Raw genomic sequence first — 46,957 nt, 5'->3', positions numbered from 1 at the left:
ATGGCAAGGCAGAGCGCTTCATTCAGACAGCCCTGCGAGAGTGGGCCTATGCACGGAGCTATGACTCGTCAGAGCAACGGGCAGAACACCTGCAACCGTGGCTGCATGAGTACAACTGGCATCGTCCCCATGCCAGTCTGGGCTACCAGCCCCCCATCAGTCGTCTTCAATCCGTGAACAACCTGGTGGGTTTACACACCTAGCCAACCATTGGCCGACTGAAACCAGACCGCGAGCGCCACAGGGCCGCGTTGGGTTTGCAGGACGCTGACGATCTCGTCCAGTTCTGGTGATGCCGGCAGGTTCAACTCGGCCAGACGCAGTACGTAGCCTCTGGCCAGCAGCTCCTCACGGGCTGCGACCCTAAAAACATGCTCGGCTATGACTGGTTCACGTTCGGCCAGAAATTCCGGATCAACGGGATCCGTTGAATCGCTAAAATCGTCCCAATTTCCCATAGTCTGCTCCGTTAGAGATGTTGAAGGTCAAAATGGAGATGTTGAAGGTCAATTTTCACCGACTCTTTTATGCCGATAACCCCATTTATCGGCATCACCCGATGGGTTTGCCGACTCTCCAACATCAGGGCATCGTCAATCGGCTGTGGCGTTGAGCCTGCATCGGCAATGGCAAACAATCCGTGCCACGTCTGATATTGCAGACCACCAGCCGCCATGTCAGCTATCTGTCTCACCTTCATCTGGCCATGTGAGCGTGGTGAGCACGACCCGGCAAGGCACTCAGGCCCCCTCGCCCACACCACGACCTCCGGGAGCCGATACTCCCCTCCTGCGGATCACCGTTGACCGAGAGGCCTGCCTGCGGGCTAAGGGGCCTTTCCCTGCTCCCGTTATCGCCCTTGGGCTTCTATCGCATCGACTAGCTTGCCCCCTCCTCCCTACCCGACGGCCCTGTCATCGGGCGTGATGACTACCCGTGATCATCCTCTGTGATCTGGGACCTGTCCCCTCTCCCACCTGCCATCCATGCATCCAGGCCAGTCATGGCGCCAGTCCATAACCATGGAGTGACAATGCGGCACAGGCTCATCGGTGAGCGCGACTCTTCCCTTTCCTCCACCTGACTGCGTTATCGCAATGTCTGTGTCATGGGGCGTCGTGCTCTGCCCTGGCGAGTTGGGCGGGTTTCCTCCCGCGTCCCGTGCTGCACAAGCCCCTCGGGCATGGGCCAGCTGAGAGACGAGCCAGGCCTGGGCCTCGTCGATGCACTTGAAGGTCTTGATGGTCTGGTATTTGAGCTGCGGCACGCGCTCGACGGCGATGGCGTGCAGCACCTGGGAGGTGATCAGATGCGCCTTGGCGACCAGCGGTTGGCTATTGAGCCAGCGGTTGAATTCATTCGCGAGTTGGAGTGCCTCATCGGTCCCGCCCTCGTAGTCGCGGGTATCGATGAGCAGGCAGAAAGGTCTGCCATCGAGTCCTTCGATGAGGGTCTTGAGCCGGGTCACCCAGGCCAGGCACCCTTCCCTGTTGAACGAGCCGCTGAGCGTGCTCGTGATCACCTGATCTGCAATCTGTGCGCTGTGCAGCCCATGACTCTCATAACGCGGCATATGAACCCCATGACAACCCGGCCGATTAAATGCGGCGGATCTTGCCCGTTGGGGGGAGCGGATACAAGAGGGCATGGCAACTCCCAGGGGCTGCCAGGCCCACTCGCGATTCCCCCCAGGTTCTGCCAGGAATACGGACCCATTAGCGAGCCGCCGCGATATGGCTTGCTTGTTATCTCTCACCTCTCTTGCAGCGGATCCAGCCGTTTGGCGGAGGCACTCTCATGACGCTCGCTGTTGGCGGTGTGCAGGTATTTCGAGGTGGTATCTATGCTGTCGTGGCCGGCATCGGCCTGGACATGGGACAAGGGGCGGCCATTGAGATTGATGTCGTGGGTGATGCCGGTATGGCGGATGGCGTGGGGGGTCAGGGTACGCATCTCGGCGCCATCCTGGACAAAACCGTCGGCCTCGGCCAGCGAGGCCCCCGCCTCTATCACCAGGGCGACCAGATCCCGTAGCTGGCGAATACCGAGGTTGGCATTGAGCTCCCCCTGCTCCCGACCATGGGCCGCCGCCTTGTGGCGCACGAACAGGGGGGTCTGCTCGTCCGGGGTCGGCAGCGGCGAGAGACCGAGGAAGCGCCGGTAGCGGGTCAATGCCTCCAGCAGATCCTGGGAGACGGCGACGGTGCGGCGCTTGCCCCCCTTGCTGCGGGGGATGAAATAGCCCCAGACCCCTGTCTTGCCATCGCGCCGAAACTGGCTCATGACGGGGGTGAAACCGGGCCGGGCCGCCACCTCGGAGATGCGCAGGTAACAGGCATACATGAGACAGACAAGGAAACGGGTGCGTTCATGCTGGCTCGGCTGTGCCTCGGCCAGCTGATCCGCCGCCTGCATCACATAGGACCACTGCAACTGGCTGAATGCCTTGCCCTGATCGTCCTGCTCCTGTGCCAGGGGGCGCTTGGCCCGTTGCAGCAACAGGGCCGGGTTCTTGTCCATGTACTCCTCCTGGATGAGGAACTGGAAGAAGGCCGAGAGAATGGCGAGCTTGGTCTTCATGGCCTGATCGCTCAGCCGATAAGGCAGCTCGCGCCCCAGCTCCCGCTTGCCCAGAAAAGGGCGCCACTGGGGATTGGGCAAGCGCTCTCCCCACTCCTTGTCGCTGATGAACTGGGCCACGTTGCGATAGGCGATCAGGGACGGGGGCGGTGCCTGGCAGTAATCGAGGTAGCGCATCATGATGCGGCGGCTCAGATCCTGCGGACTGATGGCCATCTCGGCAAAACACCAATGCAGGAAGGTGGTGAGTTCGCTGCGATAGGTCTTGTAGTTGTTCTCACTGTGACGCTGCTCCAGCAGCCAGTCGACCGCAAGTTCGTACACCAGGCCCGCATCCGGAACCCGGTTGAGGCTGAGCTGAGCCAGATAGTGATTGACCTGGGCATTGCCCGCCTCCAGGTGGGCGAGTCCATCGAACAGAGGCATGGCAGGGGGAAGCGGGATCTGGGAGTGCATGATGATTGCCTGAAATAGAGTGATTGCCAAGAATAGACAGAGGTCGCGGACGCATGCTCGCGGTCACCCGGTTGCGTCCCAGGCGCACCTTTCTTATGCGTTTTTATGATTAATCATTCGGTGTTGTTAAAAATTACTCGGGGAAATACTTTTAATTTCGACTGTTTATGCTTTTGATTGAATAAAGATCGGTTTTCTTCCGGCATTGCCTCTGGCCGCGGCGCCGCAGGCGCCAACCAGGTTGCTTGCCCTTGCCTGCCCTGCCCGCAGACAGGCTGCTGCCGTGTCTGCGTCATCGTCGTTGTCATCCCAATCAGCAGGCGTCGCGTCCCATCCCATGGTCCGGTTCGCCGTCGTGACGCCTGAGCACAGCCTGTTGCAACAAGACAGGACAAGGCTCAAGGGAGGAAAGGAAGCGGTGCAGCGCAGGGGGAGGCCGAGCCATGGCCCCAGCTGGCCTTTGTCCCTTCCCCTCGTTGCCTCAGGCCACGCTCTTGAGAGGTTTTTCCTTGGCACTTGGCTCCTTGCTCGCCTCCTTGCCTGTCTCAGTGGCAAGGGGCTGCGCCTTGCCGCCCCGCAGCACGGTCTGCAGCAGATCCCGTTGCTGTGCCAGGTAGAACGCCAGGCTCTCCTGCTGCTCGGGGGCGAGCTCGATCGGGGCCCCGGCCAGCAACTGCAGCAGCTCGTCGGCGGTGTCGAGCAGCTTGTCATAGGCGTCGGCCTCTTTCTTGCTGGTAAAGGTCATCTTCTCTACTCCCCCACGCATGACGACATACTTGATTTCAACGGCCATGATTGCCTCCTTGTTGATGATGGCAGAAGTATATGTATAAACGTACAGTATCGCAAATCCGGGCACTGACCTGAACATGGGGGGCGCGGCGCCCACAACAAAATGCCCGCCGGGTGGCGGGCATTGCATTGGTAGATGAGGCGTCAGATCACCAGCAAGTCCATGAACTGGTTGACCGGCATGGCGGCGAGCGCCTCCCTGTCCTGGCCGAGACGATAGAGTGCCTCGACCCGTTTGGCCGGGAAGCGGGTCGCCAGGTTGGCCCTGTACTTGGCCAGCAGCAGGGGAACTCCCTCCTCCCGTCGGCGGCGATGGCCCACCGGATAGGCGACCTCGACCCTGGCGGTGTGGCTGCCATCCTTGAAGAAGATCTGGATGGCGTTGGCGATGGATCGCTTGTCCGGTTCCAGGTAGTCGCGGCTGTAGCCCTTGTCCTCCTCCACCAGCATCTTGGCGCGCAGGGCGTCGATGCGGGGATCGGCCGCTACCTCATCCTCGTAGTCTTCGGCCACCAGCCGACCGAAGATGAGGGGCACCGCCACCATGTATTGCAGGCAGTGATCCCGGTCCGCCGGGTTGTTGAGAGGGCCCACCTTGCTGATGATGCGAATGGCCGACTCATGGGTGGTGAGCACTATCTTGTCGATCTCGTCGAGGCGTCCCTTCACCTCGACATGCAGCCTGAGGGCGCACTCCACCGCGGTCTGGGCATGGAATTCGGCCGGATAGCTTATCTTGAACAGCACATTTTCCATCACGTAACTGGCGAAAGGCTGGTTGACGGCGAAGCGGTTGCCCCCAAACAGCACGTCATAGAACCCCCAATTGGGAGCGCTGAGCACCCCGGGGTAGCCCATCTCGCCGCTCATGGTGATGAGGGCCAGGCGCACGGCGCGGGAGGTGGCATCGCCGGCGGCCCAGCTCTTGCGCGATCCGGCGTTGGGGGCATGGCGATAGGTGCGCAGGCTCTGGCCATCGACGAAGGCCTGGGAGAGAGCGTCGATCACCTGATCCCGGCTTCCCCCCAGCATCCGGGTCACCACGGCGGTGCTCGCCACCTTGACCAGCACCACATGGTCCAGTCCGACCCGGTTGAAGGCATTCTCCAGGGCCAGGACGCCCTGGATCTCGTGGGCCTTGACCATGGCGATGAGCACCTCGGCCATGGTGAGCGGCGCCTTGCCCTCGGCGACCCGGGTACGGGAGAGCCAGTCGGCGGTGGCCAGAATGGCGCCCAGGTTGTCGGAGGGGTGGCCCCACTCGGCGGCGAGCCAGGTGTCGTTGTAGTCGAGCCAGCGGATGAGGGTGCCGATATCGAACGCCCCCTTGACCGGATCCAGGCAGAGTTGGGTGCCGGGTACCCGGGCGCCGTGCGGTACCTGAGTGCCCGGTACTATGGGGCCCAGATGCTTGGTGCACTCGGGAAAGCGCAGGGCCAGCAGGCCGCAGCCCAGGGTGTCGAGCAGGCAGTAGCGGGCGGTATCGAGGGCCAGCTGATTGGTGATGGGCTGGTGACAGACGTAATCGGCAATCTCGACCAGGATGGGATCCGGTTCGGGTCTGTGGTTGAGGTCGACGTTGGCGGACATCATGATTTCCTTATCGTTGTGGTGAGTGGGGGGGCCTGGTTGGCCCCCCTCCCCTCAGCGTTGCTGCAGGGAGACAAAATGCCGGGGAGCCGGACCTATGTAGTCGGCGCTCGGGCGTATGATGCGGTTGTGTTCGCGCTGCTCCATGATGTGGGCGCACCAGCCGGTGACCCGGGAGCAGACGAAGATGGGGGTGAACAGCTTGGTCGGGATCCCCAGGTAGTGATAGGCGCTGGCATGGAAGAAGTCGGCATTGGGGAAGAGTGCCTTCTCGTCCCACATCACCCGCTCCGCCTCGCAAGAGACACGATAGAGCCTGTCATCTCCCGCCGCCTCCGCCAGCTTGGCGGCCCACTCCTTGATGATGGCGTTGCGGGGATCCGAGGTGCGATAGACGGCGTGGCCAAAGCCCATGATCTTCTCCTTGGCGGCCAGCTTGGCGAGCAGCTCGCGCCGCGCCTGGGCCTCGTCCTGCCAGGGGGCGATCATGGCCATGGCCGCCTCGTTGGCGCCCCCATGGAGCGGGCCGCGCAGGGTGCCGATGGCCGCGGTGACGCAGGAGAACATGTCCGACAGGGTCGAGGCGCAGACCCGGGCGGCGAAGGTGGAGGCGTTGAACTCGTGCTCGGCATAGAGGATGAGGGAGACGTTCATGACCCGGCGCGCCAGCTCGCTGGGGGGGGCCTGATGCAGCAGGGCCAGAAAGTGGCCGCCGATGCAGGTTTCCGAGGTATCCGTGTCGATGCGCACTCCCTCGTGGCTGAACTTGTACCAGTAGAGCAGGATCCCGGGAAAGGCCGCCAGCAGCCGATCGGCCACATGGTGTTCGTGCTCGAAACCATCTTCGGGCTCGAGATCCCCCAGCATGGAGCAGCCGGTGCGCAGCACGTCCATGGGGTGGGCATCGGCGGGAATGAGCTCGAGCACCTCGCGCAGGGCCGCAGGCAGGGTGCGCATGGCGCGCAGTTGGGCCTGATAGGCCGCGAGCTCGGCGGCGCTGGGCAGTGCGCCCTTGAGCAGCAGATGGGCCACCTCCTCAAACTCGGCCCCCCGGGCCAGCTCCTGAATGTCATAGCCCCGGTAGGTGAGGCCGGTGCCGCTCTTGCCGACGGTGCAGATGCTGGTCTCCCCCGCACTCTGCCCCCGCAATCCGGCGCCGCCAAGGGGCTTGGCCGCCCCTTGCTCTTTCGCTGCTTGTCCCATGACGAACCTCCTAATCCTTGGTGGTGAACAGACGATCCAGGGTCTGCTCGTAGTGGTGATAGCCGAGGAAGTCGTAGAGGGCCTCCCGGGTCTGCATGCTCTCCACGACGGCCCGCTGATGGCCCTCCTGGCGAATGTGCTGGTAGACATCGAGGGCGGCCTGGTTGGCCGCCCGGCTGGCGCTCAAGGGGTAGAGCACCATGTCCACCCCGTGCTCTGCGAGCACCGATTTGTCAAACAGCTCGGTCTTGCCAAATTCGGTCATGTTGGCGAGGATGGGCACCCCGGCGGCCTTGGCAAACAGATCGTATTGGCCAAGCTCGGTCACCGCCTCGGCGAAGATCATGTCGGCCCCGGCGGCCACATAGGCGGCGACCCGCTCCAGGGCGTCCCCAATGCCTTCCACCGCCAGGGCATCGGTGCGGGCCATGATGACGAAGTCTGCGTCCTGACGGGCATCGACCGCCGCCTTGATCCTGTCCACCATCTCCCCCTGGCTCACCACCGCCTTGTTGGGCCTGTGGCCGCAGCGTTTCTGCGCGACCTGATCCTCCATGTGGACGGCAGCCACCCCGGCCCGCTCGAACGCGCGAATGGTGCGCGCTATGTTGAAGGCGCCGCCCCAGCCGGTGTCTATGTCCACCAGCAGCGGCACCCGGGTGGCGGCCGTGATGCGCTCGGCGTCGATCAGCACGTCATTCATCGAGGTCATGCCGAGATCCGGCAGGCCGTAGGAGGCATTGGCCACCCCGGCGCCGGAGAGATAGAGGGCGCGAAAACCGCTGCGCTCTGCCATGAGTGCCATATAGGCATTGATGGTGCCCACGATTTGCAACGGGGCTTCCTGGGTGAGGGCATCGCGAAAACGGCGACCGGCCGAGGGGATTGGGCTGGACATCATGACTCCTTTCATTTGTCGGGTCTGATTATCTAATATTACCTTTACGTCAACATCAATTATACTTTCGTGGCACTGAGGGAGAGAGGCAAGACAGCCAGCCGGTTTTAAGGTAAATTTCACCAACTCCTTCAACAGGTTGAAACGTATGTCGGATCCCAATAACGTGATCGTCTGTCCGGCCTGCGACTTGCTGATCGCCCGCAAGTTATTGCCCCTGCGCCGTCATGCCCATTGTCCCCGCTGCCACCAGCACCTCTATGGCCGTTACGGGTTTCGCCCCTCCCAGTTGATGGCACTCTCCCTCACCGGTCTGCTGCTGCTGCCCTCGGCGTTTTTCGAGCCCCTGCTCTATCTGCGCCTGGCCGGCGAAAACTCGGACGCGACCCTGCTGCGCGGCATCCAGATGCTGTGGCAGGCCCATGAGTATTGGGTGTCGGCCCTGGTGTTCTGGTGCGCCGTGCTGGCGCCGACCGGGCTGCTGCTGGGCATCCTGTCCCTCGCCAGTGGTCTGGCGACCCGGCTTGGCATCATTCCCGTGACCCTCAAGGCGGTGGAGGTGTTTCGCCACTGGGCCATGCTGGAGGTCTATCTGGTCAGCCTGCTGGTCGCCCTGTTCAAGCTGATCGACATCGCCGACGTGCGCCTGGGGGGCGGCCTGCTCAGCCTCTCCATCCTGATGTTGCTCAACATGACCCTGCTGATCCTGTTCAATCCGGCCCCCTACTGGGAGCGGGTCGCGCTGGATCCGCCGGTTGCCGAGGGGGAGCCCGATGAGCGGATCTGAGAGAGAGCATGAGATGACGGGAGGGCAGACCCTGGTGAGCGCCCGTGAGCTCGGGCTATGCCGCTGTCATCACTGCGGCCTGCTGGTGCGCTTCGTCCCCCATCGCCTCTGTCCCCGCTGTCACGGCGCGCTTCACCTGCGTACCCCCCACTCCCTGCGCTGGTCATGGGGGCTGCTGGCCCTGGCCACCTTCATGCTGCTGCCGGCCAATCTCTTGCCCATCACCCATTTCTTCAACAAGGGCTTGCTGCAATCGGACACCATTTTCAGCGGCATCATGGCGCTGTATCGCAGCAAGATGTCCGGTATCGCCACCATAGTGCTCACCGCCAGCATAGTGGTGCCCGTGATGAAGATCCTGGGGCTGGGCTGGATCTGCTGGCAGCTGCAGCGGCGAAAGCCGGTGCGGCGGCGGCGTCAACTGGTGATGTATCGCATCATCGATTTCATCGGTCGCTGGTCCATGCTGGATCTCTTTGTCATCTCGCTTATGGTTGCCCTGGTCGATCGGGGGGTGCTGCTCAACGTGCAGGCCGGCCCAGGGGCCACGGCCTTCGCCGGGGTCGTCCTGCTCACCATGCTCTCGGCCCGCATGCTCGATACCCGGCTGCTGTGGGACAAGGCGGCCCGTTAATCTCTTCTTTATTTGTTGTCAGCGGGCCGTGCAAGCGCCCCATAAGGAGTCGGTATGGTCGGGGCTGAACCCGTCATCAAGAAACATCGCTGGTTGTCGCCGGTCTGGTTGCTGCCCCTCATCGCCCTCTTGCTGGCGGCGGGTTTTCTCTATCAGCAATACCAGAACAGCGGCGAGCAGATCCGCATCAACTTCGAGCAGGGGAACGGCATCTTGCCGGGCAAGACCCAGCTGCGTTATCAGGGGGTGGCCATCGGGGTGGTGCAGGATCTGGCGCTGGCTGAGGATGGCCGCAAGATAGCCGTGCTCGCCAAGGTGGACAGCCGGGCCCGGGCCCTGATGCGCAAGGGCACCGGCTTCTGGCTGGTGAGCCCGAAGGCGTCGCTGACCGAGATCTCCGGCCTCGATACCCTGGTCTCGGGCAACTACATCAATGTGCAGCCCGGGCGGGAGAGCAATCCCGCCGCCAGCGAGTTCGACGCCCTCGACGGCCCTCCCCCCGGCTATCTGGCCCAGGGGCGTACTCTGCATTTGAGCGCCGACTCCCTCGGCTCGGTGGGGATAGGGGCCAAGCTCTATTTTCGCGGCCTGGAGGTGGGCAGCGTCATCAATACCCGGCTCGGCGAGCAGGACAAGCAGGTGCTGCTGGATATCGTGATCGAGCCGCGTTTCGAACATCTGGTGAAGGCCGATACCCGCTTCTGGAACATCAGCGGCATCAAGGGCAACTTCAGCCTGGCCGGGGTCAGCGTGGAGGCGGGCAGCCTGGCCTCCATCCTGAGTGGCGGCATCGCCTTCGACTCCCCAGCCGGGTCGCCCACGGCCAGGCGCGGCGAGACCTTCGTGCTCTACAAGGGACTGGCCGAGGCCGCCCGGGGCGAGCGAGTGCGACTGCAGGTGGGCGATCTGCCGGTCAAGGAGGGGATGCCCATCCTGTACGAGGGCATAGAGATTGGGCGCATCGATCCCATTCGCCTGACCGACAAGGGACGGGAGGTGAGCGCCCTGATAAGTCCTGAGCAGGCGTTTCGCATCACCGGCAACAGCCGCCTGGTGTGGGAGAGCGTCAATCTCTCCCTGGCCGGGATAGAGCACGGCGATCGCCTGCTGGCCGGGCCCGCCATCCGCCTCGACTATGTGGCAGGCCCCAGGGCAGAGACCCTGATCCTGAGTGCCCAGGCAGCGGCCAAGGGCCGGGAGCTGACCCTGAGCACGGAAGATCTCGCCGGCCTGAGCGAGGGGGCACCGGTCTGGTACAAGGGGTTGCAGGTGGGCAGCATTCGCGCCCTCTCCCTGGATGCCGGCGGCAATGCCAGGGTCAAGGTGTTCATCGAGGAAACCCATGGCGCCCTGCTCGAGCGGGCCCGCTTCTATCGGGCCACGCCGCTGCAGATCCAGGCCGATCTCAGCGGCATCAAGGTGGCAACCAGTCCGGCCGCGAGCTGGCTGGCCGGTGGCATCAAGCTGGTGCAGGCCAGCCAGGGCGGGCGGATCGATAGACTCTACCCCGATGAGCAGCTGGCCCTGCTCGGGTCGGCCAAGGCCGTGGCCAAGACCTGGTGGCTCAGCGCGAGCCAGGCCGATGGCATCGCCATCGGCACCCCGGTGTTTTACCTGGGATTGCAGGCGGGCAAGGTGACCCAGCTGCAGGTGAAGGGGGGGGAGGTACGCATCGCCCTGGAGATAGATGCCGTCTATGCCCCCCTGGTGGGCAGCCAGACCCAGTTCTGGAAGAAGGCGGCCATCGACACCCATGTGGGGCTGGACGGGGTGCGCATCAAGGCGGGGAACCTGGCCACCCTGCTGCGGGGGGGGATAGAGTTTGACAACTCCCCCACCAGTCAGGGCAATGGCAAGCTGTTCGACGACAGGGAGCAGGCCCAGGCCATGGTGCGCCCCTTTACCCTGGTCGCTGCCCGCAATCCCGGTCTGGGTGAAGGCTCTGCCATCCGCTATCGCGGCGTCACCATAGGCAAGGTCAAGGAGGTGGCGCTGGATCCGGCCATGGGCCAGGTGATCTTCCTGGCCGAACTCGAGGCCAGGTACGCCGATCGCTTCCTGCAGTCCGGGGCCAGCTTCACCCTGGCCCAGGCCAAGCTCGGCTTTGCCGGCATCACGCACCTGGACACCCTGGTGAAGGGGGCCTTCATCGAGGCGAGCCCGGGCCAGGGGGCGGGCAAGACCCGCTTCCCCTTGCATGAATCGCCGCAGTCCGGCTTGATGCTCACCCTCAAGAGTCCGGCCCTCAATGGCCTGGCGGTCGGCAGCCCCTTGCTGTTTCGCAAGATGGTGGTGGGCAGCGTGAGCCAGGTGGCGCTCGCCCCCGATGGCAGCGAGGTGCACATCCAGGTGCAGGTGGAGCCTGACTATGGCTACCTGGTACGCGCCAACAGCCGCTTCTGGAATGTGTCCGGAGTCAAGGCCGACATAGGCCTGACCGGGGGCACCATACAGGTGGAGACCTTGCAGAGCCTGGTGGCGGGCGGGATCGCCTTCACCACCCCGGAGCAGAACACCGGGGCCAGGGTGCGCAGCGGCCAGAGCTTCCCCCTCCATGACAAGGCCGATGAGGAGTGGCTCGGCTGGAGTCCCCGCCTCACCCCTTGAGCCATCCTCATCCTCCGAGCAGCCCGGCCCAGTGCCGGGCTGCTTTTTGGCGCCCCTTTCCGGCTGGGCGGCGCCATGGCGCTCTGCCATGCCGGCAAGATGTGCTAACATGTCGCCCCTGTTTTTGGGCCAGCGAGATGCCAAGTGCACGACAATACCCTACTTCCCGATGCGTTTTTGAGCCACATCGCCGCCATCATGCCTGCGCATCTCTCCATGGCCGAGTTCGTGGCCAGCTGCCGCCGCCCCCTGCGCCGCAGCATCCGGGTCAACACCCTCAAGATCGCCGTCGCCGACTTCCAGGCCCGCATGGCCGAGAAGGGCTGGACCCTGGATCCCGTGCCCTGGTGCGAGACCGGTTTCTGGTTGACCCGGGCCGACGACACCGTGCCCCTTGGCAACACGGCGGAGCACCTGCTCGGCCTCTTCTATATCCAGGAGGCGAGTTCCATGTTGCCGGTGACGGCGCTGTTCGCCGCCGCCGGGGTGAGCGAGGCCGAGCTGTTGCTCGATGCCGCGGCGGCACCCGGCTCGAAGAGTACCCAGATCGCCGCCCTGATGGGGAACCGCGGCATGCTGGTCGCCAACGAGTTTTCCAGCAGCCGGGTCAAGGTGCTGGCGGCCAATGTCCAGCGCTGCGGGGTGAGCAACATAGGGCTCAGCCACTTCGATGCCAAGGTATTCGGCCAATGGCTGCCGGAAACCTTCGACGCCATCCTGCTCGACGCCCCCTGCTCGGGAGAAGGGACGGTACGCAAGGATGAGGATGCCTTTCGCAACTGGAGCCTGGCCAGCATAGGGGAAATTGCCCAGGTGCAACGCACCCTGCTGGAGAGCGCCTTTCATGCCTTGAAGCCCGGCGGCGTCATCGTCTACTCCACCTGCACCCTGAGCCATGAAGAGAACCAGGATATCTGCCGCTTCATGGTCGAGCGCTTCGGTGATGCCCTCTGCTTCGAATCCCTGGGGGATCTCTTCCCCGGTGCGGATCAGGCCTGCACCCAGGAGGGATACCTGCATGTTTGGCCCCAGATCTACGACAGTGAAGGATTTTTCGTCGCCAGATTGCGCAAGCGGCACTCGGTGGCCAACCCCATGTTCAAGCCGGGACGTCTGGGCAAGTTTCCCTTCACCCCCATGGCGGAGCGTGACGCGGCTTCCCTCAGGGACGCGCTGATCCGCGACTATGGCATAGTCCCAGATGGGGCGCTGTTCGTGCGCGATGACGAGATCTGGCTCTTCCCCCTCCCCTTCGCCCCCCGGCTGATGAACAAGATCCGGCTGGATCGTATCGGCCTCAAGCTGGCGCAGACCCACAAGAAAGGGTATCGCCTCACCCACGAGTGGGCGCTGGCCCAGGGCCATCTGGCCAGCAAGGGCTGGGTTGAACTCGATAGCGACCAGGCGCGGGAATTCATGATGGGCCGGGATCTGCATCCGGCGGGAGAGAGCGGTCAGGGCGAGGTGATCCTGCGTTATCAGGGTTATGCCCTGGGGCTCGGCAAGTGGGTCGGCAGCCGGATCAAGAATGCCCTGCCCCGGGATCTGGTCCGTGACACGAACTTGTTTGAGTCTTGAAAACCCACACACTGGTTGAAAATTTTTCCAGATCTTGCAAAGCCTTCCCCCTTGGCTAAGCTTTATTTTATCCGCAACCAGTTAGCGCACGGCTCTGCAAGGAGCCAATTCCCCTATGCCAGGTACATGGAATTCGTACCTGGCTTTTTTTATCCAGGCAATCTGTTATCTCTCACTCCGTGACGGTGTCGGCCAGGGCGAGCCGTGAGGGGCTTGACGCTGACTGACGCGGCTCTGGCGCCGGCACTTCCTCTTGCTGACACTCATGCTGATAGAGCAGATCGATCGCCTGCTCAATGAGGGAAGCCTGGCTATCTTCCAGCCTGCGACCCAGCTCCGCCAGCCGGTTCGCGTGGCGCAGGCTGATCCAGCACTGCAACCGGCTGTGGCTCTCCTGCTTGCGCTTCACATGCAGCCGTTGGCGCTGGGCATTGTCGAGGGACTTTGCAGGCTTCTCTTGTTGGCTCATAGGATGTTGATATCTCCAGAAATGGCATTCGTTATCTCTCACCCTCGACCCAGGGGAGAAGAGGGGTGACGGGCGGGTACCCGCATGGCCGCCAGCCGACGACCATGGTAAAGGCTAAGGGGATGGGAAGAAAGGGCCGCCTGTGCTGCTCCCCCAGCCCCGACGTGCGGCTGGCGAGACACTTGGTTATTTAACATAAAAAATGCCATGACGCAGTGATGATGTAAGGGTTAAGTAGTAATGTCATGTTTACGACAAATTGAAGTGTCACTCCGGGTTGCTAAGCTGGTTAGTTACCGACCATGCAATGGGCATCCCTGATGAGACGCAACGAGATCTGGTTTAGCATGAGAGAAATCGACCGGCTCAAGACTATCCAAGCAATCGTGGATGGCCACCTCACAGCAAGTATCGGGGCTCAGCGACTGGACCTATCCGTTCGCCAAATTTACCGATTAGTCGATCGGTATAAGTTATCTGGGCCACCGGGGTTGCGTTCACAGCATATTGGCAAGCCCAGTAATCATCAGCTACCCGTTGGGGTGAAGGAGCGTGCTGGACGGCTCATTTTACAGCATTACCCTGATTTCGGGCCAACATTAGCCGCAGAGAAGTTGGCTGAGCTACATGGCATCCACCTTGCCATCGGCACAGTTCGCCAGCTGATGATCGATCTGGGATTGTGGGTACCGCGTCGGCAGCGTCCCCCCAGGATCCAACAGCCTCGCTACCGGCGGGCCTGCTTTGGTGAGCTTATCCAAATTGATGGCTGTGATCATCGCTGGTTTGAAGATCGGGCGCCAGCCTGTACCGCCATCGTGTTTGTGGACGATGCGACCAGCCAGATCACCGCTCTGCGTTTTGTGCATTCCAAGTCTACCTTCGCCTACTTTGGCACACTGCGCGATCACCTGGTCGCTCACGGCAGACCGTTGGCATTTTAGCCAGCGTGTTCAGGGTCAACCACAAGTCAGCTCGCGGAGAGGGACAAACACAGTTTGCCCGTGCTCTGAATGAGCTCAACATCGACGGCTTCTGTGCACACAGCAGTGCGGCCAAAGGCCGTGTAGAGCGAGCACACTTGACCTTGCAAGACAGATTGGTGAAGGAGCTGAGATTGGCAGGGATCAGCTCGATTGTCGATGCCAATGCATGGCTACCGGGCTTCATTGTTGATTACAACCAGCGTTTCGGTAAGGCCCCTTTACATGAGCTGGATGTGCATCGGCCCTTGGGCCCACAAGACGATCTGGAGCACACGCTGATCTGGAAGGAACCGAGACAGGTATCCAAGCGACTTACGACCCAGTATGACAAGGTGCAATATCTGTTGTTCGATACCCCCGCCCAGCGCCGCCTGATCGGTCGAGAAATCACGGTGTACCACTATTGCGATGATCGGGTGGAGTTACGTGGGCCAGAGGGTGAGCTCTTGGAATACTGCATCAATGATCACCTCGCGCCCGTGAATCAGGGGGCTGTTGTCGATAACAAGCGGCTTGGCCATGTTTTGCAAATGGCGCAGGAAGTGCAAACCATGCGTGATGATGTGCGCTCACGCAGCCTGCCAGCTAGCCCGACCACGAACCGGCGCCGTGGGCCACACCCTGATAAGGTAAAACCCAATCGGCTAGGAGAAGAACAGTATTACAAGGCGCTGCTGGACGTTAGCGGCGAACGGATGGAGGCGCAATCAGATAGGCCAGAGCTGTTTGACATTGCGAAGGAAGCCATACAGACAGCGGTAAAACGTAAACGTGGGCGGCCACAGATCACCGGACCACAGGAGATTCCATCTTCCCCTGTTATCACTGCGGCAATCATTGAGTGGCAGCAACAGCAGGGAAAGTAAGTGATTAGTCAGATGTCCAAGTGCACAACTATACTTAGTTTTATTTATTAAGAATGTATGGAGGCATTATGGAATACGTTATCAGCATTGTATTATTTATCTTGGTGTTATTTATAATAAAAACACTTTCATTTAGAGCAAAATCAATCAATGCTGCAATTGAAGCATTGAAAAAGAGTATCTCAACATTACCGAACGATTCAACGCCATCACCTAACGTGATGAAGTCAAAGTTAGCTAATAAATACTATGACTTGAGCCACCGAGTACAAACCAATGACATTCGGGACTATGCGAGAAAAACCCTTTCGATTCAAAATCCTACCCCTAGTCATGTTGCAATGCTTTTGCTTAAAAGCTTGAGTTATGACTTTAAACAAGAGGGGGTGTCTATCAATCTAGCGGCCTTAGGGGATATATCATGCTGGTGTGATGCCGCCTACGAATATTTAGTAGAACAAGAGCGAAATTGATATATAAAAGTCTAGTTATCACCTAGACCGAGCCTGTAAATGATTCTGTGTAACTGCCCACTCCATTACACGTGACCGTTCAGGCGATCTCCGAACTCGATAATAAAGCGATTCAGGGCAAGCTTCCAATTCTGGATCGGCATGGTCCATTTCTTGGAGGCCTGCTGTATCGCGAGAAACGCCACTTTTAGCGCAGAGTCGTCGGTCGGGAAGAGCTTCCTTTGCTTGGTCGCTTTGCGCAGCACGCTGTTCAACGACTCAATGGCATTGGTGGTGTAAATCACCTTCCGGATGGCGGGGGGATAATCGAACAGCGTGATCAGATTATCCCAGTTACCCTGCCAGGAGCGCGCTATTTGCGGGTACTGGCTATCCCAGCGCTCGCCGAAGGCCGCCAGCGCCTGCTGAGCCTCACGTTCCGTCGCAGAGTGGTAGATCTGCTTCAGATCCGCCGTCACCGCCTTGTAGTCCTTCCAGGAGACATAGCGCAACGAGTTGCGCACCATGTGGACGATACACAGTTGAACCTTGGTCTGGGGATACTCCACTGCAATGGCATCAGGGAAGCCCTTGAGACCGTCCACACACGCAATCAGGATGTCTTCCAAGCCGCGATTCTTCAGCTCGGTCAGGACCGATAGCCAGAACTTTGCCCCTTCGGTCTCGGCCAGCCACAGGCCCAACAGCTCCTTGTGACCCTCCATATTGATGCCCAGTGCCAGATAGAGCGACTTGTTAATCACCCGCTGGTTCGCGCGGATCTTCAGCACAATGCAGTCCAGATAGACGATGGGATAGAGCGGATCCAGCGGCCGGTTTTGCCATTCGTGGACCTGCTCGATGACACGTTCGGTCACCTTCGATACCAGCCCCGCCGAGATGTCGGCGTCATACATCTCTTTGAACGCGTCCACGATATCGCGCGTGCTCAAGCCCTTGGCGTAGAGGGCGAGGATCTGGTCGTCCATCTGGGTCAGGCGGGACTGGCCCTTGCGGACAAACTGAGGCTCGAAGGAGCTGTTGCGGTCACGAGGCGCCTGGATGGTGACCTCTCCGTGCTGCCCTTTGAGGCGTTTGGTGGAATAGCCATTGCGATTATTGCCGGTGCCACGGCCTTGTGGGGCGTGTTTCTGGTAGCCCAGATGCTCGTCCATTTCGGCATTGAGCGCGGTCTCGACGGTGAGCTTGATCAGCTGTTGGGTGAGGGTGCCGAGATCTTTTTCAGACTTGATGTCTTTGGCCAGCTCAGCAGCCAGAGCTTTGAGTGTGTCTTGGTCCATTTGCTTACCCACGAAGGTATCCTTTTGAAAAAGTTACTTATTCGTGGGCGGTTACACAATTGGATTTACAGGCTCCCTAGACCAGATGTGAAGTGATAACTAGGCTTGATGACATTCCAATCGTCAGATTCAAACGAAGCCTAACACTGAATCCCTAGGCGAGCACATGTGAGCTCGAATGTATGCCCATCGCCATATGTGTGAAATTCATACTCTCTATTACCTAAGCAGGCCGCTTGCCCTTCTTCAATAAGTGGTTTCAATTCTTGCCACATCCAGCCTGCTGGTTCACTGAGCAACCGAATCGTCATTGCCATGTCTGCCATGATATAACTCCAAATTCAGCTTGTTGGTTTGGCTTCTAGCCTTAGCGATATCACCAAGGACTATAGCAAGCAGTTCAGGGTCTCCGATCTCTATTGCTTCATTGAGATAGGCTGTTATCTCTAGCTCGTTCGTCAGGTATTCGGAGGGCTCGTATCTACTGAATTCTTCTTTCATACCTTACTTTTCAAGTTCCAAATGAAGAACACTTTGAAAGGTTAACACAGTAAGTAGCGTTGATTTGAATTGTGAAATTTCAGCGCGAGCGATCAAAATGGTGAGACTCCTGTGGCCCTTCACTACACTTGTGTTGTCGTGACTCTTTACTCAGCACTTACTCTATTTTATGACATTTCTATTTGACGGAATTCACGACATTTCAACTAGTTTTTGACAGGGGGGATGTCAGCCCCGGATTGTACTGTTCGCGGCTCCCGGCTCAGAGCAGCCCCTGCAGGGCATGGTCATCGAACTTGTTGGCATCGTCGAAATACTCCTGCAAGGTGCGCATGTCCTTGTGGCGAGTGACCTCGATGATCTTGTTCATCGGCTTGCCGGCCGTCACCGCCGAGGTGATGAAGCCCCGCCTCAGGCTGTGGCCGCTGACATAGAGATCGTCGATGGCCATGCCGGTGCGCCGCTTGATCATCAGGTTGATGCCTTGCGGTCCGAGGGGGTCCTGGGTGAGTTGACCCCAGCGGGTCATGCGGCGAAACAGGGCACCTTGGCTGATGCCACTCATGGTCAGCCAGTGGCGCAGGGCCGCGATGGGGCAATGTTCCCGCCCCGGGATCAGGGCTATCTCGGTCTCATGGAGCTGATGCTTGCTCGGCTTGAGACGCAGCCTCACTCCCCGCCCGACGAAATCGAGATCCTCGACCTCGATACGGGCCGCTTCCGAGCGACGCAGGGCTCCGCTGAACATCAACAGCAGCAAGGTGTGGTCTCGCAGACCCGCCAGGGTATCTGTGTCGATCGCCTCGAGTACCTGGGCCAGGGGTTGCAGGGTCAGGGCCCCTGTCTTGCGCTTGCGGGTCTCACCGAGACGCACTATCCCCCGCATCATCTCCTTGATCTCGCTGTGCTCGGTGGGCATGGGCGCTATCCCCTTCTGGCGAAAGGCATAGCGGATCCCCGCCAGACGCCGCACCAGGGTGGCCGGTTTCCTCGGCTCCCCGTTGCGCAGCTCCCCCCTGCCCCGGCTCTTGTCGAGCCAGACCCAGTGGGCGAGTACCCCATCGGCCTGATCCGCCAGGAAGTTCATGATATCGAGGTGGTTGCAGGCCAGGGGATCCAGCCCCTGCAACTGGCACCAGTGGACGAAGATACGGGTATCCGCCTGATAGGCATTGAGGGTGGTGTCGGCCTTGGCACTGCGCAGGAAGCGGCGAGCTCGGCTGTTGAGCCTGGCATCGAAGACGCTCTGCAACCCTTGGTGAGCCGTCTGGGGCAAAAAAGCGGAAGTCACTGGTAACCCTATGATTTCATATGGAGTTCCGGGGATCTTACAGGATCTTTCATCCTCATCAAGTATCGATAATGAATATTATCGATACTTGATGGATCTGCCTTCAACCCAGGCAAGCCCCCGTTCAATCCTCACCTTGAGTGGCTTCATAACATTGCTTTTCATGGGTATTAGGTTGGATTGGCCGTCCGAGGTGTGAGAGATAACGCATCCTGTGATGGCGTGTTTGCGTGAGGGAAGATAGGCGCTTTAAATGAAACAGACCCCGTTGCACGGGGCCTGTTGGCTCACTGCTTGGCCAGTTTGAACAGCTCGAAAAAGTTGTGGCTGGTGGCTTGCGCCAGTTCGGCAAGGGGGATCTGACGCAGGTCGGCGATGAACTGGGCCACGTCAACCACGAAGGCGGGTTCGTTCTCCCTCCCCCGGTGTGGCACCGGCGCCAGATAGGGAGAGTCCGTCTCTATCAGCAACCGCGACAGCGGCAGTGCCCTGACCACCTCCTGCAAGGCGGCGGCACTCTTGAAGGTCACTATGCCGGAGATGGAGACATAAAAGCCCATGGCCATGGCGGCCTCGGCCATCTCCAGGGATTCGGTGAAGCAGTGCAGCACGCCACCCACCTGATCCGCTCCCTCTTCGGCCATGATCCGCAAGGTATCCTCCTGGGCATCCCGGGTATGGATGATCAGGGGCTTGTTCAGCGCCCGCGCTACCCGGATATGCTCTCGGAACGAGTGCTGCTGCACCTCTTTATTCTCAGGACTATAGAAATAATCGAGCCCGGTCTCACCGATGGCGACCACCCGAGGATCCTTTGCCTGCTCGAGCAGCAGGGGGGCGTCCACGCCGGGATCCTGATTGAGCGGGTGCACGCCGCAGGAGGCAAACACCTGGGGATAGGGCGCGATCGCCGCCAGCATCTCTGGAAACTGTTGCTGGGTCACGCTCACACACAGAAAGTAACCCACCTGGCGCGCCGCCGCCTTGGCCAGCACATCGGCCAGATCGGTCTGCTTGCTGCCATAGCTGAGCCGATCCAGATGGCAATGGGAATCTACGAATAACATGGGATCTTTTCCTCTGTTCACAGCCAATGGCTGAGCCAGTTCATCAGATGTATGGTCGGATTGGAGAGTTGCCCCGGTTGGCAGGCCTCTTTGAGGCTGACGAGACGTTGCTCGGCATCGAGCAGCCGCTCGCTGGAGTGGCCCTCGGCCAGAGCATGACTGAGCCCGGCCATATCCGGCATCGCCAACTGCTGATGACCGCAGCCGGCCTGGGTCTTGAGGGCATCGCACAGCAGCAGTTGCAACCAGTGCAAGCGGATCTGGGTCTCCTGTCCCAGCAGGGAGCAGAGCGCGGTGATCCGGGTCGGCTCCTGGCTCAGCTGCACGAAGCCCCCCAAGAGATCCTGGCGTGCCTTGTCCTGTTGCTGCGCCAGATAGTCGAGCACCCGCAGCGGCGCCCCCTGGCAGATCCGCACCTGGGCCTGGGTCGCCGGATGGCCCTGTTCAGCCAGCCAGTTCAGGGTGACCGGCTCGGGGGGAATGTGGCAGACATGCTTATGGCAGCGGCTGCGGATGGTGGGCAGGAGACGGGAGATCTGCGAGGCGATCAGCAGCAGCAGGCTGTCGCCGGCCGGCTCTTCCAGGGTCTTGAGCAGGGCGTTGGCCGCCGCTTCCGTCATGCGTTCGGCATCGGGCATGATCACCACCTTGCCGCGACCGAGCTGGGCGGAACGCTGCAGACGCGAGCCGAGCTCGCGCACCGCATCCACCCCTATGGTCTTGCTGTCGCCTGCGATGATGCTGAGATCAGGATGGTTGCCCTTGTCTGCCAGCTGGCAGGCATGGCAGTGGCCACAAGGTTCCCCCTGCCGGGGTTGGTGGCACAGATGGAGCCGTGCCAGCCGCTCCGCCAGCTGCTCCTTGCCAAGGCCGGCTTCCCCCAGCAGCAACCAGGCATGGCCGAGTCGCCCGGCGACCGCGCTCTGGCTCAGGGCCTGCCAGTCCGGGATCAGCCAGGGATACATGCGCGGCTGTCCAGTGCGAGTTCGATGGCGGCCTTGACCCGCTCCGGTGTCTGGCTGGCATCGATCACCAGGATGCTGTCATCCTGGGCGGCCAGCTCGAGATAACGGGCCCGGGTCCGCTCGAAGAAGCTCAGCTGCTCCAGCTCGATCCGGTCGAGTTCCCCACGATGGCGAGCCCGCTGCAATCCCAGGGCGGGATCGATGTCGAGATAGAGGGTGAGATCGGGTTTGAAGTCGCCGAGCACCGCTTGCTTGATGGCGTGAATGAGCCCGCTGTCTATGCCGCGCCCGCCCCCTTGATAGGCCTGGGAGGAGAGATCATGCCTGTCCCCCACCACCCAGATTCCCTCACGCAGGGCCGGTTTGATCCGCGTCTCCACCAGTTGCACCCGGGAGGCATACATCAGCAGCAGCTCGGCCTGGATGGTGAGTGGTTCCTCGTGCACCTCCTTGACGATGGCCCGCATCCGCTCGGCCAATGGGGTGCCACCCGGTTCCCGGGTACACTCGATGCGCGAGACGCCATGGGCCTTGAGGTAGTCGGTGACATACTGGACGGCGGAGCTCTTGCCCGCCCCTTCCAGTCCTTCGATCACGATAAATTTGGACATCAGGATTTCTTCAAAATGTATTGGCGAACCGCCCGGTTATGCTCTTCGAGGGTTCGGGAGAAGTGATGGGCACCGCCCCCCTTGGCGACGAAGTAGAGAAAATCGCTCGCCTTGGGGTTGAGGGCCGCCTCGATGGATGCCTTGCCCGGCATGGCGATGGGGGTTGGTGGCAGGCCGTCGATCACATAGGTGTTGTAGGGATTCACGTCGGTGAGATCGCTGCGGCGAATATTGCCATCGTAGCGATCCTTGACCCCATAGATGACGGTCGGATCCGTCTGCAACTTCATGCCAAGGCGCAGCCGGTTGACGAAGACACCGGCAATCTCGGCACGCTCCTCGGGCACCCCTGTCTCCTTCTCTATGATGGAGGCCATGATCAAGGCTTCATAGGGCGTCTTGTAGGGCAGGTTCTCCTGGCGATTCTCCCAGGCGGTTTGCAGGACGCTCTCCATCTCCTGATGGGCGCGGCGCAGCACGGAGAGATCGCTGGCATGAACCGTATAGGCGTAAGTCTCCGGCAGGAACCAGCCTTCCAGCTTGCCATTGTCGATGCCGAGCTCATGGGCCAGCTCGGTCTCGTCTTGCTCCAGGGTGACCCGCTCCAGATAGGGGGCGCTGGCGAGCTGCTTCTGCCAATCCTCGAAGCGGGATCCCTCGACGAAGGTCAGGCTTAAATGAAACTCTTTGCCCGAGGCAAACAGGGAGAGAGTCTCCTTCAAGGGGGTCCCTTCCTTGATCTCGTAGGTGCCTGACTTGATGGCCGCCAATTCAGGATGGCTGCGAAGCCAGAGCCGAAGCGCCCAGGGGGTCACCTCGCCATCGGCCAGTTCGGTGATGAGGCCGGCGGCATGGGAGCCCTTTGTGACTGTGTAGAGGCGGGTCGGCCCCTTGTTGGTCAGGGTCTCCACCTGATACCACTTGTAATAGACGTACCCGCCGGCCAGGGCGGCGCTCAGGGCCGCTCCCGCGAGCAGGGTGTAAAGCCGATTAAACTTCAATTAGCAATCGCTCCTGTAGACGACGCACCACCTGCTGTGAGTCGTACTCTTTATGCTCGATACGGGTGACGGGCACCAGGCCCATCAGGGTATTGGTCAGCCAGACCTCCTCGGCCTGCCAGAGTGACTCCAGGGGGGCTTCGACGATACGCAGCTCGATCCCCATCTGACGCAGGAGCGACATCACCTGTCGGCGCATGATGCCATCCACGCCACCGTGGCCAAGATCCGGGGTAAAGACGGTGCTCCCCCGGCGCCAGAACAGGTTGGCACTCACCCCTTCCACCAGAAACCCTCGGCAATTCAATACTATTCCTTCGACTGCGCCTTGCTTGGCAAGTTCGCCTTTAAGCAAAACTTGTTCCAGTCGATTGAGGGTCTTGAGTCCGGCCAGCATGGGGCTGTCACCAATGCGCTGCTGGCAGACGCCAATGCTGATGCCGGTCCGCTGCCAATCCAGATAGTGCATGGGATAGGGCGCCAGAGAGAGGATCCGGCTGGTCTGCAGGCAGCCAGTGCCATCATAGCCACGGCCCCCCTCCCCTCGGGTCAGCACTATCTTGGCGACGGCCAGCGCCTGATCGGCGATCAGGGTGTCGAGCTCGGCCGCCAGACTGGTCCAGCACGGCGGCGAGATGGCGAGTCGCGCGCAGCCCTGTTGCAAGCGCGCCAGATGCTCGGGCCAGTAGCGGGCCCGCCCCTCCTGGATCAGCAGGGTGGTGAAATGGCCATCGCCATAGGCCAACCCTCGATCCCGGGCCGATATCGACTCTGCGGATACACCATTGATGAGCAAGCGGGATCCCTCCGATAAAAAAGGCCCGATACGAGCTCGTATCGGGCCTATTGAACATTGCCCTGGCGAGAATTATACGCGTTTGAAGATCAGGGAGCCATTGGTGCCGCCAAATCCGAAGGAATTGGAGAGGGCGTACTCGAACTGGCCTGGTTTGGCCACATGGGGCACCAGATCCAGATCGCACTCCTCATCCGGATTGTCCAGGTTGATGGTGGGCGGAGCCACCTGATCCCGAAGGGCCAGCACGGTAATGATCGCCTCGATGGCGCCGGCGGCACCCAGCAGATGACCGGTCATCGACTTGGTGGAGCTGATCATCAGGGCGTTGGCATGGTCGCCAAACACCTCTTTCATGCCACGCAGCTCGGCCACGTCACCCAGGGGGGTGGAGGTGCCATGGGCATTGATGTAACCGATCTGCTCGGGGGCGATGCCGGCATCCTTGATGGCGTTCTTCATGGCGCGAGCGCCACCGTTGCCATCAGAAGGCGGGGCCGTCATGTGATAGGCGTCGCCACTCATGCCAAAGCCAACCAGTTCGGCGTAGATCTTGGCGCCACGGGCCTTGGCATGCTCGTACTCTTCCAGCACCAGCACCCCGGCGCCGTCACCCAGCACGAAACCGTCGCGATCCTTGTCCCAGGGGCGACTCGCCTTGGTGGGTTCGTCGTTGCGGGTAGAGAGCGCCTTGGCCGCCGCGAAGCCGCCCATCCCCATGGGGGTGGACGCTTTCTCGGTGCCACCGGCGACCATCACGTCCGCATCACCGTAGGCAATCATGCGACCGGCCATGCCGATGGCATGGGTGCCAGTGGTACAGGCGGTGGTCACGGCAATGTTCGGCCCCTGCAGTCCCTTCATGATGGAGAGATGACCGGACACCATATTGATGATGGTGGATGGCACGAAGAAGGGGCTCAGCTTGCGCGGGCCGCCATTGACGAGGCTGGTATGGTTCTGTTCAATCAGACCCAGGCCGCCGATGCCGGAACCGATGGCCACACCCACCCGCTCTGCGTTGTCTTCGTTGACAACCAGACCCGAATCATCCAACGCCTGTATGCCCGCCGCCACGCCGTACTGGATGAAGAGATCCATCTTGCGGGCTTCTTTGCGGTTGATGCCGTACTGTTCGGGATCGAACGCCTTGACCTGGCCTGCGAAACGGGTCGCAAACTCGCTGGCATCAAAGTGTTCGATGGGAGAGATGCCGCTCTGCCCGTTGAGCAGGGCTTGCCAGCTGGATTCGGCTGTGTTGCCCACCGGGGAAAGCATTCCCAGGCCGGTCACCACGACTCTGCGTTTTGACACTGAGCTAGTCTCCGAGAGGTATTTTGAAAGGGGTAAACATAAAAGAAGCGGCCCTTGGGCCGCTTCTTTCAGAACAGGAACTTATTCCTGATTAGCGGTGATGTAGTCGATAGCCGCTTGAACAGTGGTGATCTTCTCGGCTTCTTCATCCGGGATCTCGGTATCGAATTCTTCTTCCAGCGCCATTACCAGTTCAACGGTATCCAAAGAGTCAGCGCCCAGGTCGTCGACGAAGGAGGCAGCGTTTTTAACGTCTTCCTCTTTAACACCCAGTTGTTCGATGATGATTTTCTTTACGCGTTCTTCGATGTTGCTCATGACCTGAATTTTCCTTTAAAAATACGCTATTGCGTCTGGTTGGGGTAGTTTATTCAATTGACGTTGGTTTGCAAGTAGCTTGCTGCTGGTCAAACCACGAAATGTGCCAAACTTCGGCGTAATATCGCAAATTTGAGCAGAACTGACGACAAATTGATTACACCATGTACATCCCGCCGTTAACATGCAGGGTTTCGCCGGTGATGTAGGCGGCGTCATCAGATGCCAAGAATACCACAGCGGCGGCAATTTCTTTCGGATCGCCCAAACGGGCTGCGGGCACCTGGCTCATGATACCTGACCGCTGCTCTTCATTGAGCGCCTTGGTCATGTCGGTCTCGATGAAACCTGGGGCCACCGCATTGACCGTGATACCACGGGATGCCACTTCACGGGCCAGCGACTTGGTAAAGCCCACCAGACCGGCCTTGGCGGCGGCATAGTTGACCTGACCTGCGTTGCCCATGGTGCCCACCACGGAACCTATGCTGATGATGCGGCCATGGCGCTTCTTCATCATGGCGCGCAGCACCGGCTTGCTCAGACGATAGAGGGAAGTGAGGTTGGTGTCGATGATTTCGCTCCACTCATCATCCTTCATGCGCATCAACAGGTTGTCGCGGGTGATACCGGCGTTGTTGATCAGGATGTCGATGTCGCCAAAACGCGCCTTGATGGCGGCGAAGACGGCTTCGATGGATTCGGGGCTGGTCACATCCAGGGCCAGGCCGCAGCCATGCTCGCCCAGATAGGCGCTGATGGCCTCGGCGCCACGCTCGCTGGTCGCGGTACCCACGACTTTCGCGCCACGGGCCACGAACGTCTCGGCAATGGCACGACCGATGCCACGACTGGCGCCGGTCACCAACACAACCTTATCGGTAAAACTCATGCTCTACTCCTGTTTACTGAATCTGGGCCAGCGCCTGTTCGAATGAAGCGGCATCGTTGGCATGAATGCCTTCCACCCGCTTGTCGATACGCTTGGCGAGACCGGTCAGTACCTTGCCCGGTCCCATCTCGATCTCGAGGGTGATGCCCTCATTGGCCATCCGCTCGACCGTCTCGGTCCAACGTACCGGGCTGAACAGCTGACGCACCAGCGCCTGCTTGATGGCGGCCGGATCCTGTTCACAGCTGACATCGACATTATTGATGACAGCGATGGATGGAACCTTGATCTCGATCCCATCCAGGGCCGCGGCCAGCTTCTCGGCGGCCGGTTTCATCAGGGCGCAGTGAGACGGCACCGAGACCGGCAGCGGCAGCGCCCGCTTGGCACCGGACGCCTTCATCAGCACATTGGCACGCTCGACGGCTTCCTTGTGCCCGGCGATCACCACCTGGCCCGGGGAGTTGAAGTTGACCGGGGAGACCACCTGCTCCTCTGCGGCCTGCTCGCAGTTGGCGGCGATGGTGTCGTTGTCCAGGCCGATGATAGCGGCCATGGCGCCGGTGCCTTCCGGCACGGCTTCCTGCATGGCCAGGCCGCGCAGTTCGACCAGCTTGACGGCATCAGTGAAGGCCAGGGCGCCGCTACAGACCAGGGCGGAATACTCGCCGAGGCTGTGACCGGCCATGACGGCCGGGGTCGCCCCACCCTGCTGCTGCCACAGACGCCACAGGGCAACGGAGGCGGTCAGCAGGGCCGGTTGGGTCTTCCAGGTCTTGCCCAGCTCTTCTGCCGGCCCCTGCAGGGTCAGCGCCAGCAGATCATAACCGAGCACCTGGCTCGCCTCGGCGAAGGTCTCTTTGATAATCGCATGCTGTTCGGCCAGTTCGGCCAGCATGCCGACAGCCTGGGAGCCTTGTCCCGGAAAAGCGATGGCAAATTGGGTCATCATGATGTCCTTTAAAGCGAAAACGACATGAGGAGCGTGGCCGGCACAGGGCTGGCCACGCTCCTTCGTGGTGAAAGCTTAGAAGCGAACCAGGGCTGAGCCCCAGGCAAATCCGCCACCAAACGCCTCGAGCAGCACCAGCTGACCGCGCTGGATACGACCGTCACGGACCCCTTCATCGAAGGCGATGGGGACGGAGGCGGCCGAGGTATTGCCGTGTTTGTCGAGGGTCAGCACCACACGGTCAAGGCTCATGCCGAGTTTCTTGGCGGTGGCGTTGATGATGCGGTAGTTGGCCTGGTGCGGCACCAGCCAGTCGAGCTCGCTCGGATCTATGTTGGCGGCGGCCAGGGTCTCGGTCACTATCTCGCTCAGGCGGGTCACCGCGACCTTGAACACATCGTTGCCCTTCATATACATGTAGGCTTCGAGCTCGCTGCCGCTCAGGCCGCGACGGGGTTGGGGCAGCTTGAGCAGATCGCCATAGCGACCATCGGCATGCAGGTGGGTGGAGAGGATGCCAGGGGTCTCGCTGGCACCAATGACCACGGCCCCTGCCCCATCACCAAACAGTATGATGGTGCCGCGATCTTGCGGATCGCACATGCGTGACAGCACATCGGCGCCGACGACCAGCACATGGCGGGCCGCCCCCGATTTGACGAACTGATCGGCGATGGAGAGGGCATAGGTGAAACCGGCGCAGGCGGCGGCGATGTCGAACGCCGGGATCCCCGGCACGTCCAACAGGTTTTGCAGCTCGCAGGCGGCAGCCGGGAAGGCATTTTCGGCACTGGTGGTGGCCAGCACTATCATGTCCAGATCGCTTGCCTGGAGGCCGGCGGCATCCAGTGCACGCAGGGCGGCCTGATGAGAAAGGGTGGCGACGGTTTCGCCATCCCCCGCGATACGGCGCTCATGGATCCCGGTGCGCTCCACGATCCAGTCGTGACTGGTCTCGACCATCTGTTCGAGATCGGCGTTGGTGCGCACTGAACTTGGCAGGTAGCTGCCAGTACCCAGAATTTTGCTATGCATAGAGTTCTTATAGATCCCTGTCGGAAAAGACAGATTCAAGGCGATCTGCTATTTGCAATGGAAGTTGATGCTTGGCCTCTTGCGCGGCCAGCAGGATCGCAGTAGAGAGGGCGCGACGTTCGGCCCGCCCATGACTTTTTACCACAATGCCGCGCAATCCTAACAGACTTGCACCGTTATACTGGTCGGGGTTCAGGTAAGAAAAACGCCGTTTGAGCATAAATCCTGCGATCAGCCCAAGAAAACTGCGCTTTTTTCGCGGATAACCGGCCAGTTGTCCCATCATGCGCACCACCCCTTCCGCCGTCTTCAGGGCCACATTGCCCACGAAGCCATCGCAGACGATGACATCCGCCTGGCCGGTGAACAAGCAGTCTCCCTCGATGAAGCCGGTGAAGTTGATGGCAGGGCACTGGCGCAACAGCTCGGCGCTGTGGCGCACCAGATCGTTGCCCTTGATCTCCTCCTCCCCCACGTTGAGCAGCGCGACACGAGGTGACGCTATGCCCTCCACCAGTTCGGCGACGACCGAGCCCATGACCGCAAATTGCAGCAAGGTGTCGGCATCGCAACTGACGTTGGCCCCCAGATCCAGCATGACGGTGCGCTTGCCCGCCACCGTCGGCAGCGCCTTGATAAGGGCGGGTCTGTCGACCCCGGGCAGGGACTTGAGCACGCACTTGGCCATGGCCATCAGGGCCCCGGTGTTGCCCGCACTGACGCAGGCATCGGCGGCGCCGCTCTTGACCAGATCCAGCACGACCCGCATGGAGGAGTCTTTGAGGGTTCTCAGCGCGACGATCGGCTTATCGCCCATCCCGACGACCTGGGAGGCATGTACGAAGCGAACGCGGGGATGATTGAGCAAGCCATGCTGGCGCAGAAGCGGTGTGACGCTGGTTTCGTTGCCGACCAGGATCAGATTGAGCCGGGGCAAAAGAGACAGTGCCTGCACGGCGGCAGGCACTGTTTCAGAGGGACCGAAATCGCCCCCCATTATGTCTAGCGCGACGTTGAGCGTAGACAAAGGCAATCCTTAAGCGATTACCTTTTTACCGCGGTAGAAACCATCGGCAGTCACGTGGTGACGACGATGAATTTCGCCACTGGTCTGATCAACAGTCAGGGCAGCGCTGGTCAGTGCATCGTGGGAACGACGCATGCCACGCTTGGCACGGGTTTTACGGTTCTGTTGTACGGCCATGGTAGGCTAACTCCTAGATTCACTTACGTTTAAGCTCTTCAAGAACTGCAAAGGGGTTTGGCCGCTCATCAGCAGGTTCGATATCACCCCAGGTCATCTCCATGTTTCCTCTCGGACAGGCATCCATGGGATGCATTGCGACTTGAGGCAACGAGAGGATGAGTTCATCCTCCAGGATTTGATGAAGATCTATCTCGCCGTTTTCGTCCAACTCAATGGGCTCATAAGCTTCCGGCAGTTCTTCCTCGTTTGTTCTTTCGAACAGCGGAGTGTAGATAAATTCAGCTTCACAAAGGTGTTGAAACGTCTCTCCACAACGCTGGCAAACCAGGTCAACCTCGGCATGGGCAGTGCCTTTCATAACGGTCAACTTCTGGACATCTTTGCCAAAGTGCAGTGACACATCCACATCACTTCGCAAGCCTGCGGTTGATGCCTCCAGCCTGGGCATCTGCGACTTTTCAACTATCCCGACATAATCGAGTAGCTTCAAGGCACTACGGACTGGATCAACCTTAACGGGCAACTTCACCTTTTGCATAGGGCGCGAATATTATAGGTCCAACAGGGGATAGTCAAAGGAAAAAGTCCTTACCGCCGATGATTTTAACAACACATGCCCCCAAGATGCCGGGGCTTGCGCTCATCGGTGACCGATTATGCCACAAAGCGGCGGATCCGACACAGGATCCTGTCCGCCACTTGGGCCCTCGGGTGATCGTCAAGTGTCATTCATGTCGCCTAGCGTCCTTTATCCGGCAGGCAAGATGAGTGCTCGCCATTCGTCCATCGCCCGTGACCCTCACCCTGATGTGCCCGGGCATCATCATGGTCAAATGACATCAGGACACCAGACAGGACGCCCGGGCGGGCGTTGCCATCCCATTCGGCAATTGCCCTGTCGATGGCGCGGCGATACCATCGGCCGCTGATCGCAACGAACCTGGATATCATGATGTCAACACCGCTGATCCTCGCCTCCACCTCCCCCTATCGCAAAGCACTGCTGGAAAAGCTCGGCCTCCCCTTCGAGTGTGCAGCCCCCCGGGTGGATGAATCTCCTCTGCCCGGCGAATCGGCCGAGGCGCTGGTGACGCGGCTCGCCCATGCCAAGGCGGCAGCCATTGCCGACGAGGTTGAGCGGGGATTGATCATTGGATCAGACCAAGTGTGTGTCTGCAACGGCAGGATCCTCGGCAAGCCGGGGTCGGTGGACAATGCGGTGGCGCAGCTCATGGCCGCACAAGGGCGCAGCGTCACCTTCTATACCGGCCTCACCGTGCTGGATGCCGCCACGGGCCAATGCCATGATCTGGTCGAACCTTTCACGGTCCACTTTCGCCCCCTGGATGAGGCGGCCATTCGCCGCTATGTCGAGGCCGAACGGCCGCTCGATTGCGCCGGCAGCTTCAAGTGTGAAGGGATGGGAATCGTGTTGTTCGAGGCGCTGGAGGGGCGCGATCCCAATGCCCTGATAGGCCTGCCCCTGATCGGCCTCATCGAGCTGCTGGGGCGTCACGGTCTCGCCCTGCCCTGACGCCCATGACACGCCAGCCATGAAAAACGGGAGCCCAGGCTCCCGTTTTGTCATTGTTGTCAGCGACTCGCTAATCCAGAATGCGCCTCAGCTGGGCCATGGTGTCGACGATGGCGACCGGATCATGGGCCTGCAGCCGTTCTCTGCCGTGCACGCCCCAGGTCACCCCGATGCGGGCCATTCCCAGCGCCTCGGCCATGGCAAGATCATGGACCGAGTCCCCTATCATCACCGCCTCGCCAACCGGCAGCGCCAGCTCGTCCAGCAGTTGACTCAGCATCAGAGGGTCGGGTTTGGAACGGGCCTCGTCGGCGCCGCGACTGGCGGCAAACAGCGGCCCCAGCCCCGTCTCCTCGAGTACCCGATCCAGACCACGGCGAGACTTGCCGGTGGCCACCGCCAGCAAGATGCCGCGCCCATGCCAGTCATGGAGCAAGTCGGCGGCACCGGCAAACAGCGGGCTCGGCGTATCGTCATGAAGATAATGATGACGATAGGCGGCGACCAGACGGGCACAGGACGCACTCCCCACCGTCAATCCGAACAGGCTCGCCAGCCCCACCTCCAGGCTCAGGCCGATGATCTGCCGGGTCTGCTCCCGGGCAGGGAGTGACAGACCGCACTCCCCGGCGGCCAGTTCGACACAGTTGACGATGCGCCCGATGGAGTCCATCAGCGTGCCGTCCCAGTCGAAGATGGCGAGCCGGGTACCCTGCATCAGCGCGCCAGCTTGTTCAGGAAGGTATCGAGCTCGGGGGCCAGCGGCGCCTCGATCAACACCTCCCGGCCATCCACCGGATGGGTAAAGGTGAGCTTCCAGGCATGCAGGAACAGCCGTTTCAGCCCCTGGCTGCGCATTTTTTCATCAAAGGCCGCTTCACCATACTTATCATCGCAGGCGATGGGGTGGCCGGCGTGTTGGGTGTGGACCCGGATCTGGTGGGTGCGGCCGGTGATGGGGCTGCATTCCACCAGGGTTGCCTCGGCAAATTGGCGGGCAATCCGAAAGCGGGTTTCGGACGGCTTGCCGTCACTGCTGACCCGCACCACCCGCTCGCCCGATTGCAGATCGTTCTTGCGCAGGGGCGCATTGACCACCTTGACGTGGGACTGCCACTGACCGCGCACCAGCGCCAGGTACTGCTTGCGCATGGTCTTGACTCGCAACTGCTCGTGCAGGCTGCGCAGGGCGCTGCGCTTCTTGGCGACCAGCAAGACGCCGGAGGTGTCACGGTCGAGCCGGTGAACCAGCTCGAGGAAGCGGGCTTCCGGGCGCAGGGCACGCAGCCCTTCAATCACGCCAAAGCTCAGGCCGCTGCCGCCGTGCACCGCCATGCCGGACGGTTTGTTGAGCACTATCATGGCGTCATCTTCAAACAGGATCTGGCTCTCCAGACGCTGGATGCTGCCGAGGTTGGCGGAGGGGAGTTCGTTCTTTTCGGCGACGCGCACGGGGGGCACCCGCACCTCGTCACCCGGGCAGAGCTTGTATTCCGGTTTGATGCGCTTCTTGTTGACGCGCACCTCCCCTTTGCGAAGGATGCGATAGATCAGGCTCTTGGGGACGCCCTTTAACTGAGTCTTGAGAAAATTGTCGATGCGCTGCCCTTCATGCTCAGCTTCGATGGTGAGCAGCTGCACTTGTTGATGTATCTGTGTCATGGCGCGGATTTTAACACCCCACGGGCCCCTTGGCTCCATGCTTTGTTGAAAAATGGCACCTTGCTATAAAAGTGGTTTAAATGGGATAATAAACAAGGTTTTGTCATTGTGTTCAAGCCTTGTACTAAGTGGCCAAAAAGTATGCCACCCAATCCCGAAACACCGTGTATACAAGAACATGACGGTTCCCGGGTGCGAGGTACAGCGCATGGAGAACGCAAACAGAACCGGCTATTTGTCTCCACACCGGCATCCTTTATTCATCCCTTCTCGAGAAGGCTGAACCAGAGCGCCCTTAGTTTGCGCCTCATGCGTACCCCAACCGGGAGGTTGCCCCAGTATGCTGAAGACCCGAGGCCGGCGCCGGCAGGATCCTGTGGAGGAAATCAAAATGACAAAATAATGAGAACTCAATGAAAAGAATGCTAATCAACGCGACTCAGGAAGAGGAGTTGCGCGTAGCGCTGGTTGACGGACAACAGCTCTACGATTTGGATATTGAAAGTCCGGGACACGAGCAGAAGAAAGCGAACATTTACAAGGGCAAAATCACCCGCGTAGAACCCAGTCTCGAAGCTGCTTTTGTCGACTACGGCGCCGAGCGCCACGGTTTCCTGCCGTTAAAGGAGATCGCCCGCAATTATTTCCCCTCCGGTTACTCCTATCAGGGTCGTCCCAACATCAAAGAAGTGGTCCGCGAGGGCCAGGAAGTGATCGTCCAGATCGATAAGGAAGAGCGTGGCACCAAGGGTGCGGCCCTCACCACCTTCATCAGTCTGGCCGGCAGCTACCTGGTGCTGATGCCCAACAACCCCCGTGCCGGCGGCATCTCCCGCCGCATCGAGGGTGACGAGCGCACCGAACTGAAAGAGGCCCTGTCGGGTCTTACCGTGCCGGAAGGCATGGGGCTCATCGTGCGTACCGCCGGTGTCGGCAAGTCCCCCGAGGAGCTCTCCTGGGATCTGAACGTCCTGCTCAATCACTGGGATTCCATCCACAAGGCCTCCCAGCAGCGTGCCGCCCCGGTGCTCATCCATCAGGAGAGCAACGTGATCGTGCGCGCCATTCGTGACTATCTGCGTCGCGATGTGGGCGAGATCCTGATCGACAACCCCGTCATCTTCGAGCGCGCCAAGGCGCATATCGAGCTGGTTCGCCCCGATTTCCTCAATCGGGTCAAGCTGTACCAGGGTGACGTGGCTCTGTTCAATCACTTCCAGATCGAGAGCCAGATTGAGTCTGCGTTCCAGCGTGAAGTGCGCCTGCCCTCCGGCGGCAGCATCGTCATCGATCCGACCGAGGCCCTGACCTCCATCGACATCAACTCCTCCCGCGCCACCAAGGGCGGCGACATCGAGGAGACGGCGCTGCAGACCAACCTGGAAGCGGCCGATGAGATTGCCCGTCAGTTGCGCCTGCGCGATCTGGGTGGCCTGATCGTCATCGACTTCATCGACATGACCCCGGTTCGCCATCAGCGTGAAGTGGAAAACCGTCTGCGTGAAGCCGTCCATCAGGACAGGGCCCGCATCCAGTTGGGCCGGATCTCCCGTTTCGGCCTGCTGGAGATGTCCCGCCAGCGCCTGCGCCCCTCCCTCAACGAGTCCAGCAGCCACATCTGCCCCCGTTGCCAGGGTCAAGGGGTCATCCGTGACAACGAGTCACTGGCCCTCTCCATCCTGCGCCTCATCGAAGAAGAGGCCCTGAAGGACAACACCGAACAGGTCCATGCCCAGGTGCCGGTGGATGTCGCCGCCTACCTGCTCAACGAGAAGCGCAGCTCCATCGCCAGCCTCGAGCAGCGCAACGATGTGCGCCTCTACATCATCCCGAACCAGCATCTGGAGACGCCCCACTACGAGGTGACCCGCATTCGCAAGAATGAGATCCCCGAAGCGGTGAGCTACGAGCTGAAGACGGAGATAGCCAAGCCCATCTACCAGCCCAAGCAGGCCCAGGCCATCGAGCGGGAACAGCCGCTGCTGCAAGGCTTCATCCAGCCGGCCCAGCCCGCGCCGGCTGCCGCCGCGGCGCCTCAGCCTGCCGCACCGGTCGCCCCTGCCCCCGTGGCAGAGGCTGGCCTGGTCGGCAAGTTCTTCAAGGCCATCGCCGGCATCTTCGCCCCTGGCCCTGCCGCCCCCGAGGCCAAACCGGCAGCACCGGTCCAGGCCGAGGCCCGCAAGGAAGAGAGTCACCGCCATCAGCGTGACGAGCGTCGTGGCCCGCGTCAGGGCAACCGCAACCGCAACGAAGGGGGTGAACAGCGCCGTGACGCCAAGAGTGGCGAGCAGGGTGACAATCGTGCCCGTCGTCCGCGCAAGGAGCGTGAGCCCCGTACCGAGCGCGAGCCGCGTCAGGCCAACGAGGCGCGCACCGAACGGGAACCCCGTCAGCCCCGCGAGCCTCGCGCCGAGCGGGAACCTCGCCAGGCCAACGAAGCCCGCGCCGAGCGTGAGCCCCGTCAGCCCCGCGAACCGCGTCAGCCCCGGGAACCCCGTGGTGAGCGTGAACCGCGCCAACCCCGCGAGCCCCGTGCCGAGCGTGACACCCAGGTGCAGGCCGTGGTCGCCGCCGAAGCGCTGCCGACCCAGGTAGAGACTCAAGTCGAGGCTCACCAGGAGAAGGAGCTGATCGTCGCCGAGCGCCGCGAACGTCGTCAACTGCGCAAGCAGATCCGCATCGATGCGCCCCAGGCCGAACAGCCGCTAGCCGCCGTGGTGGCCACCGAAGACGCCGATGCCCCGCAGGGTGACGATCAGGACGGCCAGCGCCGCTCCCGTCGCAACCCCCGTGGCCAGCGTGGCGAAGGTCAGCGCCGCAAGCGCATCAACGAAGAGAGCCGCGGTCAGCGCGAAGAGGAGCAGCCCCAGGCCGAGAGCAATGAGCCGGTGACCCCGCTGGTTGCCCCTCTGAGCCCGCAAGCCATCGCCGCCGCAACCCAGGCCTCCGCCGCCCTGGTCGAGCACGCCGTCGTGGATACCGATCACCACCTGCCGGAAGTGCCCTTCGTCGACACCAGCAAGGTCGTCAGCGAACCGGTCGCCCCGGTTGCCGAACCCGCGCTCGCGCCGCAAGCCGAGCAGCAGGTCGAGCAAGCGGTCGTGGTAGCGGACGTGCAGGCAGAGGTCGCCGTTGTGGCCGCAGCCGAACCCGCTCAGGTTGCCCCCGCTCCGGTCGAGCCCAAGGTGGAGGCACCCGCCCAGACCGACGCCCCCGTCCAGGTGGTGGAAGCGGCCCAGGCCCCTGTGCAGGCTGACGCCGCGCCAGTTGAGCTGGTTCAGGTTGACGCTGTTGAGCCGGCTCAGGTCGACGCAGTCCAGCCGCCGGCCGCAACCGAGGTTGAGGTCACCCCAGTGGCCGACGTCGCTCCCCTGGTCGCCGAGGCAGAGGTCATTGCCCCCGCCGCCGAGGCCCCGGTGGCAGCCGCAGCCAGCGCCCCGGCTGCCCTCGCCAAGGTAGAGGCCGCCAAGTCTGCGCCGCGCGCTACCGGTGGCTTGCTGGCCCAGGCCCGCAAAGCCTCCGCCCCCATGGCGACCCCGGCCGAGGCCCCTGCCCTGCCGGCCGCCGAGCCTGTCGACTACCCGCCCCTGGTGCGCGGTGACGTTGCCAGCTCGGGTCGTCACGCGGGCAGCACTGCGGCCGTCAACAAGGCCCACAGCCCGGCCGTCCGTCCCTAAGGGAATGCCCGTCATCAAAAAGAGCCGCAGATGCGGCTCTTTTTTTATCTCTGCTGTCCCGTCCTGAATATGGTTTACACCTTTCCCCCGAATAGATGGAGATCCCGATTGGTTTCTCGGATGGTTTCTCGCGGTTTCTCGGACACCCATCCACCTTGGTCGGCGGTTTCTGGCGCGGCGGTTTCTGGGACACCCATCTCTTTTCACCACCGCTGGTTTCTCGGACACCAGGCGGTTTCTGGGACACCCGACGGTTTCAGGGAGGGTGGTTTCGAGGTTTCTGGGCCACCCATCTCTTTTCTCGCCCATCTCTTTTCGCCACAAATGGCTCCCGCCCCATGCCTTGCACCGTCAGCTTTGCTGGCAAGCCTCCCGTCAGAAACGAAAAGAGCCACGCAAGGTGGCCCTAATTAGGGACGAGCAAGCGAACAGATCAGCTCGCCCAGGTAATGATGTGATCCTCCCACTCCCCCGCCTCGCGCTCGTGTATCACCTTGCCGCGTACCGACTGCCCCGCCTGGTGCATGGCGGAGCGGCTGCCGGTGATGAGCGGGTGCCACACCGGCAGGCTCTGCCCCTCGGCCAGCAGGCGGTAGGCGCAGCTGGAGGGCAACCACTGGTACTCCTCTATCTTCTCCACCGTGATCTGCAGGCAGTCCGGCTCCTTCTTGAAGCGATTGTGGTAGTCGGAGCACTGACAGCTCCTGGTGTTGAGCAGGTTGCAGGCCACATTGGTGAACACCAGCTCATCGGTATCGGCGTCGATCAGCTTGTTGAGGCAGCACTTGCCGCAGCCATCGCACAGGGACTCCCACTCGGCAGTGGTCATCTGTTGCAGGGTCTTGGCCTGCCAAAAAGGAGTTTGCATAAGGGGCTCGCTAAATACACCAGGAAAGCGCGTGGTTATACCCCTTATACCCCGATTTTTCAAGGTAAAGGGGACCATCTCATCACAGTAAAAAACCGGACAAGCCCGGGCTCAGAGGCGCGCAATACCCGCGGGAAGTACCCGGCACGAAGCACATGAACGAGTGAGGATACGTTTTCTATCATGGACACCCATCCTTTTAAGCAGAACATCACCAAGCCGCCGGTCGATGCCACTGTGGCTGTTGTTGGATTATGTGTCTTGCTCAGAGGTGAAGCAGACGTGTTTAATGCAAGGCCGCATTTTTCAGGCAGCGTTATGCTGGCATCTGCTGATATACCGGGTATTTTGGGTGAGGTGTGTGCTAATGGTTCATGACAGTGGCTGATAGCACCGTCGCTGGCCGCAATGGTAGGCAAATAGCTGGCAGTGCTCCCTGTCCCCCACCACTCTGATGCCTTGCCGGCGAAACAGTGCCACCCGCTTCAACCAACCAGCACCATCCAGGTTCAGCCGTTGCAGTATGGGGGCGAGACTGGCTGGAATATGACCCTGCTTGTCTGCCCGAATGGCGCGTCCGGTCCAATCAACCAGCATCAGGTAGTCAGCTAAGGCATAGGGCAAACCATCCGGATAAGGTGTGCTTTGACCCGCAAATGGCAGCAATAGCGGAGGCAAGGCGTCGCTTGCTGGTGTTTCATCCAGACGCTGCTTGATGCTGGTGTAATCGCTCTGCTCGGGCCTGTCTGCCAGTGCCGCTCGTATCGGGTTGAGATCAACATAAGTCATGCAGGCCAGCAGGGCTGACTCGGTGAGCAGGGCCTGGCTCTTGAAGCGCCCTTCCCAGAAATGCCCCTTGCAGCCATCTTCCCGATTGGCCTGCCGCGCCAGGGTTTCATTGAGCAGCCGCACAAACCAGCTGATGGAGTGCAGCCGTTCACGCCATTGCCCTATCAACTGCTGCACGACCAACAACTCGGACTCAATCAGAGATTCCCCCTGATGCCAGCGCCGCACCAGCAGCGGCCATTGGAACAACGCCGCCCAACGTTCGGCCACCTCCCGCTCCAGCTGGCGGCTGTGTCTGGCTCCACTTTGAGCACCAGATGATAGTGGTTGCTCATCACGGCATAAGCGCAAACACCGATGGCAAACAGCCGGGACAGCTGGCCCAGCTTGTCGACCACCCATTGGCGCCGATGTTCGTAACTCTGGCCGGAATAGACATCCTCCCCGCACAGAAAAGCCCGCCGCACGCAGCGGCTGACCACGTGGTAGTAAGGCGTATCCTGCAAACTGATTTGACGTGAACGGGCAATGGTCATGGCTCACCCCCTGGGCAGTGGCACCTCAAGCCAAGTACAGGGCTACGCCGCAGTCAAAAAGGTGGGTGTCCTAGAAAAAGGCAGTTGGTGGACAAGATGCTGGATGAGGCTCTGGCAAGATTACAGCCAGGAGATGCGCCGGTGCTGCACTCGGATCAAGGCTGGCAATATCAGATGGCCAGCTATCAGACGCAGTTATCGTCAAGGGAGGTGAAGCAAAACATGTCACGCAAAGGGAACTGCCTGGACAATGCGGTGGTAGAGAACTTCTTTGGGCTGCTGAAGAGCGAATGCTGGTTCAACGAAGAGTACGAAGATACAGAGCAGTTGAAACGTGCGGTGGATGAATACATCCACTACTACAACCACGAGCGGATCAAAGCAAAACTAAACGGCCTGAGCTCGGTACAGTACCGAACTCAGGCCATGTCATCCGCCAACTAATGTGTCCAATAAATGGGGTTCACTTCAATCGGACGGCATTTTTATCAGAGATAACAGGCTGAATAACTTACCAGCCGGTCACTTCCCGCAGGGCCTTGCCGATATCGGCCAGGGAGCGCACGGTTTTCACGCCGGCATCTTCCAGGGCGGCAAATTTCTCTGCTGCCGTGCCTTTACCACCGGCGATGATGGCGCCAGCATGGCCCATGCGCTTGCCCGGAGGCGCGGTGACGCCCGCGATGTAGGAGACCACCGGCTTGGTGACGTTGGCCTTGATGTAGGCCGCCGCTTCTTCCTCGGCGTTGCCGCCGATCTCGCCGATCATCACGATGGCTTCGGTCTGCGGGTCGTTCTGGAACATCTCCAGGATGTCGATGAAGTTGGAACCCGGGATGGGGTCACCACCGATACCGACGCAGGTGGACTGGCCGAAGCCCTCGTCCGTGGTCTGCTTGACCGCTTCGTAGGTCAGGGTGCCGGAGCGCGACACGATGCCCACCTTGCCGGGCTGGTGGATGTGGCCGGGCATGATGCCGATCTTGCACTCACCCGGGGTAATGACGCCCGGGCAGTTGGGGCCAATCATGCGCACGCCGGTTTCCTGCAGCTTCACCTTGACGTCCAGCATGTCCAGGGTCGGGATGCCTTCGGTGATGGTGACGATGAGCTGGATGCCGGCATCGATCGCCTCCAGGATGGCGTCCTTGCAGAAGGGTGCCGGGACATAGATGACGGAGGCGGTGGCGCCGGTGGCTTCCACGGCGTCACGCACCGTGTTGAACACCGGCAGGCCCAGGTGGGTGGTGCCACCCTTGCCAGGCGACACGCCGCCGACCATCTGGGTACCGTAAGCAATGGCCTGTTCGGAGTGGAAGGTACCCTGACCGCCGGTGAAGCCCTGGCAGATCACCTTGGTATCTTTGTTGATCAGAACGCTCATTATTTGGCCTCCGCTGCTTTAACCACTTGCTGAGCTGCGTCAGTCAGACTCTTGGCGGCGATGATGTTGAGGCCGCTCTCGGCCAGTTTCTGGGCACCCAGGTCGGCATTGTTGCCTTCCAGACGCACCACCACGGGCACCTTGACCCCCACTTCCTTCACGGCACCTATGATGCCTTCCGCGATCATGTCGCAGCGCACTATGCCGCCGAAGATGTTGACCAGCACGGCCTGCACCTTGGTGTCGGAGAGGATGATCTTGAACGCCTCGGTCACTCGCTCCTTGGTGGCGCCGCCGCCGACGTCCAGGAAGTTGGCAGGCGAGCCGCCGTGCAGGTTGACGATGTCCATGGTACCCATGGCCAGACCCGCGCCGTTGACCATGCATCCGATGTTGCCATCCAGCGCCACATAGTTCAGCTCCCACTGGGCGGCATGCGCCTCGCGGGGGTCATCCTGGGAGGGATCGTGCATCTCGCGCAGCTTGGGCTGGCGGTACATGGCGTTGGCATCGATGTTGATCTTTCCATCCAGGCAATGCAGGTTGCCCTTGTCGGTGATGACCAGGGGGTTGATCTCCAGCAGGGCGAAGTCGCAATCCTGGAACATCTTGCCCAGACCCATGAAGATCTTGGTGAACTGCTTGATCTGATCGCCGACCAGACCCAGCTTGAAGGCCAGCTCGCGGGCCTGATAGGCCTGGGGGCCCACCAGGGGATCGATGGCGGCCTTGTGGATCAGGTGCGGCGTCTCTTCGGCGACTTTCTCGATCTCGACACCACCTTCGGTGGAGGCCATGAAGACCACGCGGCGGCTGCTGCGATCGACCACGGCGCCGAGATACAGCTCCTTGGCGATGTCGGTGCAGGATTCCACCAGGATCTTGGTGACCGGCTGGCCGTTGGCGTCGGTCTGGTAGGTGACCAGGTTCTTGCCAAGCCAGTTCTGGGCGAAGGCACGGATCTCGTCCTTGCTCTTGGCCAGCTTGACGCCGCCCGCCTTGCCGCGGCCGCCGGCGTGCACCTGGCACTTGACGACCCACATGTTGCCGCCAATCTTGTCTGCCGCTTCGGCAGCTTCTTGCGGGGTTGCGCAGGCATAACCTTCGGAGACCGGCAGGCCATACTGGGCAAACAGCTGTTTTGCCTGATATTCATGCAAATTCATGATGTTCTATCCGTGTTGTCGTTATATCCGTTGGGGTGTTTCTCAATGCCCCTGCGATAGGGGCCCGGACAGGCCCCTATATTCTTGGTGATCAGACGTCCAGCAGCAGACGGGTCGGATCTTCCAGCAGCTCCTTGATGGAGACTAGGAAGCCGACCGACTCGCGACCGTCGATGATGCGGTGATCGTAGGAGAGCGCCAGGTACATCATCGGCAGGATTTCCACCTTGCCGTCCACCGCCATGGGTCTGTCCTGGATCTTGTGCATCCCCAGGATGGCGCTTTGCGGCGGGTTGATGATGGGAGTGGACATCAGGGAGCCGAACACGCCACCGTTGGTGATGGTGAAGTTGCCGCCGGTCAGTTCGTCCACGGTCAGCTTGCCGTCACGGCCCTTGCCCGCCAGCTCCTTGATGGCCTTCTCGATGTCCGCCAGGCTCATGCTGTCACAGTCGCGCAGTACCGGGGTCACCAGGCCGCGGGGAGTGGAGACGGCGATGCTGACGTCGAAGTAGTTGTGGTAGACGATGTCATCACCGTCGAGCGCCGCGTTCACTTCCGGGTAGCGCTTCAAGGATTCGACCACGGCCTTGACGTAGAAGGACATGAAGCCGAGCTTGATGCCGTGCTTCTTCTCGAAGATCTCGCCGTACTGCTTGCGCAGCTTCATGATGGGCGCCATGTTGATCTCGTTGAAAGTGGTCAGCATGGCGGTGGTGTTCTTGGCCTCCAGCAGACGTTCGGCGATGCGCTTGCGCAGACGAGTCATGGGCACACGCTTCTCGGTGCGACCTGCCAGGGGAGCGATCGGCGCAGCCGGGGCTGCCGCAACCGGGGCGGCGGCTGGCTTGTTGCCACCCTTGAGGAAGGCTTCCACGTCTTCCTTGGTGACGCGACCGCCCTTGCCGGTGCCGGTCAGTTTGGCCACGTCGATGGCATGCTCGGCCACCAGGCGGCGCACCGAGGGGCTCAGATCATCGGCCGCGCCACTCTCGGCGGCGGCGTCAACCGGCTTCTCCTTGGTCTCTTCGCCCGCGACCGGAGCGGCCTTGAGCATGGCGATCAGCTGGCGGGAGAGCACGGTGGCGCCTTCGGCCTGCAGAATGTCACCCAGGATGCCCGCTTCCGGCGCCGGCACTTCCAGTACGACCTTGTCGGTCTCGATGTCGACCAGCACTTCGTCACGGGCAACCAGATCCCCCGGCTGCTTGTGCCAGGTCGCGATGGTGGCGTCGGCCACTGATTCCGGCAGGTCCGGTACCTTGATCTCGATAGTCATGTAATCAGTTCCTTGTTACTTCTTGTTCAGGGCTTAGGCCAGAGTAAGGGCGTCTTCCACCAGGGCTTTCTGCTGCTTGGCGTGGACGGACATGTAACCGACCGCGGGTGAGGCGGAGGCCGAACGACCGGCATAACGCAGGGTGGCACCGGCAGGCAGGACCCCATCATAGTGATGGCGGGTGCAATACCAGGCCCCCTGGTTCTGCGGCTCTTCCTGACACCAGACGAAATCGGTGACATGGGCATAATCGGCCAGAATGGCGCGCACTTCCGCCTCGGGGAAGGGGTAGAGCTGCTCAATGCGCACCAGGGCCACGTCTTGCTGCTCGGCCTTGCGACGGGCATCGAGCAGGTCGTAGTAGACCTTGCCGGAGCAGAACACCACCCGCTTGACCCCTTTGGGATCCAGGGCGTCGATCTCGCCGATGGCATTCTGGAAGGTGCCTTGTGCCAGCTCGTCGAGCTTGCTCACCGCCAGCGGGTGGCGCAGCAGGGATTTCGGCGACATCACGATGAGCGGACGACGCATGGGGCGCACCACCTGGCGACGCAGCATGTGATAGACCTGGGCCGGGGTGGAGGGCACGCACACCTGCATGTTGTGTTCGGCGCACATCTGCAGATAGCGCTCCAGACGGGCGGAGGAGTGCTCCGGACCCTGTCCCTCGTAGCCGTGGGGCAGCAGCATGGTCAGGCCGCACATCCGGCCCCACTTCTGCTCGCCGGAGGAGAGGAACTGGTCGATCACCACCTGGGCACCGTTGGCGAAGTCACCGAACTGGGCTTCCCAGATGGTGAGGCCGGCGGGCTCGGCGCTGGCGTAACCATATTCGAACGCCAGTACCGCCTCTTCGGAGAGCACGGAGTCATAGACTTCGAACGGCCCCTGGTTCTCGTGAATGTTGCACAGCGGGGTGTAGGTGCTGGCATCGTTCTGGTTGTGCAGCACGGCGTGGCGGTGGAAGAAGGTGCCGCGACCGGAATCCTGCCCCGTGATACGGATGCGGGCGCCCTTGTCCACCAGGGTGGCGTAGGCCAGGGTCTCGGCGAAGCCCCAGTCCAGCAGCTTGTCGCCGGCGGCCATCAGGCGACGGTCTTCGTAGATCTTCTGCACCTGACGCTGCAGCACATGGGAGGCCGGGTACTGGCTGACACGCTCGCCCAGGGCCTTGAGCTGCTCCATGGGCAGGCTGGCGTCATAGTGCATGGCCCAGTCGTGACCGAGATAAGGGGTCCAGTCCACGGAGTGCAGCTCCATGGGGCGCCACTCCTTGACCACCCGCTCCCCCTTGTCCAGGGCGTCGCGGTATTCGTTGACCTGGGCGGTGGCCAGCTCCTGGCTGATGCTGCCTTCGGCGACCAGCTGATCGGCGTAGATCTTGCGCGGCGTCGGATGCTGCTTGATTTTCTGGTACATCAAGGGCTGGGTAGCGCTCGGCTCGTCGGCCTCGTTGTGGCCATGACGACGGTAGCAGACCAGCTCGATCACCACGTCGCGCTTGAAGGTGTTGCGGTAATCCAGGGCGATCTGGGTGACCAGCACCACGGCTTCCGGGTCGTCGCCGTTGACGTGCAGCACGGGGGCCTGCACCGCCTTGGCGATGTCGGTGCAATATTCGGTGGAGCGCACGTCACGCATGTTGGAGGTGGTGAAGCCCACCTGGTTGTTGATGACGATGCGCACCGTCCCGCCCACGCCATAGGCACGGGTCTGGGACATGTTGAAGGTCTCCGCCACCACACCCTGACCGGCGATGGCCGAATCACCGTGGATGGTGATGGGCAGGACGCTGGAGCCATCCTTGTCGCCGCGTCGATCCATACGGGCACGCACGGAGCCGATGACCACCGGGTTGACGATTTCGAGGTGAGAGGGGTTGAAGGCGAGCGCCAGGTGGACGTTGCCGCCCGGGGTGGCGAAGTCGGAGGAGAAGCCCATGTGGTACTTCACGTCCCCTGTGCCCCAGGATTCGCCATGCTTGCCGGCGAACTCGTCGAACAGATCCTGGGCGCGCTTGCCGAGCACGTTGATCAGCACGTTGAGGCGACCGCGGTGGGCCATGCCGATGACGGCCTCCTTGCAGCCCTGCTCACCGGCGCGGCGGATAAGCTCCTTGAGCATGGGCACCATGGCATCGCCCCCTTCCAGGGAGAAGCGCTTGGCGCCGGGGAACTTGGCCCCCAGGTATTTTTCCAGCCCTTCGGCGGCGGTCAGGTTCTCGAGGAAGCGGGTCTTCTCTTCCAGGGTATAGGTCCCCTTCCCTTCGATGGACTCGAGTCTGTCTTGCAGCCAGCGCTTCTCCTCGGTGGAGGTGAGGTGCATGTAGTCGGCGCCTATGCTGCCGCAATAGGTCTTCTTCAGCGAGGTAACGATATCGGAGAGCACCATGGTCTCGCGACCGATGGCGTAGGAGCCCACATTGAAGGTGGCCTCCATGTCTGCGCCCTGCAGGTTGTGGAAGGCCGGGTCGAGCTCGGCAACGGTTTCACGGGCCCAGAGACCGAGGGGATCCAGCTTGGCATTCTGGTGACCGCGGAAACGGAAGGCGTTGATCAGTTGCAACACGCGCACCTGCTTCGCATCCACCTGGGGATCGGAGACGGGGGCACTGAATCGGGAGGGGTCCTTGGCCAGACGACGGAAATAATCGCGGACCTGGGAGTGGGGTTGTTCTACCGCGTGACCATTGACCTGGGGCAGTTCAGCAAAGATGCTGCGCCACTCCTCGGCAACGGAATCGGGATCGTCCAGAAAGGATTCGTACAAATCCTCTATATAGCTTGCATTCGCACCAGCCAGGTGAGATGACTCCAACCAGGCCTTCATCACGCCGTTATGCATGTCTATCCCTTGTACTTCTTGTCACTGCCACGAAGCAGCTTTGTCGGGGTTAAACGGCCACCCTTCCAGGGGTCGAGTGGCCATCCAGAGGTCGGGCCCCTGCCCTTGCGGCGAGGCCCTGGGTATTACACAGCCCGGTTGAGCAGCATCGACTTGATATGGCCGATGGCCTTGGTCGGGTTGAGGCCCTTCGGACAGACGCTCACACAGTTCATGATGCCGTGGCAACGGAAGACGCTGAAGGCGTCGTCCAGGTTGCCCAGACGCTCAGTGGTGGCGCTGTCGCGGCTGTCAGCCAGCCAGCGATAGGCGGCGAGCAGACCGGCGGGGCCGATGAACTTGTCCGGGTTCCACCAGAAGGAGGGGCAAGAGGTCGAGCAGCAGGCACAGAGGATACATTCGTACAGGCCGTCGAGCTTGGCACGCTCTTCAGGGGATTGCAGGTGCTCACGCACGGGCGGCAATTTTTCGTCGTTGATGAGGAAGGGCTTGACCTTCTCCCACTGGGTGTAGAACTGGGTCATGTCGATCACCAGGTCCCGGATCACCGGCAGGCCGGGCAAGGGGCGGATGACCACCTTGTTGCCCTTCTTCAGCAGGTCGGAGAGCGGGGTGATGCAGGCAAGACCGTTCTTGCCATTCATGTTGATCCCGTCCGAGCCACAGACCCCTTCACGGCAGGAGCGACGGAAGGCGAGCGTGGGATCCAGCTCTTTGAGCTGGATCAGCGCATCGAGCACCATCATGTCGGAACCTTCAGGAATATCAAGACGATAATCCTTCATATGTGGGGCGTTATCAACGTCCGGGTTATAGCGATATACCGAGAATGTGACGTTCATTGTGCTTTGCTCCGCAATCAGTAAGTCCGGACCTTGGGCGGGAATGCCTCACGGGTCTTGGGTGACATGTTGACCGCGCGACGGGTCATGGACTCGGTGTCCGGGTGATAGAGGCTGTGGCACAACCAGCTATCGTCGTCACGCTCCGGGAAGTCGAAGCGGCTGTGGGCGCCCCGGCTCTCGGTACGGAAGTTGGCCGCCACCGCGGTGGCAAACGCCGTCTCCATCAGGTTGTCCAGCTCCAGGCACTCGATGCGCTGGGTGTTGAACTCCTTGGAGGTGTCGTCCAGACGGGCGTTTTTCAGGCGCTCGCGGATGAGTTTCAGCTCGGCCAGCCCTTCGGCCATGGCGTCACCTTCACGGAACACGGAGAAGTTGTTCTGCATGCAGCGTTGCAGGTCGCGGCGGATCTGGGCCGGGTCTTCACCGTCACGGGTGTTTTCCCAGCGATTGAAACGGGCCAGGGCGGCATCGATGTCCCCTTCGGAGGCGGCGCGGCCATGCTCCATCTCCCCCAGGGTGTTGACCAGGTGCATGCCGGCGGCACGACCGAACACCACCAGATCCAGCAGGGAGTTGCCGCCGAGGCGGTTGGCGCCGTGCACGGAGACGCAGGCGATTTCCCCCACCGCGAACAGGCCGACCACGGGGACGTCGTTGCCGTCTTTATCCTGGGTCAGGCACTGGCCATTCACGTTGGTCGGCACGCCGCCCATCATGTAGTGGCAGGTCGGGATGATGGGGATGGGCTCCTTGACCGGATCCACGTGGGCGAAGGTGCGAGAGAGCTCGCAGATGCCCGGCAGACGGGATTCCAGCACCTCCTTGCCCAGGTGATCCAGCTTGAGCTTGATGTGCGGGCCCCAGGGACCGTCGCAGCCACGGCCTTCGCGGATCTCGATCATGATGGAGCGCGCCACCACGTCGCGACCGGCCAGATCCTTGGCGTTGGGAGCATAACGCTCCATGAAGCGCTCGCCGTCCTTGTTGAGCAGATAACCGCCCTCACCACGACAGCCTTCGGTCACCAGCACCCCTGCCCCGGCGATGCCGGTGGGGTGGAACTGCCAGAATTCCATGTCCTGCACGCCCACACCGGCGCGCAGCGCCATGCCGACACCGTCACCGGTGTTGATGTGGGCGTTGGTGGTGGACTGGTAGATGCGACCGGCGCCGCCGGTGGCGAGCACCGTGGCCTTGGCCTTGAAGTAGACGACTTCGCCGCTC

43 protein-coding genes and 3 pseudogenes (1 of these 46 running past the window's edge) are annotated in these 46,957 nt (G+C 61.2%); 11 read left to right on the top strand and 35 right to left on the bottom strand.

Annotation, left to right across the window (positions count from 1 at the left end; all coding sequences use genetic code 11):
• A partial coding sequence (locus tag ACLHZ1_RS10665; RefSeq protein ID WP_427262070.1) for an integrase core domain-containing protein occupies nucleotides 1-203 on the top strand: 203 nt, incomplete at its 5' end.
• Here ACLHZ1_RS10665 and ACLHZ1_RS10660 read toward each other — a convergent pair.
• From ACLHZ1_RS10660 to prpB, 8 genes are all read right to left on the bottom strand, one after another.
• On the bottom strand, nucleotides 192-458 hold the full coding sequence (locus ACLHZ1_RS10660; protein WP_427262069.1) for a hypothetical protein: 267 nt from the start codon (nucleotides 456-458) through the stop codon (nucleotides 192-194). The two genes, ACLHZ1_RS10665 and ACLHZ1_RS10660, sit on opposite strands and share 12 nt — an antisense overlap.
• A gap of 11 nt (nucleotides 459-469) precedes the next feature.
• Nucleotides 470-676, bottom strand: a complete 207-nt coding sequence (locus ACLHZ1_RS10655) for a hypothetical protein (protein WP_427262068.1) — start codon at nucleotides 674-676, stop codon at nucleotides 470-472.
• A 264-nt stretch (nucleotides 677-940) separates the two neighbouring features.
• Complete coding sequence (locus tag ACLHZ1_RS10650) at nucleotides 941-1,573, bottom strand: hypothetical protein (RefSeq protein WP_427262067.1); 633 nt, start codon at nucleotides 1,571-1,573, stop codon at nucleotides 941-943.
• A 179-nt stretch (nucleotides 1,574-1,752) separates the two neighbouring features.
• A complete protein-coding gene (locus ACLHZ1_RS10645) occupies nucleotides 1,753-3,006 on the bottom strand; it encodes a tyrosine-type recombinase/integrase (RefSeq protein WP_408793409.1) in 1,254 nt (417 codons plus the stop codon).
• Between the two features lie 511 nt (nucleotides 3,007-3,517).
• A complete protein-coding gene (locus ACLHZ1_RS10640) occupies nucleotides 3,518-3,829 on the bottom strand; it encodes a YebG family protein (protein ID WP_427262066.1) in 312 nt (103 codons plus the stop codon).
• 143 nt (nucleotides 3,830-3,972) lie between these two features.
• Nucleotides 3,973-5,418 (bottom strand): bifunctional 2-methylcitrate dehydratase/aconitate hydratase, encoded by a 1,446-nt coding sequence (locus ACLHZ1_RS10635; protein WP_427262065.1) that lies wholly within the window; start codon nucleotides 5,416-5,418, stop codon nucleotides 3,973-3,975.
• 54 nt (nucleotides 5,419-5,472) lie between these two features.
• Nucleotides 5,473-6,621 (bottom strand): bifunctional 2-methylcitrate synthase/citrate synthase, encoded by a 1,149-nt coding sequence (gene prpC, locus ACLHZ1_RS10630; RefSeq protein ID WP_408793323.1) that lies wholly within the window; start codon nucleotides 6,619-6,621, stop codon nucleotides 5,473-5,475.
• A gap of 10 nt (nucleotides 6,622-6,631) precedes the next feature.
• Nucleotides 6,632-7,519: a methylisocitrate lyase gene (prpB, locus tag ACLHZ1_RS10625; protein WP_427262064.1), complete on the bottom strand. Its 888-nt coding sequence runs from the start codon at nucleotides 7,517-7,519 to the stop codon at nucleotides 6,632-6,634.
• 148 nt (nucleotides 7,520-7,667) lie between these two features.
• Here prpB and ACLHZ1_RS10620 point away from each other — a divergent pair, with 148 nt between their 5' ends.
• From ACLHZ1_RS10620 to rsmF, 4 genes are all read left to right on the top strand, one after another.
• Nucleotides 7,668-8,306, top strand: a complete 639-nt coding sequence (locus ACLHZ1_RS10620) for a paraquat-inducible protein A (RefSeq protein WP_427262063.1) — start codon at nucleotides 7,668-7,670, stop codon at nucleotides 8,304-8,306.
• A gap of 13 nt (nucleotides 8,307-8,319) precedes the next feature.
• A complete protein-coding gene (locus ACLHZ1_RS10615; RefSeq protein WP_427262062.1) occupies nucleotides 8,320-8,940 on the top strand; it encodes a paraquat-inducible protein A in 621 nt (206 codons plus the stop codon).
• Nucleotides 8,941-8,994: 54 nt separating this feature from the next.
• A complete protein-coding gene (locus ACLHZ1_RS10610) occupies nucleotides 8,995-11,547 on the top strand; it encodes an MlaD family protein (RefSeq protein WP_427262061.1) in 2,553 nt (850 codons plus the stop codon).
• Between the two features lie 144 nt (nucleotides 11,548-11,691).
• Nucleotides 11,692-13,125, top strand: a complete 1,434-nt coding sequence (gene rsmF / locus ACLHZ1_RS10605; protein WP_427262060.1) for a 16S rRNA (cytosine(1407)-C(5))-methyltransferase RsmF — start codon at nucleotides 11,692-11,694, stop codon at nucleotides 13,123-13,125.
• Nucleotides 13,126-13,297: 172 nt separating this feature from the next.
• Here the strand turns inward: rsmF and ACLHZ1_RS10600 are convergent, their stop codons facing one another.
• On the bottom strand, nucleotides 13,298-13,594 hold the full coding sequence (locus ACLHZ1_RS10600) for a RepB family protein (RefSeq protein WP_427262059.1): 297 nt from the start codon (nucleotides 13,592-13,594) through the stop codon (nucleotides 13,298-13,300).
• A 320-nt stretch (nucleotides 13,595-13,914) separates the two neighbouring features.
• On the opposite strand from ACLHZ1_RS10600, the pseudogene ACLHZ1_RS10595 reads away from it, so the two are divergent.
• Together ACLHZ1_RS10595 and ACLHZ1_RS10590 are read left to right on the top strand one after the other, a co-directional pair.
• Nucleotides 13,915-15,254, top strand: a pseudogene (locus ACLHZ1_RS10595) (ISNCY family transposase); the annotation flags it as partial.
• Between the two features lie 260 nt (nucleotides 15,255-15,514).
• Entirely contained in the window at nucleotides 15,515-15,919 is a 405-nt protein-coding gene (locus ACLHZ1_RS10590; protein ID WP_427262058.1) for a hypothetical protein, read from the top strand.
• A 65-nt stretch (nucleotides 15,920-15,984) separates the two neighbouring features.
• Here ACLHZ1_RS10590 and ACLHZ1_RS10585 read toward each other — a convergent pair whose 3' ends face one another.
• The 16 genes from ACLHZ1_RS10585 to yceD all read right to left on the bottom strand — a co-directional run bounded on the left by ACLHZ1_RS10585 (nucleotide 15,985) and on the right by yceD (nucleotide 29,687).
• The gene (locus ACLHZ1_RS10585) at nucleotides 15,985-17,199 is read right to left on the bottom strand and encodes an IS256 family transposase (protein WP_427262074.1); all 1,215 of its coding nucleotides are present in this window, start codon (nucleotides 17,197-17,199) and stop codon (nucleotides 15,985-15,987) included.
• 288 nt (nucleotides 17,200-17,487) lie between these two features.
• Nucleotides 17,488-17,700 (bottom strand): DNA-binding protein, encoded by a 213-nt coding sequence (locus ACLHZ1_RS10580; RefSeq protein WP_427262057.1) that lies wholly within the window; start codon nucleotides 17,698-17,700, stop codon nucleotides 17,488-17,490.
• Between the two features lie 262 nt (nucleotides 17,701-17,962).
• Complete coding sequence (locus tag ACLHZ1_RS10575) at nucleotides 17,963-18,904, bottom strand: tyrosine-type recombinase/integrase (protein ID WP_427262073.1); 942 nt, start codon at nucleotides 18,902-18,904, stop codon at nucleotides 17,963-17,965.
• A gap of 374 nt (nucleotides 18,905-19,278) precedes the next feature.
• Nucleotides 19,279-20,058, bottom strand: coding sequence for a TatD family hydrolase (locus ACLHZ1_RS10570; protein ID WP_427262056.1), 780 nt, complete (start codon nucleotides 20,056-20,058; stop codon nucleotides 19,279-19,281).
• A gap of 17 nt (nucleotides 20,059-20,075) precedes the next feature.
• Complete coding sequence (gene holB / locus ACLHZ1_RS10565) at nucleotides 20,076-21,023, bottom strand: DNA polymerase III subunit delta' (RefSeq protein ID WP_427262055.1); 948 nt, start codon at nucleotides 21,021-21,023, stop codon at nucleotides 20,076-20,078.
• The gene (tmk, locus tag ACLHZ1_RS10560; protein WP_427262054.1) at nucleotides 21,008-21,634 is read right to left on the bottom strand and encodes a dTMP kinase; all 627 of its coding nucleotides are present in this window, start codon (nucleotides 21,632-21,634) and stop codon (nucleotides 21,008-21,010) included. Before tmk ends, holB begins: the two co-directional genes overlap by 16 nt.
• Complete coding sequence (gene mltG, locus ACLHZ1_RS10555) at nucleotides 21,634-22,635, bottom strand: endolytic transglycosylase MltG (RefSeq protein WP_427262053.1); 1,002 nt, start codon at nucleotides 22,633-22,635, stop codon at nucleotides 21,634-21,636. Before mltG ends, tmk begins: the two co-directional genes overlap by 1 nt.
• Nucleotides 22,625-23,431 (bottom strand): aminodeoxychorismate lyase, encoded by an 807-nt coding sequence (gene pabC, locus ACLHZ1_RS10550; RefSeq protein ID WP_427262052.1) that lies wholly within the window; start codon nucleotides 23,429-23,431, stop codon nucleotides 22,625-22,627. The genes mltG and pabC overlap by 11 nt, the downstream gene beginning before the upstream one ends.
• 72 nt (nucleotides 23,432-23,503) lie before the next feature.
• Nucleotides 23,504-24,745 (bottom strand): beta-ketoacyl-ACP synthase II, encoded by a 1,242-nt coding sequence (gene fabF / locus ACLHZ1_RS10545; RefSeq protein ID WP_427262051.1) that lies wholly within the window; start codon nucleotides 24,743-24,745, stop codon nucleotides 23,504-23,506.
• A gap of 81 nt (nucleotides 24,746-24,826) precedes the next feature.
• Nucleotides 24,827-25,063 carry an acyl carrier protein gene (acpP, locus tag ACLHZ1_RS10540; RefSeq protein ID WP_005300909.1) on the bottom strand — a complete coding sequence of 79 codons (237 nt, stop codon included), beginning with the start codon at nucleotides 25,061-25,063 and terminating at the stop codon, nucleotides 24,827-24,829.
• A 157-nt stretch (nucleotides 25,064-25,220) separates the two neighbouring features.
• Entirely contained in the window at nucleotides 25,221-25,955 is a 735-nt protein-coding gene (fabG, locus tag ACLHZ1_RS10535) for a 3-oxoacyl-ACP reductase FabG (RefSeq protein WP_427262050.1), read from the bottom strand.
• 13 nt (nucleotides 25,956-25,968) lie between these two features.
• Nucleotides 25,969-26,904 (bottom strand): ACP S-malonyltransferase, encoded by a 936-nt coding sequence (gene fabD / locus ACLHZ1_RS10530; RefSeq protein WP_427262072.1) that lies wholly within the window; start codon nucleotides 26,902-26,904, stop codon nucleotides 25,969-25,971.
• A gap of 78 nt (nucleotides 26,905-26,982) precedes the next feature.
• Complete coding sequence (locus tag ACLHZ1_RS10525; RefSeq protein ID WP_041992300.1) at nucleotides 26,983-27,942, bottom strand: beta-ketoacyl-ACP synthase III; 960 nt, start codon at nucleotides 27,940-27,942, stop codon at nucleotides 26,983-26,985.
• A 7-nt stretch (nucleotides 27,943-27,949) separates the two neighbouring features.
• The gene (gene plsX, locus ACLHZ1_RS10520; RefSeq protein ID WP_408774640.1) at nucleotides 27,950-28,969 is read right to left on the bottom strand and encodes a phosphate acyltransferase PlsX; all 1,020 of its coding nucleotides are present in this window, start codon (nucleotides 28,967-28,969) and stop codon (nucleotides 27,950-27,952) included.
• Nucleotides 28,970-28,978: 9 nt separating this feature from the next.
• Nucleotides 28,979-29,146, bottom strand: a complete 168-nt coding sequence (gene rpmF, locus ACLHZ1_RS10515; RefSeq protein WP_005311492.1) for a 50S ribosomal protein L32 — start codon at nucleotides 29,144-29,146, stop codon at nucleotides 28,979-28,981.
• A 19-nt stretch (nucleotides 29,147-29,165) separates the two neighbouring features.
• Nucleotides 29,166-29,687, bottom strand: a complete 522-nt coding sequence (yceD, locus tag ACLHZ1_RS10510) for a 23S rRNA accumulation protein YceD (RefSeq protein ID WP_084205223.1) — start codon at nucleotides 29,685-29,687, stop codon at nucleotides 29,166-29,168.
• A gap of 414 nt (nucleotides 29,688-30,101) precedes the next feature.
• Here yceD and ACLHZ1_RS10505 point away from each other — a divergent pair, with 414 nt between their 5' ends.
• Complete coding sequence (locus tag ACLHZ1_RS10505) at nucleotides 30,102-30,683, top strand: Maf family protein (RefSeq protein WP_427262049.1); 582 nt, start codon at nucleotides 30,102-30,104, stop codon at nucleotides 30,681-30,683.
• A gap of 70 nt (nucleotides 30,684-30,753) precedes the next feature.
• Here the strand turns inward: ACLHZ1_RS10505 and ACLHZ1_RS10500 are convergent, their stop codons facing one another.
• Both ACLHZ1_RS10500 and rluC read right to left on the bottom strand, forming a co-directional pair.
• Nucleotides 30,754-31,401, bottom strand: a complete 648-nt coding sequence (locus ACLHZ1_RS10500) for an HAD family hydrolase (protein WP_427262048.1) — start codon at nucleotides 31,399-31,401, stop codon at nucleotides 30,754-30,756.
• Nucleotides 31,401-32,345, bottom strand: coding sequence for a 23S rRNA pseudouridine(955/2504/2580) synthase RluC (gene rluC / locus ACLHZ1_RS10495; protein WP_209434875.1), 945 nt, complete (start codon nucleotides 32,343-32,345; stop codon nucleotides 31,401-31,403). Before rluC ends, ACLHZ1_RS10500 begins: the two co-directional genes overlap by 1 nt.
• Before the next feature lie 413 nt (nucleotides 32,346-32,758).
• Between rluC and rne the strand changes: the two genes are divergently transcribed.
• Nucleotides 32,759-36,022 carry a ribonuclease E gene (rne, locus tag ACLHZ1_RS10490; RefSeq protein ID WP_427262047.1) on the top strand — a complete coding sequence of 1,088 codons (3,264 nt, stop codon included), beginning with the start codon at nucleotides 32,759-32,761 and terminating at the stop codon, nucleotides 36,020-36,022.
• 433 nt (nucleotides 36,023-36,455) lie between these two features.
• Here the strand turns inward: rne and ACLHZ1_RS10485 are convergent, their stop codons facing one another.
• Entirely contained in the window at nucleotides 36,456-36,890 is a 435-nt protein-coding gene (locus ACLHZ1_RS10485) for a YcgN family cysteine cluster protein (protein ID WP_427262046.1), read from the bottom strand.
• A gap of 183 nt (nucleotides 36,891-37,073) precedes the next feature.
• Here ACLHZ1_RS10485 and ACLHZ1_RS10480 point away from each other — a divergent pair, with 183 nt between their 5' ends.
• Entirely contained in the window at nucleotides 37,074-37,268 is a 195-nt protein-coding gene (locus ACLHZ1_RS10480; RefSeq protein ID WP_427262045.1) for a hypothetical protein, read from the top strand.
• Here ACLHZ1_RS10480 and ACLHZ1_RS10475 read toward each other — a convergent pair.
• Nucleotides 37,263-38,215, bottom strand: a pseudogene (locus tag ACLHZ1_RS10475) (transposase). The gene ACLHZ1_RS10480 and the pseudogene ACLHZ1_RS10475 overlap by 6 nt on opposite strands.
• A gap of 84 nt (nucleotides 38,216-38,299) precedes the next feature.
• On the opposite strand from ACLHZ1_RS10475, the pseudogene ACLHZ1_RS10470 reads away from it, so the two are divergent.
• Nucleotides 38,300-38,659 (top strand): annotated as a pseudogene (locus ACLHZ1_RS10470) (transposase); the annotation flags it as partial.
• 67 nt (nucleotides 38,660-38,726) lie between these two features.
• On the opposite strand, the gene sucD reads toward ACLHZ1_RS10470, so the two are convergent.
• The 6 genes from sucD to sdhA all read right to left on the bottom strand — a co-directional run.
• Complete coding sequence (gene sucD, locus ACLHZ1_RS10465) at nucleotides 38,727-39,599, bottom strand: succinate--CoA ligase subunit alpha (protein ID WP_041992280.1); 873 nt, start codon at nucleotides 39,597-39,599, stop codon at nucleotides 38,727-38,729.
• A complete protein-coding gene (sucC, locus tag ACLHZ1_RS10460) occupies nucleotides 39,599-40,765 on the bottom strand; it encodes an ADP-forming succinate--CoA ligase subunit beta (protein ID WP_111872714.1) in 1,167 nt (388 codons plus the stop codon). Before sucC ends, sucD begins: the two co-directional genes overlap by 1 nt.
• 91 nt (nucleotides 40,766-40,856) lie before the next feature.
• Complete coding sequence (gene odhB / locus ACLHZ1_RS10455) at nucleotides 40,857-42,044, bottom strand: 2-oxoglutarate dehydrogenase complex dihydrolipoyllysine-residue succinyltransferase (protein WP_427262044.1); 1,188 nt, start codon at nucleotides 42,042-42,044, stop codon at nucleotides 40,857-40,859.
• Between the two features lie 33 nt (nucleotides 42,045-42,077).
• Nucleotides 42,078-44,888, bottom strand: a complete 2,811-nt coding sequence (gene sucA, locus ACLHZ1_RS10450) for a 2-oxoglutarate dehydrogenase E1 component (protein WP_427262043.1) — start codon at nucleotides 44,886-44,888, stop codon at nucleotides 42,078-42,080.
• A 125-nt stretch (nucleotides 44,889-45,013) separates the two neighbouring features.
• Nucleotides 45,014-45,730: a succinate dehydrogenase iron-sulfur subunit gene (locus ACLHZ1_RS10445; RefSeq protein WP_041992269.1), complete on the bottom strand. Its 717-nt coding sequence runs from the start codon at nucleotides 45,728-45,730 to the stop codon at nucleotides 45,014-45,016.
• A 17-nt stretch (nucleotides 45,731-45,747) separates the two neighbouring features.
• Nucleotides 45,748-46,957, bottom strand: partial view of a succinate dehydrogenase flavoprotein subunit gene (sdhA, locus tag ACLHZ1_RS10440; RefSeq protein ID WP_408793281.1) — the 3' portion only. The gene runs 557 nt beyond the window's last position; the window shows 1,210 of its 1,767 coding nt (coding positions 558-1,767); its start codon lies beyond the right edge, outside the window; its stop codon occupies nucleotides 45,748-45,750.

It is taken from the genome of Aeromonas sobria (assembly GCF_050266975.1).
GTDB lineage: Bacteria > Pseudomonadota > Gammaproteobacteria > Enterobacterales > Aeromonadaceae > Aeromonas > Aeromonas sobria_B.
Note: the sequence above shows the minus strand (reverse complement) of the source record. Positions and strands in the feature narration are given on the sequence as shown.

What these genes read in the sequence shown, in the direction of transcription:
- ACLHZ1_RS10660 (WP_427262069.1), bottom strand. Translation starts at nt 458, where the DNA reads ATGGGAAATTGGGACGATTTTAGCGATTCAACGGATCCCGTTGATCCG.
- ACLHZ1_RS10655 (WP_427262068.1), bottom strand. Translation starts at nt 676, where the DNA reads ATGGCGGCTGGTGGTCTGCAATATCAGACGTGGCACGGATTGTTTGCC.
- ACLHZ1_RS10650 (WP_427262067.1), bottom strand. Translation starts at nt 1,573, where the DNA reads ATGCCGCGTTATGAGAGTCATGGGCTGCACAGCGCACAGATTGCAGAT.
- ACLHZ1_RS10645 (WP_408793409.1), bottom strand. Translation starts at nt 3,006, where the DNA reads ATGCCTCTGTTCGATGGACTCGCCCACCTGGAGGCGGGCAATGCCCAG.
- ACLHZ1_RS10640 (WP_427262066.1), bottom strand. Translation starts at nt 3,829, where the DNA reads ATGGCCGTTGAAATCAAGTATGTCGTCATGCGTGGGGGAGTAGAGAAG.
- ACLHZ1_RS10635 (WP_427262065.1), bottom strand. Translation starts at nt 5,418, where the DNA reads ATGTCCGCCAACGTCGACCTCAACCACAGACCCGAACCGGATCCCATC.
- prpC (WP_408793323.1), bottom strand. Translation starts at nt 6,621, where the DNA reads ATGGGACAAGCAGCGAAAGAGCAAGGGGCGGCCAAGCCCCTTGGCGGC.
- prpB (WP_427262064.1), bottom strand. Translation starts at nt 7,519, where the DNA reads ATGTCCAGCCCAATCCCCTCGGCCGGTCGCCGTTTTCGCGATGCCCTC.
- ACLHZ1_RS10620 (WP_427262063.1), top strand. Translation starts at nt 7,668, where the DNA reads ATGTCGGATCCCAATAACGTGATCGTCTGTCCGGCCTGCGACTTGCTG.
- ACLHZ1_RS10615 (WP_427262062.1), top strand. Translation starts at nt 8,320, where the DNA reads ATGACGGGAGGGCAGACCCTGGTGAGCGCCCGTGAGCTCGGGCTATGC.
- ACLHZ1_RS10610 (WP_427262061.1), top strand. Translation starts at nt 8,995, where the DNA reads ATGGTCGGGGCTGAACCCGTCATCAAGAAACATCGCTGGTTGTCGCCG.
- ACLHZ1_RS10600 (WP_427262059.1), bottom strand. Translation starts at nt 13,594, where the DNA reads ATGAGCCAACAAGAGAAGCCTGCAAAGTCCCTCGACAATGCCCAGCGC.
- ACLHZ1_RS10590 (WP_427262058.1), top strand. Translation starts at nt 15,515, where the DNA reads ATGGAATACGTTATCAGCATTGTATTATTTATCTTGGTGTTATTTATA.
- ACLHZ1_RS10585 (WP_427262074.1), bottom strand. Translation starts at nt 17,199, where the DNA reads ATGGACCAAGACACACTCAAAGCTCTGGCTGCTGAGCTGGCCAAAGAC.
- ACLHZ1_RS10580 (WP_427262057.1), bottom strand. Translation starts at nt 17,700, where the DNA reads ATGAAAGAAGAATTCAGTAGATACGAGCCCTCCGAATACCTGACGAAC.
- ACLHZ1_RS10570 (WP_427262056.1), bottom strand. Translation starts at nt 20,058, where the DNA reads ATGTTATTCGTAGATTCCCATTGCCATCTGGATCGGCTCAGCTATGGC.
- holB (WP_427262055.1), bottom strand. Translation starts at nt 21,023, where the DNA reads ATGTATCCCTGGCTGATCCCGGACTGGCAGGCCCTGAGCCAGAGCGCG.
- tmk (WP_427262054.1), bottom strand. Translation starts at nt 21,634, where the DNA reads ATGTCCAAATTTATCGTGATCGAAGGACTGGAAGGGGCGGGCAAGAGC.
- acpP (WP_005300909.1), bottom strand. Translation starts at nt 25,063, where the DNA reads ATGAGCAACATCGAAGAACGCGTAAAGAAAATCATCATCGAACAACTG.
- fabG (WP_427262050.1), bottom strand. Translation starts at nt 25,955, where the DNA reads ATGAGTTTTACCGATAAGGTTGTGTTGGTGACCGGCGCCAGTCGTGGC.
- fabD (WP_427262072.1), bottom strand. Translation starts at nt 26,904, where the DNA reads ATGACCCAATTTGCCATCGCTTTTCCGGGACAAGGCTCCCAGGCTGTC.
- ACLHZ1_RS10525 (WP_041992300.1), bottom strand. Translation starts at nt 27,942, where the DNA reads ATGCATAGCAAAATTCTGGGTACTGGCAGCTACCTGCCAAGTTCAGTG.
- rpmF (WP_005311492.1), bottom strand. Translation starts at nt 29,146, where the DNA reads ATGGCCGTACAACAGAACCGTAAAACCCGTGCCAAGCGTGGCATGCGT.
- yceD (WP_084205223.1), bottom strand. Translation starts at nt 29,687, where the DNA reads ATGCAAAAGGTGAAGTTGCCCGTTAAGGTTGATCCAGTCCGTAGTGCC.
- ACLHZ1_RS10505 (WP_427262049.1), top strand. Translation starts at nt 30,102, where the DNA reads ATGTCAACACCGCTGATCCTCGCCTCCACCTCCCCCTATCGCAAAGCA.
- ACLHZ1_RS10500 (WP_427262048.1), bottom strand. Translation starts at nt 31,401, where the DNA reads ATGCAGGGTACCCGGCTCGCCATCTTCGACTGGGACGGCACGCTGATG.
- rluC (WP_209434875.1), bottom strand. Translation starts at nt 32,345, where the DNA reads ATGACACAGATACATCAACAAGTGCAGCTGCTCACCATCGAAGCTGAG.
- rne (WP_427262047.1), top strand. Translation starts at nt 32,759, where the DNA reads ATGAAAAGAATGCTAATCAACGCGACTCAGGAAGAGGAGTTGCGCGTA.
- ACLHZ1_RS10485 (WP_427262046.1), bottom strand. Translation starts at nt 36,890, where the DNA reads ATGCAAACTCCTTTTTGGCAGGCCAAGACCCTGCAACAGATGACCACT.
- ACLHZ1_RS10480 (WP_427262045.1), top strand. Translation starts at nt 37,074, where the DNA reads ATGGACACCCATCCTTTTAAGCAGAACATCACCAAGCCGCCGGTCGAT.
- sucD (WP_041992280.1), bottom strand. Translation starts at nt 39,599, where the DNA reads ATGAGCGTTCTGATCAACAAAGATACCAAGGTGATCTGCCAGGGCTTC.
- sucC (WP_111872714.1), bottom strand. Translation starts at nt 40,765, where the DNA reads ATGAATTTGCATGAATATCAGGCAAAACAGCTGTTTGCCCAGTATGGC.
- odhB (WP_427262044.1), bottom strand. Translation starts at nt 42,044, where the DNA reads ATGACTATCGAGATCAAGGTACCGGACCTGCCGGAATCAGTGGCCGAC.
- sucA (WP_427262043.1), bottom strand. Translation starts at nt 44,888, where the DNA reads ATGCATAACGGCGTGATGAAGGCCTGGTTGGAGTCATCTCACCTGGCT.
- ACLHZ1_RS10445 (WP_041992269.1), bottom strand. Translation starts at nt 45,730, where the DNA reads ATGAACGTCACATTCTCGGTATATCGCTATAACCCGGACGTTGATAAC.